The 54575-nt window shown below is 39.5% G+C and carries 78 protein-coding genes and 1 pseudogene (2 of these 79 running past the window's edge); 76 read left to right on the top strand and 3 right to left on the bottom strand.

Annotated elements, in window-relative coordinates:
- The 47 genes from ACUN0F_RS02705 to ACUN0F_RS02475 form a co-directional block, all read left to right on the top strand.
- Positions 1 to 595 carry the 3' portion of a class I SAM-dependent methyltransferase gene (locus tag ACUN0F_RS02705; RefSeq protein WP_000763283.1) on the top strand. 5 nt of this gene lie to the left of the window's left edge, so the window shows 595 of its 600 coding nt (coding positions 6–600); its start codon lies off the left edge, out of view; it ends in the stop codon at positions 593 to 595.
- 291 nt (positions 596 to 886) lie between these two features.
- On the top strand, positions 887 to 4420 hold the full coding sequence (rpoB, locus tag ACUN0F_RS02700) for a DNA-directed RNA polymerase subunit beta (protein ID WP_000147550.1): 3534 nt from the start codon (positions 887 to 889) through the stop codon (positions 4418 to 4420).
- Between the two features lie 37 nt (positions 4421 to 4457).
- On the top strand, positions 4458 to 8069 hold the full coding sequence (gene rpoC, locus ACUN0F_RS02695) for a DNA-directed RNA polymerase subunit beta' (protein ID WP_000567950.1): 3612 nt from the start codon (positions 4458 to 4460) through the stop codon (positions 8067 to 8069).
- A gap of 113 nt (positions 8070 to 8182) precedes the next feature.
- A complete protein-coding gene (locus ACUN0F_RS02690; protein WP_000121828.1) occupies positions 8183 to 8431 on the top strand; it encodes a 50S ribosomal protein L7ae-like protein in 249 nt (82 codons plus the stop codon).
- Positions 8432 to 8545: 114 nt separating this feature from the next.
- Complete coding sequence (gene rpsL / locus ACUN0F_RS02685) at positions 8546 to 8968, top strand: 30S ribosomal protein S12 (protein WP_001142341.1); 423 nt, start codon at positions 8546 to 8548, stop codon at positions 8966 to 8968.
- 29 nt (positions 8969 to 8997) lie between these two features.
- Positions 8998 to 9468: a 30S ribosomal protein S7 gene (rpsG, locus tag ACUN0F_RS02680; protein ID WP_001137489.1), complete on the top strand. Its 471-nt coding sequence runs from the start codon at positions 8998 to 9000 to the stop codon at positions 9466 to 9468.
- 208 nt (positions 9469 to 9676) lie between these two features.
- Complete coding sequence (fusA, locus tag ACUN0F_RS02675) at positions 9677 to 11755, top strand: elongation factor G (RefSeq protein WP_000196381.1); 2079 nt, start codon at positions 9677 to 9679, stop codon at positions 11753 to 11755.
- A 117-nt stretch (positions 11756 to 11872) separates the two neighbouring features.
- Positions 11873 to 13060, top strand: a complete 1188-nt coding sequence (tuf, locus tag ACUN0F_RS02670; RefSeq protein ID WP_001029617.1) for an elongation factor Tu — start codon at positions 11873 to 11875, stop codon at positions 13058 to 13060.
- Positions 13061 to 13458: 398 nt separating this feature from the next.
- The gene (rpsJ, locus tag ACUN0F_RS02665) at positions 13459 to 13767 is read left to right on the top strand and encodes a 30S ribosomal protein S10 (protein ID WP_001040595.1); all 309 of its coding nucleotides are present in this window, start codon (positions 13459 to 13461) and stop codon (positions 13765 to 13767) included.
- A gap of 34 nt (positions 13768 to 13801) precedes the next feature.
- The gene (rplC, locus tag ACUN0F_RS02660; RefSeq protein ID WP_000160209.1) at positions 13802 to 14434 is read left to right on the top strand and encodes a 50S ribosomal protein L3; all 633 of its coding nucleotides are present in this window, start codon (positions 13802 to 13804) and stop codon (positions 14432 to 14434) included.
- A gap of 25 nt (positions 14435 to 14459) precedes the next feature.
- The gene (gene rplD, locus ACUN0F_RS02655) at positions 14460 to 15083 is read left to right on the top strand and encodes a 50S ribosomal protein L4 (protein WP_001127258.1); all 624 of its coding nucleotides are present in this window, start codon (positions 14460 to 14462) and stop codon (positions 15081 to 15083) included.
- A complete protein-coding gene (gene rplW, locus ACUN0F_RS02650; RefSeq protein ID WP_001205558.1) occupies positions 15083 to 15373 on the top strand; it encodes a 50S ribosomal protein L23 in 291 nt (96 codons plus the stop codon). The genes rplD and rplW overlap by 1 nt, the downstream gene beginning before the upstream one ends.
- 28 nt (positions 15374 to 15401) lie before the next feature.
- Complete coding sequence (gene rplB / locus ACUN0F_RS02645; RefSeq protein ID WP_000511583.1) at positions 15402 to 16232, top strand: 50S ribosomal protein L2; 831 nt, start codon at positions 15402 to 15404, stop codon at positions 16230 to 16232.
- A 60-nt stretch (positions 16233 to 16292) separates the two neighbouring features.
- Positions 16293 to 16571, top strand: a complete 279-nt coding sequence (rpsS, locus tag ACUN0F_RS02640; protein WP_000124454.1) for a 30S ribosomal protein S19 — start codon at positions 16293 to 16295, stop codon at positions 16569 to 16571.
- A 17-nt stretch (positions 16572 to 16588) separates the two neighbouring features.
- The gene (gene rplV / locus ACUN0F_RS02635; RefSeq protein ID WP_001148024.1) at positions 16589 to 16930 is read left to right on the top strand and encodes a 50S ribosomal protein L22; all 342 of its coding nucleotides are present in this window, start codon (positions 16589 to 16591) and stop codon (positions 16928 to 16930) included.
- Positions 16931 to 16933: 3 nt separating this feature from the next.
- Positions 16934 to 17593 (top strand): 30S ribosomal protein S3, encoded by a 660-nt coding sequence (rpsC, locus tag ACUN0F_RS02630; RefSeq protein WP_000529958.1) that lies wholly within the window; start codon positions 16934 to 16936, stop codon positions 17591 to 17593.
- 1 nt (position 17594) lies between these two features.
- Positions 17595 to 18029: a 50S ribosomal protein L16 gene (gene rplP, locus ACUN0F_RS02625; RefSeq protein WP_000928969.1), complete on the top strand. Its 435-nt coding sequence runs from the start codon at positions 17595 to 17597 to the stop codon at positions 18027 to 18029.
- Positions 18019 to 18219: a 50S ribosomal protein L29 gene (gene rpmC, locus ACUN0F_RS02620; RefSeq protein WP_000855718.1), complete on the top strand. Its 201-nt coding sequence runs from the start codon at positions 18019 to 18021 to the stop codon at positions 18217 to 18219. The genes rplP and rpmC overlap by 11 nt, the downstream gene beginning before the upstream one ends.
- A gap of 20 nt (positions 18220 to 18239) precedes the next feature.
- Positions 18240 to 18503: a 30S ribosomal protein S17 gene (rpsQ, locus tag ACUN0F_RS02615; protein WP_000004106.1), complete on the top strand. Its 264-nt coding sequence runs from the start codon at positions 18240 to 18242 to the stop codon at positions 18501 to 18503.
- A gap of 43 nt (positions 18504 to 18546) precedes the next feature.
- Entirely contained in the window at positions 18547 to 18915 is a 369-nt protein-coding gene (gene rplN / locus ACUN0F_RS02610) for a 50S ribosomal protein L14 (protein WP_000615912.1), read from the top strand.
- A 38-nt stretch (positions 18916 to 18953) separates the two neighbouring features.
- Positions 18954 to 19265: a 50S ribosomal protein L24 gene (rplX, locus tag ACUN0F_RS02605; RefSeq protein ID WP_000558201.1), complete on the top strand. Its 312-nt coding sequence runs from the start codon at positions 18954 to 18956 to the stop codon at positions 19263 to 19265.
- 26 nt (positions 19266 to 19291) lie between these two features.
- Positions 19292 to 19831: a 50S ribosomal protein L5 gene (gene rplE / locus ACUN0F_RS02600; protein WP_001080829.1), complete on the top strand. Its 540-nt coding sequence runs from the start codon at positions 19292 to 19294 to the stop codon at positions 19829 to 19831.
- Between the two features lie 33 nt (positions 19832 to 19864).
- Positions 19865 to 20050 carry a 30S ribosomal protein S14 gene (gene rpsN / locus ACUN0F_RS02595; RefSeq protein ID WP_001085700.1) on the top strand — a complete coding sequence of 62 codons (186 nt, stop codon included), beginning with the start codon at positions 19865 to 19867 and terminating at the stop codon, positions 20048 to 20050.
- A 29-nt stretch (positions 20051 to 20079) separates the two neighbouring features.
- The gene (gene rpsH / locus ACUN0F_RS02590) at positions 20080 to 20478 is read left to right on the top strand and encodes a 30S ribosomal protein S8 (RefSeq protein ID WP_000245511.1); all 399 of its coding nucleotides are present in this window, start codon (positions 20080 to 20082) and stop codon (positions 20476 to 20478) included.
- A gap of 32 nt (positions 20479 to 20510) precedes the next feature.
- Positions 20511 to 21050, top strand: coding sequence for a 50S ribosomal protein L6 (gene rplF / locus ACUN0F_RS02585; protein ID WP_000086550.1), 540 nt, complete (start codon positions 20511 to 20513; stop codon positions 21048 to 21050).
- A gap of 31 nt (positions 21051 to 21081) precedes the next feature.
- Positions 21082 to 21444, top strand: coding sequence for a 50S ribosomal protein L18 (rplR, locus tag ACUN0F_RS02580; RefSeq protein ID WP_000628818.1), 363 nt, complete (start codon positions 21082 to 21084; stop codon positions 21442 to 21444).
- Between the two features lie 21 nt (positions 21445 to 21465).
- Positions 21466 to 21966: a 30S ribosomal protein S5 gene (rpsE, locus tag ACUN0F_RS02575; RefSeq protein ID WP_000554646.1), complete on the top strand. Its 501-nt coding sequence runs from the start codon at positions 21466 to 21468 to the stop codon at positions 21964 to 21966.
- 13 nt (positions 21967 to 21979) lie between these two features.
- Positions 21980 to 22162, top strand: a complete 183-nt coding sequence (gene rpmD, locus ACUN0F_RS02570) for a 50S ribosomal protein L30 (protein WP_001085232.1) — start codon at positions 21980 to 21982, stop codon at positions 22160 to 22162.
- A 33-nt stretch (positions 22163 to 22195) separates the two neighbouring features.
- Positions 22196 to 22636: a 50S ribosomal protein L15 gene (rplO, locus tag ACUN0F_RS02565; RefSeq protein WP_000766083.1), complete on the top strand. Its 441-nt coding sequence runs from the start codon at positions 22196 to 22198 to the stop codon at positions 22634 to 22636.
- Positions 22636 to 23937 carry a preprotein translocase subunit SecY gene (gene secY, locus ACUN0F_RS02560; protein WP_000490119.1) on the top strand — a complete coding sequence of 434 codons (1302 nt, stop codon included), beginning with the start codon at positions 22636 to 22638 and terminating at the stop codon, positions 23935 to 23937. Before rplO (ACUN0F_RS02565) ends, secY (ACUN0F_RS02560) begins: the two co-directional genes overlap by 1 nt.
- Before the next feature lie 56 nt (positions 23938 to 23993).
- The gene (locus ACUN0F_RS02555) at positions 23994 to 24644 is read left to right on the top strand and encodes an adenylate kinase (protein ID WP_001048998.1); all 651 of its coding nucleotides are present in this window, start codon (positions 23994 to 23996) and stop codon (positions 24642 to 24644) included.
- Entirely contained in the window at positions 24644 to 25390 is a 747-nt protein-coding gene (gene map / locus ACUN0F_RS02550; RefSeq protein ID WP_000582534.1) for a type I methionyl aminopeptidase, read from the top strand. Before ACUN0F_RS02555 ends, map (ACUN0F_RS02550) begins: the two co-directional genes overlap by 1 nt.
- Positions 25391 to 25458: 68 nt before the next feature.
- On the top strand, positions 25459 to 25677 hold the full coding sequence (infA, locus tag ACUN0F_RS02545) for a translation initiation factor IF-1 (RefSeq protein WP_001029884.1): 219 nt from the start codon (positions 25459 to 25461) through the stop codon (positions 25675 to 25677).
- 35 nt (positions 25678 to 25712) lie between these two features.
- Positions 25713 to 25826: a 50S ribosomal protein L36 gene (gene rpmJ, locus ACUN0F_RS02540; RefSeq protein ID WP_000868344.1), complete on the top strand. Its 114-nt coding sequence runs from the start codon at positions 25713 to 25715 to the stop codon at positions 25824 to 25826.
- 21 nt (positions 25827 to 25847) lie between these two features.
- Positions 25848 to 26213 carry a 30S ribosomal protein S13 gene (gene rpsM / locus ACUN0F_RS02535; RefSeq protein WP_000090791.1) on the top strand — a complete coding sequence of 122 codons (366 nt, stop codon included), beginning with the start codon at positions 25848 to 25850 and terminating at the stop codon, positions 26211 to 26213.
- A gap of 24 nt (positions 26214 to 26237) precedes the next feature.
- Positions 26238 to 26627 carry a 30S ribosomal protein S11 gene (gene rpsK / locus ACUN0F_RS02530; protein WP_000101797.1) on the top strand — a complete coding sequence of 130 codons (390 nt, stop codon included), beginning with the start codon at positions 26238 to 26240 and terminating at the stop codon, positions 26625 to 26627.
- Between the two features lie 180 nt (positions 26628 to 26807).
- Complete coding sequence (locus ACUN0F_RS02525) at positions 26808 to 27752, top strand: DNA-directed RNA polymerase subunit alpha (RefSeq protein ID WP_000569644.1); 945 nt, start codon at positions 26808 to 26810, stop codon at positions 27750 to 27752.
- Positions 27753 to 27787: 35 nt separating this feature from the next.
- Positions 27788 to 28150 (top strand): 50S ribosomal protein L17, encoded by a 363-nt coding sequence (gene rplQ / locus ACUN0F_RS02520; RefSeq protein ID WP_000331490.1) that lies wholly within the window; start codon positions 27788 to 27790, stop codon positions 28148 to 28150.
- Positions 28151 to 28253: 103 nt separating this feature from the next.
- The gene (locus ACUN0F_RS02515) at positions 28254 to 29096 is read left to right on the top strand and encodes an energy-coupling factor ABC transporter ATP-binding protein (RefSeq protein ID WP_445539101.1); all 843 of its coding nucleotides are present in this window, start codon (positions 28254 to 28256) and stop codon (positions 29094 to 29096) included.
- Positions 29072 to 29953, top strand: a complete 882-nt coding sequence (locus ACUN0F_RS02510; RefSeq protein ID WP_000406512.1) for an energy-coupling factor ABC transporter ATP-binding protein — start codon at positions 29072 to 29074, stop codon at positions 29951 to 29953. The genes ACUN0F_RS02515 and ACUN0F_RS02510 overlap by 25 nt, the downstream gene beginning before the upstream one ends.
- On the top strand, positions 29941 to 30735 hold the full coding sequence (locus ACUN0F_RS02505; RefSeq protein WP_001186519.1) for an energy-coupling factor transporter transmembrane component T family protein: 795 nt from the start codon (positions 29941 to 29943) through the stop codon (positions 30733 to 30735). The genes ACUN0F_RS02510 and ACUN0F_RS02505 overlap by 13 nt, the downstream gene beginning before the upstream one ends.
- 14 nt (positions 30736 to 30749) lie before the next feature.
- Complete coding sequence (gene truA, locus ACUN0F_RS02500; RefSeq protein WP_033662614.1) at positions 30750 to 31493, top strand: tRNA pseudouridine(38-40) synthase TruA; 744 nt, start codon at positions 30750 to 30752, stop codon at positions 31491 to 31493.
- A 152-nt stretch (positions 31494 to 31645) separates the two neighbouring features.
- Positions 31646 to 32083: a 50S ribosomal protein L13 gene (rplM, locus tag ACUN0F_RS02495; protein WP_001260795.1), complete on the top strand. Its 438-nt coding sequence runs from the start codon at positions 31646 to 31648 to the stop codon at positions 32081 to 32083.
- Positions 32084 to 32104: 21 nt separating this feature from the next.
- On the top strand, positions 32105 to 32497 hold the full coding sequence (gene rpsI / locus ACUN0F_RS02490) for a 30S ribosomal protein S9 (protein ID WP_000079986.1): 393 nt from the start codon (positions 32105 to 32107) through the stop codon (positions 32495 to 32497).
- Positions 32498 to 32657: 160 nt separating this feature from the next.
- Positions 32658 to 33086 carry a YbaK family protein gene (locus ACUN0F_RS02485; protein WP_001101006.1) on the top strand — a complete coding sequence of 143 codons (429 nt, stop codon included), beginning with the start codon at positions 32658 to 32660 and terminating at the stop codon, positions 33084 to 33086.
- A 66-nt stretch (positions 33087 to 33152) separates the two neighbouring features.
- Complete coding sequence (gene cwlD, locus ACUN0F_RS02480) at positions 33153 to 33866, top strand: N-acetylmuramoyl-L-alanine amidase CwlD (RefSeq protein ID WP_000822446.1); 714 nt, start codon at positions 33153 to 33155, stop codon at positions 33864 to 33866.
- A gap of 143 nt (positions 33867 to 34009) precedes the next feature.
- On the top strand, positions 34010 to 35077 hold the full coding sequence (locus ACUN0F_RS02475) for an Mrp/NBP35 family ATP-binding protein (RefSeq protein ID WP_264463002.1): 1068 nt from the start codon (positions 34010 to 34012) through the stop codon (positions 35075 to 35077).
- Between the two features lie 56 nt (positions 35078 to 35133).
- On the opposite strand, the gene gerD (ACUN0F_RS02470) is transcribed toward ACUN0F_RS02475, so the two are convergent.
- Positions 35134 to 35751 carry a spore germination protein GerD gene (gene gerD / locus ACUN0F_RS02470; RefSeq protein WP_046953858.1) on the bottom strand — a complete coding sequence of 206 codons (618 nt, stop codon included), beginning with the start codon at positions 35749 to 35751 and terminating at the stop codon, positions 35134 to 35136.
- A 139-nt stretch (positions 35752 to 35890) separates the two neighbouring features.
- Between gerD (ACUN0F_RS02470) and kbaA (ACUN0F_RS02465) the strand changes: the two genes are divergently transcribed.
- Positions 35891 to 36502: a KinB signaling pathway activation protein KbaA gene (gene kbaA, locus ACUN0F_RS02465; RefSeq protein ID WP_046953859.1), complete on the top strand. Its 612-nt coding sequence runs from the start codon at positions 35891 to 35893 to the stop codon at positions 36500 to 36502.
- Positions 36503 to 36629: 127 nt separating this feature from the next.
- Here the strand turns inward: kbaA (ACUN0F_RS02465) and pdaB are convergent, their stop codons facing one another.
- Positions 36630 to 37394 (bottom strand): polysaccharide deacetylase family sporulation protein PdaB, encoded by a 765-nt coding sequence (gene pdaB, locus ACUN0F_RS02460; protein WP_000464699.1) that lies wholly within the window; start codon positions 37392 to 37394, stop codon positions 36630 to 36632.
- Positions 37395 to 37564: 170 nt separating this feature from the next.
- Here pdaB and ACUN0F_RS02455 point away from each other — a divergent pair, with 170 nt between their 5' ends.
- The 27 genes and pseudogenes from ACUN0F_RS02455 (at position 37565) to ACUN0F_RS02325 (ending at position 53421) form a co-directional block, all read left to right on the top strand.
- On the top strand, positions 37565 to 37783 hold the full coding sequence (locus ACUN0F_RS02455; RefSeq protein WP_000900297.1) for a hypothetical protein: 219 nt from the start codon (positions 37565 to 37567) through the stop codon (positions 37781 to 37783).
- 105 nt (positions 37784 to 37888) lie between these two features.
- Positions 37889 to 38175 (top strand): annotated as a pseudogene (gene rplE / locus ACUN0F_RS02450) (50S ribosomal protein L5); the annotation flags it as partial.
- A 33-nt stretch (positions 38176 to 38208) separates the two neighbouring features.
- Complete coding sequence (rpsN, locus tag ACUN0F_RS02445; RefSeq protein ID WP_001085700.1) at positions 38209 to 38394, top strand: 30S ribosomal protein S14; 186 nt, start codon at positions 38209 to 38211, stop codon at positions 38392 to 38394.
- Between the two features lie 29 nt (positions 38395 to 38423).
- Positions 38424 to 38822 (top strand): 30S ribosomal protein S8, encoded by a 399-nt coding sequence (gene rpsH / locus ACUN0F_RS02440; RefSeq protein WP_000245511.1) that lies wholly within the window; start codon positions 38424 to 38426, stop codon positions 38820 to 38822.
- A gap of 32 nt (positions 38823 to 38854) precedes the next feature.
- Positions 38855 to 39394 (top strand): 50S ribosomal protein L6, encoded by a 540-nt coding sequence (gene rplF, locus ACUN0F_RS02435; RefSeq protein ID WP_000086550.1) that lies wholly within the window; start codon positions 38855 to 38857, stop codon positions 39392 to 39394.
- Between the two features lie 31 nt (positions 39395 to 39425).
- Complete coding sequence (gene rplR / locus ACUN0F_RS02430) at positions 39426 to 39788, top strand: 50S ribosomal protein L18 (protein WP_000628818.1); 363 nt, start codon at positions 39426 to 39428, stop codon at positions 39786 to 39788.
- A gap of 21 nt (positions 39789 to 39809) precedes the next feature.
- On the top strand, positions 39810 to 40310 hold the full coding sequence (gene rpsE / locus ACUN0F_RS02425) for a 30S ribosomal protein S5 (protein WP_000554646.1): 501 nt from the start codon (positions 39810 to 39812) through the stop codon (positions 40308 to 40310).
- A 13-nt stretch (positions 40311 to 40323) separates the two neighbouring features.
- Entirely contained in the window at positions 40324 to 40506 is a 183-nt protein-coding gene (gene rpmD / locus ACUN0F_RS02420) for a 50S ribosomal protein L30 (RefSeq protein WP_001085232.1), read from the top strand.
- 33 nt (positions 40507 to 40539) lie between these two features.
- A complete protein-coding gene (gene rplO, locus ACUN0F_RS02415) occupies positions 40540 to 40980 on the top strand; it encodes a 50S ribosomal protein L15 (RefSeq protein ID WP_000766083.1) in 441 nt (146 codons plus the stop codon).
- A complete protein-coding gene (gene secY, locus ACUN0F_RS02410) occupies positions 40980 to 42281 on the top strand; it encodes a preprotein translocase subunit SecY (RefSeq protein WP_000490119.1) in 1302 nt (433 codons plus the stop codon). Before rplO (ACUN0F_RS02415) ends, secY (ACUN0F_RS02410) begins: the two co-directional genes overlap by 1 nt.
- A gap of 56 nt (positions 42282 to 42337) precedes the next feature.
- Positions 42338 to 42988 carry an adenylate kinase gene (locus ACUN0F_RS02405; protein ID WP_001048998.1) on the top strand — a complete coding sequence of 217 codons (651 nt, stop codon included), beginning with the start codon at positions 42338 to 42340 and terminating at the stop codon, positions 42986 to 42988.
- Complete coding sequence (map, locus tag ACUN0F_RS02400) at positions 42988 to 43734, top strand: type I methionyl aminopeptidase (RefSeq protein WP_000582534.1); 747 nt, start codon at positions 42988 to 42990, stop codon at positions 43732 to 43734. The genes ACUN0F_RS02405 and map (ACUN0F_RS02400) overlap by 1 nt, the downstream gene beginning before the upstream one ends.
- Before the next feature lie 68 nt (positions 43735 to 43802).
- Positions 43803 to 44021, top strand: a complete 219-nt coding sequence (gene infA, locus ACUN0F_RS02395; protein ID WP_001029884.1) for a translation initiation factor IF-1 — start codon at positions 43803 to 43805, stop codon at positions 44019 to 44021.
- A 35-nt stretch (positions 44022 to 44056) separates the two neighbouring features.
- The gene (gene rpmJ, locus ACUN0F_RS02390) at positions 44057 to 44170 is read left to right on the top strand and encodes a 50S ribosomal protein L36 (protein WP_000868344.1); all 114 of its coding nucleotides are present in this window, start codon (positions 44057 to 44059) and stop codon (positions 44168 to 44170) included.
- Between the two features lie 21 nt (positions 44171 to 44191).
- Positions 44192 to 44557 (top strand): 30S ribosomal protein S13, encoded by a 366-nt coding sequence (gene rpsM / locus ACUN0F_RS02385; RefSeq protein ID WP_000090791.1) that lies wholly within the window; start codon positions 44192 to 44194, stop codon positions 44555 to 44557.
- Between the two features lie 24 nt (positions 44558 to 44581).
- Complete coding sequence (gene rpsK, locus ACUN0F_RS02380) at positions 44582 to 44971, top strand: 30S ribosomal protein S11 (RefSeq protein WP_000101797.1); 390 nt, start codon at positions 44582 to 44584, stop codon at positions 44969 to 44971.
- Between the two features lie 180 nt (positions 44972 to 45151).
- On the top strand, positions 45152 to 46096 hold the full coding sequence (locus ACUN0F_RS02375) for a DNA-directed RNA polymerase subunit alpha (RefSeq protein ID WP_000569644.1): 945 nt from the start codon (positions 45152 to 45154) through the stop codon (positions 46094 to 46096).
- Between the two features lie 35 nt (positions 46097 to 46131).
- A complete protein-coding gene (gene rplQ, locus ACUN0F_RS02370; protein ID WP_000331490.1) occupies positions 46132 to 46494 on the top strand; it encodes a 50S ribosomal protein L17 in 363 nt (120 codons plus the stop codon).
- Between the two features lie 103 nt (positions 46495 to 46597).
- Entirely contained in the window at positions 46598 to 47440 is an 843-nt protein-coding gene (locus ACUN0F_RS02365; protein ID WP_445539101.1) for an energy-coupling factor ABC transporter ATP-binding protein, read from the top strand.
- Positions 47416 to 48297, top strand: coding sequence for an energy-coupling factor ABC transporter ATP-binding protein (locus ACUN0F_RS02360; protein WP_000406512.1), 882 nt, complete (start codon positions 47416 to 47418; stop codon positions 48295 to 48297). Before ACUN0F_RS02365 ends, ACUN0F_RS02360 begins: the two co-directional genes overlap by 25 nt.
- Positions 48285 to 49079 carry an energy-coupling factor transporter transmembrane component T family protein gene (locus tag ACUN0F_RS02355; protein ID WP_001186519.1) on the top strand — a complete coding sequence of 265 codons (795 nt, stop codon included), beginning with the start codon at positions 48285 to 48287 and terminating at the stop codon, positions 49077 to 49079. Before ACUN0F_RS02360 ends, ACUN0F_RS02355 begins: the two co-directional genes overlap by 13 nt.
- Positions 49080 to 49093: 14 nt before the next feature.
- The gene (gene truA / locus ACUN0F_RS02350) at positions 49094 to 49837 is read left to right on the top strand and encodes a tRNA pseudouridine(38-40) synthase TruA (protein ID WP_033662614.1); all 744 of its coding nucleotides are present in this window, start codon (positions 49094 to 49096) and stop codon (positions 49835 to 49837) included.
- A 152-nt stretch (positions 49838 to 49989) separates the two neighbouring features.
- Positions 49990 to 50427, top strand: coding sequence for a 50S ribosomal protein L13 (gene rplM / locus ACUN0F_RS02345; protein ID WP_001260795.1), 438 nt, complete (start codon positions 49990 to 49992; stop codon positions 50425 to 50427).
- 21 nt (positions 50428 to 50448) lie between these two features.
- Entirely contained in the window at positions 50449 to 50841 is a 393-nt protein-coding gene (gene rpsI, locus ACUN0F_RS02340; RefSeq protein ID WP_000079986.1) for a 30S ribosomal protein S9, read from the top strand.
- Between the two features lie 160 nt (positions 50842 to 51001).
- A complete protein-coding gene (locus ACUN0F_RS02335) occupies positions 51002 to 51430 on the top strand; it encodes a YbaK family protein (RefSeq protein WP_001101006.1) in 429 nt (142 codons plus the stop codon).
- Positions 51431 to 51496: 66 nt separating this feature from the next.
- Positions 51497 to 52210, top strand: coding sequence for an N-acetylmuramoyl-L-alanine amidase CwlD (gene cwlD, locus ACUN0F_RS02330; protein WP_000822446.1), 714 nt, complete (start codon positions 51497 to 51499; stop codon positions 52208 to 52210).
- A gap of 143 nt (positions 52211 to 52353) precedes the next feature.
- Entirely contained in the window at positions 52354 to 53421 is a 1068-nt protein-coding gene (locus tag ACUN0F_RS02325) for an Mrp/NBP35 family ATP-binding protein (protein WP_264463002.1), read from the top strand.
- Between the two features lie 56 nt (positions 53422 to 53477).
- Here ACUN0F_RS02325 and gerD (ACUN0F_RS02320) read toward each other — a convergent pair whose 3' ends face one another.
- Entirely contained in the window at positions 53478 to 54095 is a 618-nt protein-coding gene (gene gerD / locus ACUN0F_RS02320) for a spore germination protein GerD (RefSeq protein ID WP_046953858.1), read from the bottom strand.
- A 139-nt stretch (positions 54096 to 54234) separates the two neighbouring features.
- Between gerD (ACUN0F_RS02320) and kbaA (ACUN0F_RS02315) the strand changes: the two genes are divergently transcribed.
- Positions 54235 to 54575, top strand: the 5' portion of a protein-coding gene (gene kbaA, locus ACUN0F_RS02315; protein ID WP_046953859.1) for a KinB signaling pathway activation protein KbaA. 271 nt of this gene lie beyond the right edge of the window; 341 of the gene's 612 nt are visible here — the first part of the coding sequence; the start codon lies at positions 54235 to 54237; the stop codon falls past the right edge of the window.

Genomic DNA, 54575 nt, shown 5'->3' with positions numbered 1-54575 from the left:
AGACCATTATTTTTCTAACGACCCTTCTAGTAAAAGTGATCGTAAACGATGGGAATTTACACTTCGTGGATCTCAATTTACTTTCTTATCTGACCGTGGGGTGTTCTCGAAAAACGAAGTGGACTTTGGTTCTCGTCTTTTAATTGAAGCGTTTCAAGTGCCAGATATTAAAGGTGATATATTAGACGTAGGTTGTGGATATGGACCAATTGGTTTATCGTTGGCGAAAGAGTTTCAAGACCGTAAAGTTCACATGGTGGATGTGAATGAAAGGGCGCTTGAGCTTGCGAAAGAAAATGCCGCTAACAATAGAATTGGAAATGTACACATTTTTCAAAGTAGCGTCTATGAAAATGTAGATGGTATGTATGCTGCTATTCTATCTAATCCTCCAATTCGTGCAGGTAAAGATATCGTGCATGAGATTTTAGAAAAGGCTGTAGAGTATTTAGTTCCAGGTGGAGAGTTGTGGATTGTTATTCAAAAGAAGCAAGGTGCACCATCTGCACTGAAGAAACTAGAGGAAGTATTTTCTGAAGTCGAAGTTGTAGAAAAGAAAAAAGGATATTATATCATAAAATCAAAAAAACGTTGACGGTTATTTTTGGCTATGTTAACATTATACAATGCCAATATATGATTTTCTGCGTTGAGAAAGATGTATATTTTTGTTTCTCTTGGAAAAGATAGTAAAATCAGCAGATTATGAAACAGAATGATGGTTTTCTTATAGAAGCCATTTTTCTTTTTTGAGCAGGTAGAAAGACTCAACGTATTTATCTTTAAGAGAAAAAAACTACGCTAATAGCAGTAGTTGTATTTATTTGTGATTTTGCACAAATTTTTTTGTGCATTTATAATACTCATGATTTGAGGGGTGAAGCAGTTGACAGGTCAACTAGTTCAATACGGACGCCACCGCCAACGAAGAAGTTATGCCCGTATTAGTGAAGTATTAGAGTTACCAAATCTTATCGAAATTCAAACCTCTTCTTATCAGTGGTTTCTTGATGAGGGTTTGCGAGAAATGTTCCAGGACATTTCTCCGATCGAAGACTTTACGGGAAATCTATCGCTTGAATTTATCGACTACAGCTTAGGTGAACCTAAATACTCTGTAGACGAATGCAAAGAGCGTGATGTGACGTATGCAGCACCACTTCGTGTAAAAGTGCGTCTAATCAACAAGGAAACTGGTGAAGTAAAAGAACAAGATGTGTTCATGGGAGATTTCCCACTCATGACAGAGACTGGAACATTCGTAATTAACGGTGCAGAACGTGTTATCGTTTCCCAGTTAGTTCGCTCTCCAAGCGTATACTATAGTGGCAAAGTGGATAAAAACGGAAAACGTGGTTTTACTGCTACTGTAATTCCAAACCGCGGAGCTTGGTTAGAGTATGAGACAGATGCTAAGGATGTTGTATATGTGCGTATTGACCGTACGCGTAAACTTCCTGTAACTGTTTTGTTACGCGCATTAGGGTTTGGCTCTGATCAAGAAATCACCGAGCTTTTAGGTGATAACGAATACTTAAGCAACACATTAGAAAAAGACAACACAGATAGCACAGAAAAAGCATTGCTTGAAATTTATGAGCGTCTACGTCCTGGTGAACCACCAACAGTAGAAAATGCTAAGAGCTTACTTGTGTCTCGTTTCTTCGATCCAAAGCGCTACGATTTAGCAAATGTAGGTCGCTATAAGATCAACAAGAAGTTACACATTAAAAACAGATTGTTTAATCAACGCTTAGCTGAAACATTAGTGGATCCAGAAACTGGTGAAATTTTAGCGGCGGAAGGAACAATCTTAGATCGTCGTACACTTGATCGCATTTTACCTTACTTAGAGAAAAACATTGGATTCAAAACAGCGAAACCAATGGGTGGAGTGGTAGAAGGCGATGTTGAGCTGCAATCTATTAAGATTTATGCTCCTGAGTCAGAAGGCGAACGCGTAATTAATGTAATTGGTAATGCAAATATTACTCGTGATGTAAAACACATCACACCAGGTGATATCCTTGCTTCTATCAGTTACTTCTTCAACCTACTATACAAAGTAGGGGATACAGATGATATCGACCATTTAGGAAACCGTCGTCTGCGTTCTGTTGGAGAACTATTACAAAATCAATTCCGTATCGGTCTTTCTCGTATGGAACGTGTTGTTCGTGAGAGAATGTCGATTCAAGATACAAATGCAATTACACCACAAGCGTTAATTAACATTCGCCCGGTTATTGCATCTATTAAAGAGTTCTTCGGAAGTTCTCAGTTATCTCAGTTCATGGATCAAACAAACCCATTAGCAGAGTTAACTCACAAACGAAGACTATCTGCATTAGGACCCGGTGGTTTAACGCGTGAGCGCGCAGGCTTTGAAGTACGTGACGTTCACTACTCTCACTATGGTCGTATGTGTCCGATTGAAACACCAGAGGGACCAAACATCGGTTTAATTAACTCATTATCATCGTTCGCGAAAGTAAATGAGTTTGGTTTCATTGAAACACCATACCGTCGTGTTGATCCAGAATCTGGTCTTGTAACAGGGCAGGTTGATTACTTAACAGCAGATGAAGAAGATAATTATGTTGTAGCCCAAGCGAATATGAAATTATCTGAAGAAGGAGAATTCCTTAGCGAAGATATCGTAGCTCGTTTCCGTGGTGAAAACATTGTCACAAATAAAGAACGCATCGACTACATGGATGTATCTCCAAAACAAGTAGTTTCGGCAGCGACAGCTTGTATTCCGTTCTTAGAAAACGATGACTCTAACCGCGCACTTATGGGAGCGAACATGCAACGTCAGGCGGTTCCGTTAATGAATCCGGAATCTCCGATTGTAGGTACAGGTATGGAGTACGTATCAGCAAAAGACTCAGGTGCTGCAGTAATCTGTAAACATCCTGGTGTTGTTGAACGCGTAGAAGCACGTGAAGTTTGGGTACGTCGCTATGTAGAAGTTGACGGTCAAACAGTAAAAGGCGACTTAGATCGCTACAAAATGCAAAAATTCATTCGTTCTAACCAAGGAACTTGCTACAACCAACGTCCAATCGTAAGTGTTGGAAATGAAGTTGTAAAAGGCGAGATTCTTGCGGATGGTCCTTCTATGGAATTAGGTGAACTAGCACTTGGACGTAACGTGCTTGTTGGCTTCATGACTTGGGACGGTTATAACTACGAGGATGCGATCATTATGAGTGAGCGCCTTGTAAAAGATGATGTGTACACTTCTATTCATATTGAAGAATATGAGTCAGAAGCTCGTGATACGAAGCTTGGACCAGAAGAAATTACACGTGACATTCCAAACGTTGGGGAAGATGCATTACGCAACCTTGACGAGCGCGGTATCATTCGCGTTGGTGCGGAAGTAAAAGATGGAGATTTACTTGTTGGTAAAGTAACACCTAAAGGTGTAACAGAATTAACAGCTGAAGAACGTCTATTACATGCTATCTTTGGAGAAAAAGCACGTGAAGTACGTGATACATCACTACGTGTACCACACGGTGGTGGCGGTATTATCTTAGACGTAAAAGTATTCAACCGTGAAGATGGCGATGAATTGCCACCAGGCGTGAATCAACTTGTACGTGCATATATCGTTCAAAAACGTAAAATCTCTGAAGGTGACAAGATGGCCGGACGTCACGGTAACAAAGGTGTTATCTCTCGTATTTTACCAGAAGAAGATATGCCTTACTTACCAGACGGTACGCCAATCGATATCATGTTAAACCCATTAGGGGTACCATCTCGTATGAATATCGGTCAGGTATTAGAGCTTCATCTTGGTATGGCAGCAAGATACCTTGGTATTCACATTGCAACACCAGTATTCGATGGTGCTCGTGAGGAAGATGTTTGGGGCACGATTGAAGAAGCTGGTATGGCAAATGACGCGAAAACAATCCTGTATGACGGACGTACTGGTGAACCATTCGATAACCGCGTATCTGTTGGTGTCATGTATATGATCAAACTTGCGCACATGGTTGACGATAAACTTCATGCTCGTTCTACTGGACCATACTCACTTGTAACGCAGCAGCCTCTTGGAGGTAAAGCTCAGTTCGGTGGACAGCGTTTCGGTGAGATGGAGGTTTGGGCACTTGAAGCTTACGGTGCTGCTTATACTCTTCAAGAAATCTTAACAGTGAAGTCTGATGATGTTGTTGGACGTGTTAAGACGTATGAAGCAATTGTTAAAGGCGAAAATGTTCCAGAACCAGGCGTTCCTGAATCATTCAAAGTATTGATTAAAGAGCTGCAAAGTTTAGGTATGGACGTTAAAATGATGTCTAGCGACGATAAAGAAATTGAAATGCGTGATACAGAAGATGACGATGATCATCAATCAGCAGATAAATTGAATGTCGAAGTTGAGACAACTAAAGAATAATTGGGATAACCTGTAGACTAAAAGGGAGGTAGGCCCCTTGATAGATGTAAATAACTTTGAATATATGAAGATTGGACTTGCTTCACCTGACAAGATTCGTTCTTGGTCATACGGTGAAGTTAAGAAACCAGAAACAATTAACTATCGTACGTTAAAGCCTGAAAAAGATGGCTTGTTCTGTGAGCGTATTTTCGGACCACAAAAGGACTGGGAATGTCATTGCGGAAAATACAAACGTGTACGTTATAAAGGTGTAGTTTGTGATCGATGTGGCGTTGAAGTAACGCGTGCAAAAGTTCGTCGTGAACGTATGGGTCATATCGAATTAGCTGCTCCTGTATCTCATATTTGGTATTTCAAAGGTATCCCGAGCCGCATGGGACTTGTCTTAGACATGTCCCCTCGCGCGCTTGAAGAAGTAATTTATTTCGCTTCTTATGTTGTAACAGAAAGTGGAGATACACCACTTGATAAGAAGCAATTACTTTCTGAAAAAGAATACCGTGCATATCGTGATCGATATGGTAGCACATTCCAAGCTGCTATGGGTGCGGAAGCGATTAAAAAGCTACTACAAGACATCGATTTAGATAAAGAAGTAGACTTCTTAAAAGAAGAATTAAAAACAGCGCAAGGACAACGCCGTACTCGTGCTATTAAACGTCTAGAAGTATTAGAAGCATTCCGTAACTCTGGAAATCACCCATCTTGGATGATCCTAGATGTTCTTCCAGTTATCCCACCAGAACTACGCCCAATGGTACAGTTGGATGGTGGACGTTTTGCTACTTCTGACTTAAACGACTTATACCGTCGTGTAATTAACCGTAATAATCGTTTAAAACGTCTATTGGACTTAGGTGCACCAAGCATCATCGTTCAAAACGAAAAGCGTATGTTACAAGAAGCTGTAGACGCATTAATCGATAATGGTCGCCGTGGCCGTCCAGTTACTGGACCAGGTAACCGTCCATTAAAATCACTATCTCACATGCTTAAAGGTAAACAAGGACGTTTCCGTCAAAACTTATTAGGTAAACGTGTTGACTACTCTGGCCGTTCTGTAATCGTTGTAGGACCGAACTTAAAGATGTACCAATGTGGATTACCGAAAGAAATGGCGCTTGAATTGTTTAAGCCTTTCGTTATGAAAGAGTTAGTTGGAAAAGGTTTAGCACACAACATTAAGAGTGCTAAACGTAAAATTGAGCGTGTACAACCTGAAGTTTGGGACGTTTTAGAATCTGTGATCAAAGAGCATCCAGTACTTCTAAACCGCGCACCAACACTTCACCGTCTTGGTATCCAGGCGTTTGAACCTACATTAGTAGAAGGTCGCGCAATTCGTCTTCACCCACTTGTATGTACTGCATACAACGCGGACTTTGACGGTGACCAAATGGCAGTTCACGTACCGTTATCATCAGAGGCACAAGCAGAAGCTCGTATTCTTATGTTAGCGGCACAAAACATCTTGAATCCAAAAGACGGAAAACCAGTTGTTACTCCATCTCAGGATATGGTATTAGGTAACTACTACTTAACACTTGAGCGTGAAGGCGCAATCGGTGAAGGTATGGTCTTCAAAGATGCAAACGAAGCAATACTTGCATACCAAAATGGATATGTACATCTGCACACACGTGTTGCAGTTGCTGCAAGTTCGGTAAATAATGTAACGTTTACTGAAGAGCAAAAGAGTAAGCTTCTATTAACAACAGTTGGTAAATTAATATTTAACGAAATCTTACCAGAGTCGTTCCCTTATATTAATGAACCGACAAACTCAAACCTTGAAAAAGAAACACCAGCGGAATATTTCGTTGAAAAAGGTGCGAACATTAAAGAAATTATTGCTAGTCGCGAAGAAGTGGCGCCATTTAGCAAGAAGATCCTTGGTAACATCATTGCGGAAGTATTCAAACGTTTCCAAATTACGGAAACATCTCGCATGCTTGACCGCATGAAAAACTTAGGATTTAAGTACTCTACAAAAGCTGGTATTACAGTTGGGGTATCTGACATTCTTGTATTAGGCGAAAAAGATGAAATTCTCCATGAAGCACAAGCAAAAGTGGATAATGTAATTAAACAATTCCGTCGCGGTTTAATCACGGAAGAAGAACGTTACGATCGCGTTATCTCTATTTGGAGTAATGCAAAAGATGTTATCCAAGGAAAACTGATGAAATCCTTGAATAAACGCAACCCAATCTTCATGATGAGTGATTCCGGTGCCCGTGGTAACGCATCGAACTTTACTCAGCTTGCTGGTATGCGTGGTCTGATGGCCAATCCATCTGGTCGTATTATCGAACTTCCAATTAAATCAAGTTTCCGTGAAGGTTTAACAGTACTTGAGTACTTCATCTCTACGCATGGTGCGCGTAAAGGTCTTGCCGATACAGCACTTAAAACTGCCGATTCTGGTTACTTAACACGTCGTCTTGTAGACGTTGCACAAGATGTAATTGTCCGTGAAGATGATTGTGGAACAGATCGTGGTCTATTAATTGGTGCGATTAAAGAGGGTAATGAAGTAATTGAGTCATTATATGATCGTCTTGTTGGACGTTTTGCAAGAAAAACTGTAAAACATCCTGAAACAGGTGAAGTATTAGTTAGTGAAAACCAACTAATTACTGAAGATATCGCTCATATCGTTGAAAATTCGGGTGTTGAAACTGTAAACATTCGTTCAGCATTCACGTGTAACACTCGCCACGGTGTATGTAAGAAGTGTTACGGTCGTAACTTAGCAACTGGTACAGACGTAGAAGTAGGAGAAGCGGTAGGTATTATCGCAGCTCAATCTATCGGTGAGCCAGGTACACAGTTAACGATGCGTACGTTCCATACAGGTGGGGTTGCCGGAGATGATATCACTCAAGGTTTACCTCGTATCCAAGAGATCTTTGAAGCTCGTAATCCGAAAGGTCAGGCAGTTATCAGTGAAATCGATGGTGTTATCGCAGCGATCAACGATGTTAAAGATCGCCAAGAAGTAGTTGTACAGGGTGAAGTTGAAGCTCGTACGTATGCTATTCCTTACGGTGCGCGTCTGAAAGTAACTCTAGGACAGCCAATTAGCCACGGTAAAGAGTTAACAGAAGGTTCTATTGATCCGAAAGAATTACTAAAAGTAACGGACATTACGGCGGTTCAAGAATACTTACTACGTGAAGTTCAAAAAGTATACCGTATGCAAGGGGTAGAAATTGGTGACAAACACGTAGAAGTAATGGTACGTCAAATGTTACGTAAAGTTCGTGTAAGTGATGCGGGTGAAACAGATGTATTACCAGGAACACTACTAGATATCCATCAGTTTACTGATGCGAATGCGAAGGTGTTACTGAAAGGTAAACAACCAGCAACGGCTAGACCTGTTCTACTTGGTATTACAAAAGCTTCACTTGAAACTGATTCATTCTTATCTGCAGCATCGTTCCAAGAAACGACACGTGTCTTAACTGATGCAGCGATTAAGGGTAAACGCGATGAGCTTCTAGGATTGAAAGAAAATGTTATTATCGGTAAACTTGTTCCTGCTGGAACAGGTATGAATCGTTATCGCAAAGTGGATCTTGTAAAAACAACACAAGGTGACATGAATGTAGAAAACGATGAAGTTTATGTGGAACAGTAAAATTTTCCGTCGTAAATTTTGTATAAAAACAGTTAATCCTAGTTGACATTGTATGAGTCAAAATGTTACTATAATCAAGGTTGCTCCTGAACGATGCTTTGGAGGATATTTATATGTCTTATCAAAAAGTGTCAAATGCTGAAAATGTAGTCGTTGGTCATAAACGCACATTGGAGGCAATCAAAAATGGTATAGTTAAAGAAGTTGTTATTGCGGAAGATGCTGATATGCGGTTAACCCATATGATCATTCGTACTGCCTTGCAACATAACATACCCATAACCAAAGTTGAATCAGTTCGTAAACTTGGAAAAGTTTCGGGGATTCAAGTGGGAGCTTCAGCAATAGGAATAATAAGTTAAAACTGTTTTTGTGAGGAGAGAGCATTTGCTCTCCCTTGCAAAAACTTTGTTTTCAACTAATAATGAACCACCTGGATATGTGGTCATACAAACATGCGAAGGGAGGATAATCAAATGCCTACTATTAACCAATTAGTGAGAAATGGTCGTACTGATAAAGTATGGAAATCTAAATCACCTGCGTTAAACAAAGGGTTCAACTCTTTAAAGAAAAAATCAACTGATATCTCTGCACCTCAAAAACGTGGTGTATGTACTCGTGTTGGTACAATGACTCCAAAGAAACCTAACTCAGCGTTACGTAAATACGCTCGTGTACGTTTAACAAACGGTATCGAGGTTACAGCTTACATCCCAGGTATCGGTCATAACCTACAAGAGCATAGCGTAGTATTAATTCGCGGTGGTCGAGTAAAGGATTTACCAGGGGTACGTTACCACATCGTTCGTGGTGCGCTTGATACAGCTGGTGTTGACAAACGTATGCAAGGACGTTCTAAATATGGTACTAAGCGACCAAAACCTGCTAAAAAATAATAAACTTATAATGAAAGGAGGAACTCAATATGCCTCGTAAAGGACCTGTTGCGAAACGTGACGTGTTACCAGATCCAATGTACAAGTCTAAGCTAGTAACACGCCTTATCAACAAAATGATGGTTGACGGTAAAAAAGGTAAATCTCAAACAATTCTTTATAACGCTTTCGATATCGTTCGTGAACGTTCAGATAAAGACCCTATGGAAGTATTCGAGCAAGCTCTTAAGAACATCATGCCTGTTCTTGAAGTACGTGCTCGTCGTGTTGGTGGTGCTAACTACCAAGTTCCAGTTGAGGTTCGTCCAGAACGCCGTACAACTTTAGGTCTTCGCTGGTTAGTAAACTATGCTCGTCTTCGTGGTGAAAAAACTATGGAAGAGCGTCTAGCTTACGAAATCTTAGATGCAGCTAACAACGCTGGTGCATCTGTTAAGAAACGTGAAGACACTCATAAAATGGCAGAAGCTAACAAAGCATTTGCTCATTACCGTTGGTAGGATTCAACGTAAAATAAATGTAAGCATAAACCGCTTTATTTGTCGCTTATGGAAGTGTGGAGAGGGAGAATGCCTCTCCCTTTCGTTGGGCGCTCGTTTTACATAATGAGGGTACTGGACATACTGACATGTGTAACAATATAAAGTGGCTTTTTTGCTACTTAAAATAAAAAAATCCAATCCATATATGGAAGGAGCAAGACACCAAATGACAAGAGAGTTCTCTTTAGAAAACACTCGTAATATTGGTATCATGGCTCACATCGATGCTGGTAAAACAACAGCAACTGAGCGTATTCTGTATTACACAGGACGTATTCATAAAATCGGTGAAACTCATGAAGGTGCATCTCAGATGGACTGGATGGAGCAAGAGCAAGAGCGTGGTATCACAATTACTTCTGCTGCAACTACAGCTCAATGGAAAGGTCACCGTGTAAACATCATTGACACTCCAGGACACGTAGACTTCACAGTAGAAGTAGAACGTTCTTTACGCGTACTTGATGGTGCGGTAGCAGTACTTGATGCACAATCTGGTGTAGAACCACAAACAGAAACTGTTTGGCGTCAGGCTACTACTTACGGTGTACCTCGTATCGTATTCGTTAACAAAATGGATAAGATTGGTGCGGATTTCTTATACTCTGTAGGAACAATCCACGATCGTTTACAAGCAAACGCACACCCAATTCAGTTACCAATCGGTGCTGAAGATGAGTTCAATGGTATCATTGACCTTGTTGAAGAATGTGCTTACATGTACGGTAACGATTTAGGAACAGACATCGAGCGTGTTGAAATTCCTGAAGAGCACAAAGAATTAGCTGCAGAATACCGTGGAAAACTTATTGAAGCGGTAGCTGAGCTTGATGAAGAAATGATGATGAAGTACCTAGAAGGTGAAGAAATCACTGTAGAAGAGCTTAAAGCTGGTATCCGTAAGGCTACAACTTCTGTAGAATTCTTCCCAGTAATCTGTGGTTCTGCATTCAAAAATAAAGGTGTTCAAATTCTGTTAGACGCAGTTATCGATTACCTACCATCTCCATTAGACGTACCAGCTATTAAAGGTACTCTTCCGGATACAGATGAAGAAATCGAACGTAAGTCTAGCGATGAAGAACCATTCGCAGCTTTAGCATTCAAAATCATGACTGACCCTTATGTTGGTAAGTTAACGTTCTTCCGTGTGTATTCTGGTGTGTTAAACTCTGGATCATACGTGAAAAACTCAACTAAAGGTAAGCGTGAGCGTGTAGGTCGTATCCTACAAATGCACGCTAACAGCCGTGAAGAGATTTCAACAGTTTACGCTGGTGATATCGCTGCTGCTGTAGGTTTAAAAGATACTACTACTGGTGATACTCTTTGTGATGAGAAGAGTCTTGTTATCCTTGAGTCTATGGAATTCCCAGAGCCAGTTATCTCTGTAGCTATCGAACCAAAATCTAAAGCTGACCAAGATAAAATGGGTACAGCATTATCTAAGCTTTCTGAAGAAGATCCAACATTCCGTGCTCACACTGACCAAGAGACTGGCCAAACAATCATCGCTGGTATGGGTGAACTTCACCTTGATATCATCGTTGACCGTATGCGCCGTGAATTCAAAGTGGAAGCAAACGTTGGTGCTCCTCAGGTAGCATACCGTGAGACTTTCCGCGCTGCTGCGAAAGTTGAAGGTAAGTTCGCTCGTCAATCTGGTGGTCGTGGACAATTCGGTCACGTTTGGATTGAGTTTGAACCTAATGAAGAAGGTAAAGGTTTTGAATTCCAAAACAAAATCGTCGGCGGTGTAGTTCCACGTGAATACATCCCAGCTGTTGGAGCGGGTCTTGAAGACTCACTTAAAAATGGTGTACTAGCTGGTTATCCACTAGTTGACATTAAAGCTGCGTTAGTTGACGGATCTTACCATGATGTCGATTCATCTGAGATGGCGTTCAAAATCGCTGCATCTATGGCACTTAAAGCTGCGGTTTCTAAATGTAGCCCAGTAATTCTTGAGCCAATGATGAAAGTTGAAGTTGTAATTCCTGAAGAGTACATGGGTGACATTATGGGCGACGTAACATCTCGTCGTGGACGTGTAGAAGGTATGGAAGCTCGCGGTAACGCACAAGTTGTTCGCGCTATGGTTCCACTTTCTGAAATGTTCGGTTATGCAACGGCATTACGTTCTAACACTCAAGGACGCGGAACATTCTCAATGACATTTGATCATTATGAAGAAGTACCGAAGTCTGTTTCTGAAGAAATTATTAAAAAAAATAAAGGCGAATAATTGATTTTTATCGATTGTTCAAGTATAACTACTTATGTAAGCTTAGAAAGTGGGACGTAAGTTTCACTTTCTAGTCTAAATATAAAATAACCTATATAAACTAAGGAGGAATTTAGAATGGCTAAAGCTAAATTCGAACGTTCTAAACCCCATGTTAACATCGGTACAATCGGCCACGTTGACCATGGTAAAACTACATTAACTGCTGCGATCACTACAGTTCTTGCAAAAGCTGGTGGTGCTGAAGCACGCGGATACGATCAAATCGACGCTGCTCCAGAAGAAAGAGAGCGCGGAATCACAATCTCAACTGCACACGTTGAGTACGAAACTGAAACTCGTCACTATGCACACGTTGACTGCCCAGGTCACGCTGACTATGTTAAAAACATGATCACTGGTGCTGCTCAAATGGACGGCGGTATCTTAGTAGTATCTGCTGCTGATGGCCCAATGCCTCAAACACGTGAGCACATCCTTCTTTCTCGTCAAGTAGGTGTTCCTTACATCGTTGTATTCTTAAACAAATGCGACATGGTAGACGACGAAGAATTATTAGAATTAGTAGAAATGGAAGTTCGCGACCTATTATCTGAATACGGATTCCCAGGCGACGATATTCCTGTAATCAAAGGTTCTGCTCTTAAAGCTCTTCAAGGAGAAGCTGATTGGGAAGCAAAAATCATTGAATTAATGACTGAAGTTGATGCTTACATCCCAACTCCAGAACGTGAAACTGACAAACCATTCTTAATGCCTATCGAGGATGTATTCTCTATCACAGGTCGTGGTACAGTTGCAACTGGTCGTGTAGAGCGCGGAATCGTTAAAGTTGGTGACGTAGTAGAAATCATCGGTCTTGCTGAAGAAAATGCTTCTACAACTGTAACTGGTGTAGAGATGTTCCGTAAACTTCTTGACCAAGCTCAAGCTGGAGACAACATCGGTGCTTTACTTCGTGGGGTTGCTCGTGAAGACATCCAACGTGGACAAGTTCTTGCTAAAACTGGCTCTGTAAAAGCTCACGCTAAATTCAAAGCTGAAGTTTTCGTATTATCTAAAGAAGAAGGTGGACGTCACACTCCATTCTTCGCTAACTACCGTCCTCAGTTCTACTTCCGTACAACTGACGTAACTGGTATCATCCAATTACCAGAAGGTACTGAAATGGTAATGCCTGGTGACAACATCGAAATGACTATCGAACTTATCGCTCCAATCGCTATCGAAGAGGGGACTAAATTCTCTATTCGTGAAGGTGGACGTACAGTAGGTTACGGTGTAGTTGCTACTATCGTTGAGTAATCTTAACTGATATAAAAAACCAAGGGATTTTCCCTTGGTTTTTTTGTTTGTATTTATATAATGAATGAAATGATTTTTTTATATTTTGACGAGTTTCTTCTATAGTAATACAAAATCAATAAAACTAAAATCCAGAAACTGTAAAACGGATTCTATGAGATGAAAACTTGAAATTCTTTAAAGTGCCATGTATAATAGCAAAAGTAGAGAAAAGCAGATGCAAACAAAAAGATGCTTGCATCTAGACGAATAACATTGTATAATAGACAATGTTGGTCTTTGACTGCGATGAAGTGGAAGGTTGCTGACACACCCGGCCGCTTTGCCATGGCATGGTGTGGGGAAATTTCCATGGAGAAGGTCTATTTTAGAAATAGGCGAACGAAGGAGGGAAAATAATGGCAAAAGAAAAAATTCGTATCCGTTTAAAAGCTTATGATCACCGTATTCTTGATCAATCAGCTGAGAAAATTGTAGAAACAGCTAAGCGTTCTGGGGCAACAGTTTCTGGTCCGATCCCATTACCAACTGAGAAGACTATTTACACAATTCTTCGTGCTGTTCATAAGTACAAAGATTCTCGTGAGCAATTCGAAATGCGCACACACAAACGTTTAATCGATATCGTGAGTCCTACTCCACAAACAGTAGATTCATTAATGCGTTTAGACTTACCGTCTGGTGTAGATATCGAAATCAAACTATAATTCATATAACTTAAAAATGTAGGAGGTGTAACTCATGACCAAAGGAATCTTAGGAAGAAAGATCGGTATGACTCAAGTATTTGCTGAGAACGGTGAGTTAATCCCAGTAACAGTTATCGCTGCTAATCCAAACGTTGTTCTTCAAAAGAAAACAACTGAAACTGATGGCTACAATGCAATCCAGTTAGGATTTGAAGATAAACGTGAAAAGTTAACTAACAAACCTGAACAAGGCCACACTGCTAAAGCATCTACAACTCCTAAGCGCTTCATTCGCGAAATCCGCGATGCAGACGTGGACGGATTAGAGGTTGGTCAAGAGGTAAAAGTTGAAGTTTTCGCTGCAGGTGAAATCGTTGACGTAACAGGAATTTCTAAAGGTAAAGGTTTCCAAGGTGTTATCAAACGCCACGGACAATCTCGCGGACCTATGTCTCATGGTTCTCGCTATCACCGTCGTCCAGGTTCAATGGGCCCAGTTGCTCCGAACCGTGTATTCAAAGGCAAAAAACTTGCTGGACGTATGGGTGGAGACCAAGTTACTATCCAAAACTTAGAAATCGTTCAAGTTGACACTGAGCGCAACTTATTACTAGTAAAAGGTAACGTTCCAGGTGCTAAGAAATCTCTTGTAGTTGTTCAAGGCGCTGTGAAGGTTAGCAAATAATTCACAATAGGAAGGAGGAATTCCAATGCCAAAAGTTACTGTATATAACCAAACTGGTTCACAGGTTGGTGAAATCGAATTAGCTGAAGCTATTTTCGGTATCGAACCAAATGAAGCTGTACTTTTCGAAGCTGTAATGATGCAACGTGCATCTTTACGTCAAGGTACACACAAAGTAAAAACTCGTTCTGAAGTTCGTGGTGGTGGTCGTAAACCATGGCGTCAAAAAGGAACTGGACGTGCTCGTCAAGGGTCTATCCGCTCTCCTCAATGGCGTGGTGGTGGTACGGTATTCGGACCTACACCAAGAAGCTATGCGTACAAACTTCCTAAGAAGGTTCGTCGTTTAGCAATCAAATCTGCATTAGCTACTAAAGTAGTTGAGAACAACATTGTAGTTCTTGAAGACCTAGTGTTAAATGCACCAAAAACAAAAGACATGCTAGCAGTACTTAAAGGATTAACTGTTGAGAAGAAAGCTCTTATCGTAACTGCTGATGCAAACGAATCTGTAGAGTTATCTGCTCGCAATATCCCTGGAGTAACAGTAATCACTGCTGATGGCGTAAACGTTTTAGACGTGCTTCATCATGATAAGCTAATCATGACAAAAGCGGCAGTGGAAAAAGTAGAGGAGGTGCTTGCATAATGAGAGATCCTCGTGATATCATTAAGCGCCCAGTTATCACTGAACGTTCTATGGAAATGATGGCTGAAAAAAAATACACGTTCGATGTGGACGTTAAATCTAATAAAACAGAAGTTAAAGATGCTCTTGAAGCGATCTTTGGTGTTAAAGTAGAAAAAGTGAACATCATGAACTACAAGCCGAAAGCAAAACGCGTTGGTCGTCACGCTGGTTTTACTAGCCGTCGTCGTAAAGCAATCGTTAAGCTAACTGCTGACAGCAAAGAAATCGAAATCTTCCAAGGTGTTTAATTCTTACTAAAGAAGGAGGGAAATTGAGATGGGAATTAAAAAGTATAATCCAACTACTAACGGTCGTCGTAATATGACTACGAATGATTTCGCTGAAATCACGACTGACAGACCAGAAAAGTCATTACTTGCTCCTTTAAGCAAGAAGGCTGGTCGTAATAACCAAGGTAAAATTACTGTACGTCATCAAGGTGGCGGACATAAGCGTCAATACCGTATCATCGACTTTAAGCGTAACAAAGATGGAATTCCAGGACGCGTTGCTACGATCGAATACGATCCAAACCGCTCTGCGAATATCGCATTAATTAACTACGTTGACGGTGAAAAACGTTACATTCTTGCTCCTAAATCTTTAGAAGTAGGTATGGAAGTTATGTCTGGCCCAGAAGCTGACATCAAAATCGGTAACGCATTACCATTAATCAACATTCCAGTAGGTACTGTTGTTCATAATATCGAGCTTAAGCCTGGTCGTGGCGGACAATTAGTTCGTTCTGCTGGTACTTCTGCTCAAGTACTTGGTAAAGAAGGTAAATACGTACTTGTACGTTTAACTTCTGGTGAAGTACGTCTTGTATTATCTGCTTGTCGCGCTTCAATCGGTCAAGTAGGTAACGAACAGCACGAACTTATCAAAATCGGTAAAGCAGGTCGCTCTCGCTGGTTAGGTAAACGCCCAACAGTTCGTGGTTCTGTAATGAACCCGGTTGATCACCCACACGGTGGTGGTGAAGGACGTTCTCCAATCGGACGTAAGTCTCCAATGTCTCCATGGGGTAAACCAACTCTTGGATTCAAGACTCGTAAGAAAAACAAAGCGTCTGACAAATTCATCGTTCGTCGTCGTAAAAAATAATGGGATTGTAGTACGGTTCATTTCTAGAACCGTACGCCAATCACGAAGGGAGGCACCAAAATGGCTCGTAGCTTAAAAAAAGGACCATTTGTCGATGATCACTTAATGAGCAAAATGGAAAAATTAGTTGCATCTGAGCAAAAACAAGTTGTTAAAACTTGGTCTCGCCGTTCAACAATCTTCCCTCAGTTCATCGGACACACAATCGCTGTATATGATGGTCGTAAACACGTACCTGTGTACATCACTGAGGATATGGTTGGCCATAAGTTAGGTGAATTCGCACCAACTCGTACGTATAAAGGTCACCTTGCTGACGATAAGAAAACTAGAAGATAATGAGAGGAGGCACTTCAATGCAAGCTAAAGCAGTAGCGAGAACAGTTCGTATTGCTCCTCGTAAAGTTCGTTTAGTAGTAGACTTAATCCGAGGTAAGCAAGTGGGTGAAGCGATTGCTATCCTTAACCACACACCAAAAACTGCTTCTCCAGTTGTAGAGAAAGTTTTAAAATCTGCAATCGCAAATGCAGAGCACAATTATGAGATGGATATTAACAACCTAGTTGTTGAAAAAGTTTTCGTTGACGAAGGTCCAACGTTGAAACGTTTCCGTCCACGTGCAATGGGTCGTGCAAGCCAAATTAACAAACGCACAAGCCACATTACAGTTGTGGTATCAGAAAAGAAGGAGGGATAATCGATGGGTCAAAAGGTTAATCCAATTGGTCTTCGTGTCGGCGTTATCCGTGACTGGGAATCTCGTTGGTTCGCAGAGAAAGATTATGCTACATTACTACATGAAGACATCAAAATCCGTGAGTACATTACTGTACGCTTAAAAGATTCTGCTGTTGCTAAAGTAGAAATCGAACGTGCAGCAAATCGTGTAAATGTTACAATTCACACTGCAAAACCTGGTATGGTAATTGGTAAAGGTGGTACTGAAGTTGAAGCACTTCGTAAAGCTCTTAACCAATTAACAGGCAAGCGTGTACACATCAACATTTTAGAAGTTAAGAGAGCTGATCTTAACGCTAAATTAGTAGGCGAAAACATCGCTCGTCAATTAGAAAACCGTGTATCATTCCGTCGTGCACAAAAGCAAGTTATTCAACGTGCTATGCGTGCAGGTGCTAAAGGTATTAAAACACAGGTTTCTGGTCGTCTTGGCGGAGCTGATATCGCTCGTGCAGAATCTTACAGTGAAGGAACTGTTCCACTTCATACACTTCGCGCTGATATTGACTATGCAGCAGTTGAAGCTGATACAACATACGGTAAATTAGGCGTAAAAGTATGGATCTACCGTGGAGAAGTCCTTCCTACAAAAAAGAAAGCTTCTGAGGAAGGAGGAAAATAATATGTTAATGCCAAAACGCGTAAAATATCGTAGAGAGCATCGTGGTAAAATGCGTGGTCGTGCAAAAGGTGGAACTGAAATTGCTTTCGGTGAATTCGGTTTACAAGCACAAGCTGCTTCATGGATTACAAACCGTCAAATCGAAGCTGCTCGTCGTGCAATGACTCGTTACATGAAACGTGGCGGTAAAGTATGGATTAAAATTTTCCCTTCTAAACCTTACACTGCAAAACCTCTAGAAGTACGTATGGGTTCCGGTAAAGGGGCACCAGAAGGCTGGGTAGCAGTAGTAAAACCTGGGAAAATTATGTTCGAAATCGCGGGTGTATCTGAAGAGGTAGCACGCGAAGCATTACGTCTTGCAGCTCACAAGTTACCTGTGAAATGTAAATTCGTAAAACGTGAAGAAAATGGTGGTGAATCTAATGAAAACTAATGATATTCGTGAATTAACCACTGCCGAAATCGAAACAAAAGTTAAAGCTTTAAAGGAAGAATTGTTCAATCTTCGCTTCCAACTTGCTACAGGACAATTAGAGAATCCAACTCGCATTCGTGAAGTGCGTAAAGCAATTGCTCGTATGAAAACTGTAGTTCGTGAAAGAGAGATCGGAATTAATCGATAAATTGAGGGGAGGTTTGCATAGTGAGCGAACGTAACCAACGCAAAGTTTATACTGGTCGTGTTGTGTCTGACAAAATGGACAAAACGATTACAGTTTTAGTTGAAACTTACAAAACTCATTCCTTGTACGGAAAACGTGTTAAGTATTCTAAGAAGTACAAAGCCCATGATGAGCAAAACCAAGCGAAACTTGGCGATATCGTTAAAATCATGGAAACTCGCCCGCTTTCTGCTACTAAGCGTTTCCGTTTAGTTGAAATCGTTGAAGAAGCGGTTATTATCTAAATAGACGAATCGGAATTTTTAGTCCGAAGGGAGGTTTCATAACATGATCCAACAAGAATCTCGTTTGAAAGTTGCTGACAACTCTGGTGCACGTGAACTTTTAACAATTAAAGTATTAGGCGGCTCTGGTCGTAAATATGCTAACATTGGTGACATTATCGTTGCTACGGTAAAACAAGCAACACCAGGTGGCGTTGTTAAAAAAGGTGACGTTGTTAAAGCAGTAGTGGTACGTACGAAGAGCGGAGCTCGTCGTCCGGACGGTTCTTATATTAAATTTGATGAAAACGCAGCGGTTATCATCAAAGACGATAAGAGCCCACGTGGTACTCGTATCTTCGGACCAGTAGCTCGTGAATTACGTGATAGCAACTTCATGAAGATCGTTTCTTTAGCTCCAGAAGTTCTATAATTTAAGGTATTGCCTTGCTAAGGAGGTGCAGAATTAAGATGCATGTAAAAAAAGGTGATAAAGTACAGGTAATCACTGGAAAAGACAAAGGAAAACAAGGCGTTATCCTTGTGGCTTTCCCAAAGCAAAACCGTGTTATCGTTGAGGGTGTTAACATCGTTAAAAAACACTCTAAGCCATCTCAATTAAATCCACAAGGTGGAATTATTACTAAAGAAGCACCTATTCACGTTTCTAACGTTATGGTTTTAGATCCGAAAACAGGTGAACCTACTCGCGTAGGCTTCAAAGTAGAAGATGGTAAAAAAGTTCGTATTGCAAAAAAATCTGGTGAATTATTAGATAAATAATTTTCTTAAGAAAGGAGGTCACTTCATTGAATCGCCTTAAAGAGAAGTTCCAAAAGGAAATTACTCCTGCTCTAGTGAGCAAGTTTAACTATAAATCTGTGATGGAAGTACCGAAAATCGAAAAGATCGTAATCAACACTGGTGTTGGTGACGCGGTATCTAACTCAAAAGCTTTAGACAATGCAGTAGAAGAATTAACACAAATCGCAGGTCAAAAACCTGTTGTAACTCGTGCTAAAAAATCAATCGCTGGTTTCCGTCTTCGTGAAGGTATGCCAATCGGTGCGAAAGTAACTTTACGCGGCGAGCAAATGTATGAGTTCTTCGACAAATTAGTATCAGTTTCTTTACCACGTGTACGTGATTTCCGTGGTGTTTCTAAGAAATCATTCGATGGTCGTGGGAACTACACATTAGGTGTTAAAGAGCAACTTATCTTCCCTGAGATTGATTATGATAAAGTAAGCAAAGTCCGCGGTATGGACATCGTAATCGTTACTACAGCGAAAACTGATGAAGAAGCTCGTGAACTTTTAACACAATTCGGTATGCCATTCCAAAAATAATGGAAACCAACGCTAAGTAGAGGAGGCGAAAACGTGGCTAAAAAATCTATGATAGCGAAACAAAAGCGTACTCCTAAGTTTAAAGTACAAGAGTATACACGTTGCGAACGCTGCGGTCGTCCGCATTCTGTATACCGCAAATTTAAGCTTTGCCGTATTTGTTTCCGTGAACTTGCATATAAAGGTCAAATTCCTGGTGTTAAAAAAGCTAGTTGGTAAAACCCACAAATGGGAAGGAGGTAAAACACATGGTGATGACAGATCCAATTGCAGACATGCTTACTCGCATCCGTAATGCGAACATGGTACGTCATGAGAAATTAGAGGTTCCTGCTTCTAAAATCAAAAAAGAGATCGCTGAACTTTTAAAACGTGAAGGTTTCATTCGTGATGTAGAATACATCGAGGATAACAAACAAGGTATCCTTCGTATTTTCCTGAAATATGGTGCAAACAATGAACGTGTAATCACTGGATTAAAACGTATCAGTAAACCTGGCTTACGCGTTTACGCTAAAGCTGATGAAGTACCACGTGTACTTAACGGATTAGGTATCGCTCTTGTTTCTACATCTAAGGGAGTAATGACAGACAAAGACGCTCGTCAATTACAAACTGGTGGAGAAGTAGTAGCATACGTTTGGTAATATATATTTAAAACGAACGGAGGTGTGACCACATGTCTCGTATTGGTAAAAAGATTCTTGAAATCCCTGCAGGTGTTACTATTACAATTGCAGAAGACAATACTGTAGCAGTAAAAGGCCCTAAAGGTGAATTAACTCGTAAATTCAATGCTGATATGTCTATCAAAATTGAAGAAAATACACTAACAGTTGAGCGTCCATCTGAACAGAAGGAACACCGTGCATTACACGGTACAACTCGTGCTTTAATCGGAAATATGGTTGAAGGTGTAACTACAGGTTTCGCACGCGGACTTGAATTAGTCGGTGTTGGTTACCGTGCTCAAAAACAAGGAGATAAACTTGTATTAAGCGTAGGTTATTCTCATCCAGTAGAAATGACTCCGGAAGCAGGTCTTGAAGTTGAAGTACCTGTACCAACTAAAATCGTAATCAAAGGTATCGACAAGCAACGTGTTGGCGAATTTGCTGCTAACATCCGTGCTGTACGTGCTCCTGAGCCTTATAAAGGTAAAGGTATTCGTTACGAAGGCGAAGTTGTTCGTCGTAAAGAAGGTAAAACTGCTAAGTAAACCCGTTAGGTGAGAGAAAGGAGTGACAAGAATGATCACTAAAGCTGATAAAAATGCGACTCGTAAGAAAAGACATGCACGTGTACGTGCTAAACTTACTGGTACTGCAGAACGTCCACGTTTAAACGTGTTCCGTTCTAACCAACATATTTACGCTCAAGTTATTGATGATGTAAATGGTGTAACGTTAGTAAGTGCATCTACTCTTGATAAAGACCTTGCTCTTAACGGTACTAGCAATACTGAAGCTGCTACGAAAGTAGGAGAATCAGTTGCTAAGCGTGCTGTAGAGAAAGGCGTTAAAGAAGTAGTATTCGATCGCGGTGGTTACTTATACCATGGCCGTGTTAAAGCTCTAGCTGAGGCTGCTCGTGAGGCTGGATTACAATTTTAATGGTCAAAGGAGGGAAAATTGATGCATCGCATTGACCCAAGTAAATTAGAACTTGAAGAACGTGTAGTTACGATAAATCGTGTCGCGAAAGTTGTTAAGGGTGGTCGTCGTTTCCGCTTTGCTGCACTAGTTGTAGTTGGCGATAAAAACGGTCATGTTGGATTCGGTACTGGTAAAGCACAAGAGGTACCAGACGCAATCCGCAAAGCTATCGAAGACGCTAAGAAAAACTTAATCGCTGTACCATTAGTTGGTACAACAATTCCACACACAATCAACGGTCATTTTGGAGCTGGTGAAGTATTCTTAAAACCTGCTGCTGAAGGTACTGGTGTTATTGCTGGTGGACCTGTTCGTGCGGTACTTGAATTAGCTGGTGTACAAGATATTCTTTCGAAATCTCTTGGTTCTAACACACCAATCAACATGATTCGCGCTACTGTGAACGGATTAAGCGAACTTAAGCGCGCTGAAGATGTTGCAAAATTACGCGGTAAATCTGTAGAAGAGCTACTAGGTTAAGGAGGGAAAACAAATGGCGAAAAAGTTAGAAATTACCCTCACTCGTAGTGTAATTGGTCGTCCACAAGATCAACGTGCGACGGTAGAAGCTTTAGGTCTTAAAAAGTTGAATTCAACTGTAGTTAAGGAAGAAACTCCTGCTATTCTTGGTATGATCAACAAAGTTTCTCACCTTATAACTGTAACAGAAGCTTAAGGATAACTCATTAATATAAGGAGGTGCCTGGGAATGAAACTTCATGAATTAAAACCTGCAGAAGGTTCTCGTAAAGTACGTAACCGTGTCGGTCGTGGTATCGGTTCTGGTAACGGTAAAACTGCTGGTAAAGGTCATAAAGGACAAAACGCACGTTCTGGTGGCGGTGTTCGTCTTGGCTTCGAAGGTGGTCAAACTCCATTATTCCGTCGTTTACCAAAACGCGGCTTCACAAACATTAACCGTAAAGAGTTTACTATTGTAAACTTATCAACGTTAAATCGTTTTGAAGATGGTACAGAAGTAACACCTGAATTATTGCTGGAAACTGGCGTTATCAGCAAGTTAAACGACGGTGTTAAAATTCTTGCAAGCGGCGCAGTAGAGAAAAAATTAACTGTTAAAGCGCACAAGTTCTCTTCAAGTGCTAAAGAAGCAATTGAAGCAGCTGGCGGATCAGTTGAGGTGATCTAATGTTTCGTACAATCTCCAACTTTATGCGCGTTGCTGAGATAAGACGTAAAATATTATTCACTTTAGCGATGTTAATCGTATTCAGGATTGGCACGTTTATCCCAGTGCCATTTACAAATGGAGACGTACTGAAAGCACAAGATCAATTAAATGCCTTAGGTATCCTAAATACATTTGGCGGTGGCGCCTTGAAAAACTTCTCCATCTTCGCGATGGGAATCATGCCGTATATTACAGCATCCATCATCGTGCAATTATTGCAGATGGATGTTGTTCCTAAATTTTCGGAATGGTCGAAGCAAGGTGAAATGGGCCGTCGTAAACTAACGCAATTCACGCGTTACTTTACAATTGTTCTTGCGTTTATTCAGGGGTTTGGTATGTCAATCGGTTTTAACGGTATGGTAGGTGGGCAATTAATTTTGAATCCTGGTTGGAGCACTTATTTATACATTGCTACGGTACTGACTGCTGGTACTGCATTTTTAATGTGGTTAGGTGAACAGATTACAGCTAAAGGTGTAGGTAATGGTATTTCCATCCTTATCTTTGGCGGTATTGCCGCAGCGATCCCAAGTGTTATATCTCAAGTGTATCAACAACAGTTTCAAAATATCGGAGATCAATTGTTCATGAGTATCGTTAAAGTTGCATTGATCTTACTAGCTGTGCTAGCGGTTATTGTTGGTGTTATTTTCATTCAACAGGCTGTTAGAAAGATCCCAATTCAATATGCGAAGCGTGTAACGGGAGGGAATGGGAATCATGCTGGAGCACAAAACACACATTTACCGCTTAAGGTAAATAGTGCGGGTGTTATTCCAGTCATTTTTGCTGTTTCATTCTTAATTACGCCTCCAACTATTGCACAGTTCTTCCCGAATCATGATGTATCGCAGTGGATCATTGCAAACTTTAACTATTCTCACCCAGTGGGAATGATCATATATGTTGCGCTCATTGTAGCCTTCACATATTTCTATGCGTTTGTTCAGGTTAATCCAGAGCAAATGTCAGAGAATCTAAACAAACAAGGTGGATATGTTCCAGGTATTCGTCCGGGTAAGAATACGGAACAATATCTAACAAAAATCTTGTATCGTTTGACCTTTGTAGGATCAATTTTCCTAGCAGCGATTGCAATCTTACCAGTTATCTTTACAAAATTGGGAAATCTTCCTCCATCTGCACAGATTGGTGGAACGAGTATGTTAATCGTTGTCGGCGTTGCTTTAGAAACAATGAAGCAGCTAGAAAGTCAACTGGTAAAACGCCATTACAAAGGGTTTATCAAGCAATGAGTAAGTGGGAAGAATTGTCTTCCCTACATGCTCATGTACTCTGAGGGGGAACAAGGATGAACTTAATTTTAATGGGGCTTCCTGGTGCTGGTAAAGGTACACAAGCCGAACAGATTGTTGCCAAGTATAACATCCCTCACATTTCAACAGGAGATATGTTCCGTGCAGCTATGAAGGCTGAAACTGAAATGGGTCTACAAGCAAAATCTTTTATTGATAAAGGTGCACTTGTTCCAGATGAAGTTACAATCGGAATCGTTCGTGAACGTTTAAGTCAAGAAGACTGCGTAAGAGGTTTCTTACTAGACGGTTTCCCACGAACTGTTGCACAAGCATCAGCTCTTGAAGAGATTATGAAAGATCTTGGTAAAAAAATCGACTATGTTTTAAACATTAATGTGGATTCAGGGTTGTTATTAACACGCCTTACAGGCCGTCGCATTTGTAAAGAGTGCGGTGCGACTTACCACTTAGAATTCAATCCACCAGCAAAAGCTGATGTGTGCGATAAATGTGGTGGCGAATTATATCAACGCTCTGATGACAATGAAGAAACTGTGGCAAATCGTTTAGATGTAAATATTAAGCAAACAAAACCTTTGCTTGATTTCTACGAGGAGCTTGGTTACTTACAAAGCATTAATGGTGAGCAAGATATCAATAAAGTATTTGCTGATATCGATGTTCTCATCGGAGGCTTAGCGTAATGATCATCTGCAAAACTCCTCGCGAGATAGAAATCATGCGAGAAGCTGGCAGGATCGTTGCTTTAACTCATCAAGAGTTGAAACAGCATATTACTCCAGGAATTACAACGAAAGAGCTCGATCAAATAGCGGAAAAGACGATTCAAAAATATGGTGCTACGCCATCTTTTAAAGGATACAACGGATTTCCGGGGAGCATATGTGCTTCTGTAAATGAAGAGCTTGTACACGGAATTCCAGGGAAGCGCAAGCTCGAAGAGGGCGATATCATCAGTATCGATATTGGTGCGAAATACAATGGGTACCATGGAGATTCTGCATGGACGTATCCAGTTGGAAACATTTCTGAATCTGTTCAAAAGCTACTTGATGTCACAGAAAAATCGTTGTATCTTGGTCTAGAACAAGTAAAACCAGGCGAAAGATTATCAAATATCTCACATGCGGTTCAAACCCATGCTGAAGAGAATGGGTTCTCGATCGTTAGGGAGTATGTTGGTCACGGAATCGGGCAAGACTTACATGAGGACCCTCAAATCCCGCACTATGGTCCACCAAATAGAGGCCCTAGATTAAAGCCGGGAATGGTCATCTGTGTTGAGCCGATGGTGAATCAAGGAAGACGATATGTAAAAACACTATCTGATGACTGGACAGTGGTAACGGTAGATGGTAAATGGTGTGCACACTTTGAGCACACGATTGCTCTTACAGAAGCAGGATACGAAATCCTTACCACTTTATAAGTAGCTGGCTCTCCGGGATTTCAGAGCAGTGTAAAATGTTACTGATTTGAAGAAGGGAGAACTATTGAATGGCTAAAGATGATGTAATTGAAGTCGAAGGTACCGTTCTTGAAACGTTGCCAAATGCTATGTTCAAAGTAGAATTAGAGAATGGGCATGTCGTATTGGCTCACGTTTCTGGTAAAATCCGTATGAACTTCATTCGTATTTTACCAGGAGACAAAGTTACGGTAGAATTATCTCCGTACGATTTAAATCGTGGTCGTATTACGTACCGTTTTAAATAATATAGCACTCCGTAATCTTTAAGGAGGTTCGAGACATGAAAGTAAGACCGTCAGTTAAACCAATCTGCGAAAAATGTAAAGTTATTCGTAGACGTGGAAAAGTAATGGTTATTTGTGAAAACCCTAAACATAAACAAAAACAAGGTTAATCAGAAGGAGGTGCATTCAGAATGGCACGTATCGCAGGTGTAGATATTCCTCGAGACAAACGCGTTGTTATTTCTTTAACTTACGTATTCGGCATTGGTCGCACAACTGCTGAAAAAATTCTAACTGAAGCTGGTATTTCTTCAGAAACACGAGTTCGTGATTTAACGGAAGACGAACTAGGACGTATCCGTGATATCATCGATAGTATTAAAGTTGAGGGAGACCTTCGTCGTGAAGTATCTCTTAACATTAAACGTCTAATGGAGATCGGTTCTTACCGTGGTCTTCGTCACCGTCGTGGTTTACCAGTTCGTGGTCAAAACTCTAAAAACAATGCTCGTACACGTAAAGGTCCACGTCGTACAGTAGCAAATAAAAAGAAATAATAAGTAAAGGAGGTTGAACTAACAATGGCACGTAAAACAAACACTCGTAAAAAACGTGTGAAAAAGAATATTGAAGCTGGTATAGCTCATATTCGTTCTACTTTCAACAACACAATCGTAACACTTACAGATACTCATGGTAACGCACTTTCTTGGTCTAGTGCTGGTGCACTTGGTTTCCGTGGATCTCGTAAGTCTACTCCATTCGCTGCGCAAATGGCTGCTGAAGCTGCTGCTAAAGTTGCAATGGAGCACGGTTTAAAAACTTTAGAGGTTACTGTTAAAGGTCCTGGTGCTGGTCGTGAAGCTGCAATTCGTGCTCTTCAAGCTGCAGGTCTAGAAGTAACAGCAATTAGAGATGTTACTCCAGTTCCTCATAATGGATGTCGTCCACCAAAACGTCGTCGTGTGTAATTTTTCTGTATAGAATTTTCCCTTTTGTCTATAATGGATATGATGCATTATCGAGAAATTTCGTACAGAAACATCGCTTGTTGTGCACAATCGGGAACTGCCTAAGGGGGACTTTCGGTTAGACAGGGGGTATCCCTTTGTTTAACCGGGGTTTCGACGTTTTGAAGGAGGGTTTAGTTAATGATTGAAATCGAAAAGCCGAAAATCGAAACGGTTGAACTTAACGAAGATGCTAAATATGGTAAATTCGTAATTGAACCGCTTGAGCGTGGATATGGTACTACTTTGGGTAACTCCTTACGTCGTATTCTTTTATCCTCACTCCCTGGTGCCGCTGTTACTGCTATCCAAATCGATGGCGTATTGCATGAATTTTCAACAGTTGAGGGCGTAGTAGAAGACGTTACGACGATCATCTTAAACTTGAAAAAGTTAGCTCTTAAAATCTACTCTGAAGAAGAGAAGACGTTGGAAATTGATGTGCAGGGCGAAGGTATTGTCACAGCTGCTGATATTACTCACGATAGTGATGTAGAAATCTTAAATCCAGATTTACACATTGCAACGTTAGCAAAAAATGCGCATTTCCGCATGCGTTTAACTGCAAAGCGTGGCCGTGGGTATACGCCAGCTGATGCAAATAAAAGCGAAGATCAACCAATAGGAGTAATTCCTATTGATTCTATTTATACTCCAGTATCACGTGTGACTTACCAAGTGGAAAAGACACGTGTCGGACAAGTGGCTAATTATGATAAGCTTACGCTTGATGTATGGACGGATGGAAGCATCGGGCCAAAAGAAGCTATCTCTTTAGGTGCCAAAATCTTAACTGAGCATTTAAATATCTTTGTTGGTTTAACTGATGAAGCACAAAATGCTGAGATTATGGTCGAGAAGGAAGAAGATCAAAAAGAGAAAGTTCTTGAGATGACTATCGAAGAACTAGATCTTTCTGTTCGTTCTTATAATTGCCTAAAACGTGCAGGAATTAATACTGTACAAGAGCTTGCGAACAAAACAGAAGAAGATATGATGAAAGTTCGTAACTTAGGACGTAAATCCTTAGAAGAAGTTAAACATAAACTTGAGGAATTAGGTTTAGGTTTACGTAAAGACGACTGAGGATTTAAACCCATCAACAAAGGAGGGAACTACGAATGGCATACAGAAAATTAGGCCGTACAAGTGCGCAACGTAAAGCTATGTTACGTGATTTAGCTACTGATTTAATTATCAACGAGCGCATCCAAACGACAGAAACTCGTGCAAAAGAACTTCGTTCTGTAGTGGAAAAAATGATCACTTTAGGTAAACGCGGAGATCTTCATGCTCGTCGTCAAGCAGCAGCTTTCATTCGCAATGAAGTAGCTAACGCTGAGACTGGTCAAGATGCACTTCAAAAATTATTCGCTGATGTAGCTCCACGCTATGCTGAGCGCCAAGGCGGATACACTCGTATTGCAAAAATTGGTCCACGTCGCGGAGACGCAGCACCAATGGTAATTATCGAGTTAGTATAATGATAATTAAAAGGGCAGGACAGTTCTTTTCAAGAAACTGGTCATGGCCCTTTTTTTTAAATATAAAAATAGGCTAACTTGGCGAAGGAAAGGGTGCCTTGTATTGAAAAAAGAGAAACTTCGGACAGAGAATATATCATTTCAATATCCTGGGGCAGCCACTTATGCATTAAAAGATGTTTCATTTTCCTTGTATGAGGGAGAATGGGTATCTGTTATTGGACAAAACGGTTCAGGGAAGTCTACACTTGCAAAATTATTGAATGGTTTGTTTTTGCCAGAAGCAGGGACTATTACAGTAAATGATACAATGGTTTTATCAGAGGAAACGGTATGGGATGTTCGAAAACAAATTGGGATGGTATTTCAAAATCCAGATAATCAATTTGTTGGAACGACAGTGCAAGACGACGTTGTTTTTGGCTTAGAGAATATCGGAATGCCAAGAGAGAAAATGGTAGAAAGATTAGATCAGGCCCTCAAACTTGTCCGTATGGAAGATTTTCTTAATGATGAACCTCATTCGTTATCTGGTGGGCAAAAGCAGCGAGTGGCAATAGCAGGCGTTTTAGCACTTCAGCCATCTATTTTGATATTAGATGAAGCAACGTCAATGCTAGATCCTCAAGGGAGACGTGAAGTAGTAGAAACGGTTAGACAACTTGTTAATCAAAAAGGTATTACAGTGTTATCAATTACGCACGATTTAGAAGAAGCGGCGCAATCAGACCGTGTCATTATTTTAAATAAGGGAGAAATATTAGAGGAAGGGACTCCAAAGCAAATATTCAAGTCCTCTCATATGCTCCAAGAAATTGGATTAGATGTACCATTTTCAGTGAAAATAGCAGAATTATTAAAAAGAAATGAAATTCTCTTGCAAAATACGCATCTTACAATGGAAAGCTTGGTGAACGGACTTTGGAGATTACATTCCAAAAAGTAGAACATCGTTATCAATATAAAACTCCATTTGAAAGACGCGCACTTTATGATGTAGACGTGTCGTTTCCAAGTGGGGGCTATTATGCCATTATCGGTCATACTGGTTCAGGTAAGTCGACGATGATTCAACATTTAAATGGTTTATTGCAGCCGACGAATGGCACAGTTCAAATTGGTGAACATTTCATTTCGGCAGGAAAGAAAGAAAAAAAGCTAAAGCCACTACGTAAAAAGGTAGGGGTTGTCTTTCAATTCCCAGAACATCAGTTGTTTGAAGAGACTGTGGAGAAGGATATTTGTTTCGGCCCTACTAATTTTGGGATATCTGTAGAAGAAGCGAAGCAAAAGGCAAGAGAGGCAATTGAACTTGTAGGGTTAGAGCCAGAACTGTTAACACGTTCACCGTTTGAGTTAAGTGGTGGGCAAATGAGGCGTGTTGCGATAGCGGGTGTATTGGCGATGGAACCCGAAGTGCTTGTATTAGATGAACCTACAGCAGGACTAGATCCAAAAGGGCAGAATGAACTTATGGAGATGTTTTATAAGCTGCATAAGGAAAAAGGTCTTACAGTTATCCTAGTAACACATAATATGGAGGATGCTGCTAAGTATGCGGAGCAGATTGTAGTCATGCATAAAGGAACGGTCTTTTTGCAAGGAAGTGCAGAGGAAGTATTTTCACATGCTGATGAACTAGAGAAAATTGGCGTGGATCTTCCTATGTCTTTAAAGTATAAACGTGCAATTGAAGAGAAGTTTGGCATTTCAATCCCAAAGGCTACCTTATCTTTAGAGGATCTTACTCATGAAGTTGTGCAGGTGTTACGAAAAGGTGGTCATGAATCATGCAGCAGTTGATTATTGGAAGATATATTCCAGGGAAGTCTCTTATTCATCAACTTGATCCACGTACGAAGCTGCTGATTGTCTTTTTATATGTATTTGTTGTTTTCTTAGCAAATAATGCGATTTCATATGGATTTTTATTTTTATATGCACTCATTGCTTTATTTTTTGCAAAAGTGCCGATTCGTTATGTACTTTCGGGCTTAAAACCAATTCTATGGATTTTTCTTTTTACATTTTTCCTGCATATTTTTACAAATAAAGAAGGGGAAGTACTATTCCAGCTTGGTTGGTTTTCGATACATGAAAAAGGATTAGAGCAAGGGATATACATTTCTATACGATTCTTCGTTATTATTTTAATGACGACATTATTAACGTTAACGACGACACCTATTGAGATTACAGATGGTTTGGAGACGTTATTAAAGCCGTTGAAACGTATAAAAGTTCCTGTTCATGAAATCGCATTAATGATGTCAATTTCTCTTCGTTTTATTCCAACATTAATGGATGAAACAAGTAAAATAATGAAGGCACAAGCTTCACGTGGTATTGATTTCGCAGGAGGACCGATAAAAGATAGGATAAAAGCTATTATCTCACTACTCGTTCCTCTATTTATCAGTGCTTTTAAGCGTGCTGAGGACTTAGCAATTGCTATGGAAGCACGTGGGTATCAAAATGGCGAAGGACGTACTAAATTTAGGCAACTACGCTGGAAAACAAGCGATACAGTAACGATTATAAGCTTACTTTGTTTAGCTTGTATTTTGGCATGGGTGCGATCGTAATGGAGAATAGAGAAATGGATAGAATAAAATGTACGGTTGCATATGATGGCATGCATTTTTGTGGTTATCAAATTCAGCCGCAGCATCGTACTGTTCAACAAGAGATTGAGAAAGCTTTGCAGAAATTGCATAAAGGAGAACTTGTTCGTGTTCAGGCATCGGGCAGAACGGATTCTACTGTTCACGCTAAAGGACAAGTCATACACTTTGATACACCGTTGTCTCTTGAAGAGTGGCAATGGAGTAATGCATTAAACACAATGTTGCCAGATGATATTGTTATCAAACAGGTAGAGAAAAAAACAGAAGAATTTCATGCGCGTTACGGTGTCGAGAGAAAAGAATATCGTTATCGTGTATTATTATCAAAGACTGCGGATGTATTCCGTAGAAATTACGTATATCAATATCCATATCCGCTCGAAATAAGCTCTATAAGAAAAGCGATTCCTTATTTTATTGGAACGCATGATTTCACTTCTTTTTGTTCGGCAAAAACTGACAAAAAAGATAAAGTGCGAACGATTTATGAAATTGAGTTAATTGAGCAAGGCGATGAATTAATTTTTCGTTTTGTAGGTAATGGATTTTTATATAATATGGTCAGAATTATTGTTGGTACGTTACTTAGCGTAGGGCAAGGAAAGCTTGATCCTGATAGCATTCCAGAGATTTTAGCGAAACAAAATCGTCAGTTTGCGGGAAAGATGGCTCCAGGTCATGGACTTTACTTATGGCAGGTAAACTATAACAACTAATCCTGGTGTAACATTTGCTTGACATTAGAAACTCAAAAGTATATCATAACATATGGTATTGTTTCTAAAACCACGATTAGCCCCGGAAGGAAATCGTGTTTAAGATAAACAATAGATTTTTTCTATGGAAAAGATAACGAGGAGGGAAACACATGCGTACGACTTTTATGGCAAAAGCTAACGAAGTTGAGCGTAAATGGTATGTGGTTGATGCTGAAGGTCAAACTTTAGGTCGCCTATCTACTGAAGTAGCATCTATTTTACGCGGTAAAAACAAACCTACATTTACACCACACGTTGACACGGGTGATCATGTAATTATTATTAACGCTGAAAAAATTCATTTAACAGGTAATAAATTAAACGATAAAATTTACTACCGTCACACTAACCACCCAGGTGGACTTAAACAAAGAACAGCTCTAGAAATGCGTACAAACTACCCTGTACAAATGTTAGAGCTTGCAATTAAAGGGATGCTTCCAAAAGGACGTTTAGGACGTCAAGTATCTAAGAAATTAAACGTGTATGCTGGAGCAGAGCATCCACACCAAGCACAAAAACCAGAAGTTTACGAACTTCGCGGATAATCAATTAAAGGAGGGCTTACTTTGGCACAGGTTCAATACTATGGCACTGGACGTCGTAAGAGTTCAGTAGCGCGCGTACGCCTAGTTCCAGGCGAAGGACGCGTTATCATTAACGGTCGTGATTTTGAAAACTATATCCCATTTGCTGCATTACGTGAAGTAGTGAAACAACCTCTAGTTGCAACAGAAACTTTAGGTAACTACGATGTACTTGTAAACGTAAATGGTGGTGGATACACTGGTCAAGCTGGTGCTATTCGTCACGGTATTTCTCGCGCTTTATTAAAAGCTGATCCAGAATACCGTCTAACACTAAAACGTGCAGGTCTATTAACTCGTGACGCACGTATGAAAGAGCGTAAAAAATACGGTCTTAAAGGCGCACGTCGTGCACCTCAGTTCTCAAAACGTTAATTTTTGCGAACTACAAACCCCAACCATTTTGGTTGGGGTTTTTATGTTTCATTCCTCTTTTGTAATTTTTGTAGTTTGGAATATTTTAGTGCTATTCTCTCGCGTATGCTTCTTCTTTAGAAGTTTAGACTAATACGTATTAGGGAGGTTTATAAGTACTATGAATGTCATTGTCAGCTTACAAGAAAAACAAAAAGAAAAGCAGTTGAAATATGAACGGAAGATGCTGCGAGAATTATCATTAAAAACATTACGTTCAAATATTAGGGATGCCTTTCAGATGCAGGAACTTCATCGTCAGTATGAAGATTACTGTATTGAATTAGGGATAGAATCGTATTTATTAGGAGCGAGATACAGTAAGTTTGGTTATTATGGTGAATCATTCTTTGATGTAAAATATAGAGCCTTAGAAGAAGAGCAACAATTAACGGAAACACTATTTCAATTTTTAACGAGCATGACTATGCGGGAAATTAAGTTACAAGATGAGGAATTACTTTTTGAATCTTGCCAGCAGTTTATCGGCTTATGGTGGCAGGAAGGATATGAAAAAGGTGAAAGAAGATATCGATTAAAGCTTCATTAAGACAAGCATAAACTTTCCTCTTGTCCCATATAAGTAATTAGAGGGACTAGCTGGAGGAGGAAAGGTATGAAGAGAATTCGAATTATCTCTTTTGCACTCGCTGCGGTTGTTTTGTTTTTTTTAGTTAAACAAGAATTTCAAATTACAAAATCGTGGCGAGCTTGGAATTTACCCTTATCGGGGAAAGTGATTGTATTGGATGCTGGGCATGGTGGGCCAGACGGAGGGGCTGTTGGTGGAAAAGATATTATAGAAAAAGATATTACGCTTGAGATTACAAAGAAGGTACAAGATTACTTACAAGAACAAGGTGCACTAGTTATTTTAACACGTGAGGGAGATTATGATTTAGCTCAGAAAGATACAAAATCATATAGTAGACGTAAAGCAGAGGATTTAAAAAAGCGTGTAGAGATTATTAATAAGCCTGATGTAGACTTTTTTGCGAGTATTCATTTAAATGCTTTAACTAGCAGTGGATCGAAAGGCGCACAAACGTTCTACTACCGTTCTTCGGTTGAAAATGAACGTGCTGCGAAATTTATACAAGCTGAATTGAGAACGAGTTTAGAGAATACGAATCGTTCTGCTAAAACAATTTCTCATGTGTATTTATTAAAGTATGCGAAAACACCAGGTGCTTTAATTGAAGCTGGCTTTTTATCGAATGTAAACGAAAGGTATATGTTAAATTCGGAGAAATATCAGCAAAAGGTAGCGGCTGCAGTATATCGTGGTATATTACGTTATTTCACGGAAAAAGGGAATCCTCCAGAATAAGGAGGATTTTTTGAGTTTCTCTCGTTAACGAAGTTTTCCGAAAATATGTTATACTGGAAATGTAAACGCATTTATTTCAAAAATAAAGAGAGATACATTTAATTAACATTACGTTATTTTTCATACAGGGGGCTGGGCTAACTATGGTAACGAAAGAGCAAGTAGTGGAAGCGTTAGAAGGGATTGTAGATCCGTTTTTACATAAAACGTTAAAAGAAACAGGTGCAATTAAAGAGGTAACAGTTAAGCCTGAGAAGGAACATGTAAGTGTTAAAATTGCAATTGTAAAAACCGGTACAGCGGAACAAATGCAATTGCAATCTGGAATTGTAAAGTTAGTAAAAGAACTAGGGGCAGCAACAGTAGGGCTTCGCTTTGCAGAATTTACAGAAGAGGAATTAGCTCAGTTTGCACCGGAACAGGAAGAAGAGCAAACTGAATCTTTATTGTCACCAAATTCAAAAACAATATTTTTAGCAGTGGCGAGTGGAAAAGGTGGAGTCGGAAAATCAACAGTTTCTGTTAACCTTGCCATTGCTTTAGCTCGTTTAGGTAAAAAGGTTGGTATCATTGATGCTGATATTTATGGTTTTAGCGTACCGGATATGATGGGGATAGAAAAACGTCCTGTTGTAAGAGGGGATAGAATCATTCCAGTGGAGCGTCTAGGTGTAAAGGTAATTTCAATGGGATTCTTTGTAGAAGATAATGCACCGGTTATTTGGAGAGGCCCTATGCTTGGGAAAATGTTAAATCACTTCTTTACAGAAGTAGAGTGGGGCGATTTAGACTATTTAGTTTTAGATTTACCACCGGGTACAGGTGATGTTGCGCTAGACTTACATTCAATGTTGCCAGCTTGTAAAGAGATTATTGTAACAACGCCACATCCAACAGCGGCATTTGTGGCAGCGCGTGCTGGAGCCATGGCTTTACGTACAGAACATAGTATTCTTGGTGTTGTTGAAAATATGGCGTATTTTGAAAGTAAAACAACTGGTGAAAAAGAATATGTGTTTGGAAGAGGTGGAGGAGATAAATTAGCTACAGAACTTCAAACAGAAGTACTTGGCCGAATCCCGCTTCAACAACCTGATTGGAATAAAGATGACTTTGCGCCTTCAGTATATGAAGATACACATACGACGGGTCTTATTTATCGTACGATAGCTGAGACAGTAATTGATAAAATAGCTGTCGCGCAAAAATAAAATAATAATGAGTGGACGATACATATATTGTCCACTCATTATTATAATTATTATTTTTACTGTTGCTCCTTTTTACCGTCTTGGGAACCACCTTCACCGCCTGCTTCTTTTTTATCAGATCCACTTTTTTCGGCCTTTTGTACACCTTTACTAATAATATCAATCATCTTAGCTTGGAAGAGTGGGCTTTCGGCAGTTTCGGTTAGTACTTGTTGTAAATATTGGCGGTATTCTTTGCTCTTCATTGTTTGTAACATCATTTTTTCTACTTCAGGGTTTTTCATAATTTCTATAACGCCTGCTTGGTATTCAGGGTCTTTTAGTAATGTTTTCATTAAGGTTGTTTGTTCTTTTCCCATACTTTTAGCGAATTTCGATGAGAACTCAGGGTCTTTAAAGAGCTTTTCCCAGAATTGTTGCCCTTTGTCGGATACCATTGCATCTTCAATCGTTTTCTTTACTACTGTTTCATCTAGTATGAGTGCTTGTTTCATTTTTTCATCAGTTAACACATCTTGAATGGCTTTCTTACCTTGATCGGTTTTTAAAATATCAACAATCATTTTCTTCGTTTGATCGTAATCAAGTTCGGACTTTGCTTCTTTTCCTTGTGCACATGCTACAAGTACAAGAAATAGAAAAGAAGAAGTCAAAATGAGCAGCATCCGTTTCATAAGTTGGAACTCCTTTCAACACAGTTCTCTCTTTTTAATATAAATATCTTTAAGGAATTTATACATGAACATGGCTAGCTTTTTGAAATTGTCATTGATACAATTTAATTAGAAATATAAGGATAATGGGGGATGTGTTGTGAATAGCCGCAAGTGGGTACGACTGTTTTTTACGACGTTGTTTCTTGGTGGGATTAGCACGGTCATTATTGGATTTGTTTTGGAGTGGGACAAGTACGTTAAATTTTTTCAAGATTTCGACGGAAAGGAGATTTTAGCAGTTTCCTTCTGGTTGATGGGTGTAGGATTTATTTTTAGTGTTATAAGTCAAATGGGGTTCTTTGCCTATTTAACAATCCATCGTTTTGGACTGGGGATGTTTAGGTCACCTTCTTTATGGAATGCAGTCCAGCTCTTCTTTATTGCATTCGTTTTATTTGATTTCGTGTATTTAAGATCCATATTGATTGCAAATGGGGAAGTTTCGTTAGGGAATAACATACTTGTTGCAGGTGTATTATTTATGTTTGGGGCGATTGTTGCTTACATAAAAAGTAAAGAAACGAATAGAAAGGCATTTGTGCCCGCTTTGTTCTTTATGGTTGTTGTAACAATTCTTGAGTGGGTGCCAGCGCTTCGTATTAATGACACAGATTGGTTGTATTTAATGGTGATACCACTTTTATTATGTAATGCATATCAGTTACTTATATTACATCGTTTAATTGGAAAGGCGAGTAAGTCGGCTTAAGTAAGAGAGATTTTTGAGTTTTTATGCAGGGTGGTTGTACGAATATAAGTATCGGGATGAAAAAAGCTCTACTACCTTAATGATAGGTAGTAGAGCTTTTTATGTGTAAAGGCACGAGGGAAAAGAATTACCTTACATCTTTACTTTTTGTACTTGTGTTAGAAATAAGTTGTGATACCGATATTTGCTCATATCCGTCACTCTTTAATTTTTGCAGAAGCAGTGGTAAAGCTTTATTTGTTTGAAGGGCAGAATCGGATGCATGTAATAAGACGATATCTCCACCTTTTAAATTAGTAGAGACATTGGAAACGATATTGTTTACACCTGGGTTTTTCCAGTCGTTTGAGTTATTACTCCAATGGACGATGGTGTATCCGAGTGATTCTGCTATTTTAAGTGTTGCTTTGTTAAAGTCTCCACTAGGTGGACGTAATAGTTTGACTTGTTTCACACCAAGTTTTGTAAAAACATCTTGTGCTCGTAAAAGATCTCTTCGTATTTCATTTGCCTCTAGAGAAGTGTAGGACGTGTAATTATAGCCCATACTACCGATTTCATGTCCATCTTTTATGATGCGTTCAACAACATCAGGGTGTCTTTCTGCCCATGCAGCAGAAACGAAGAAAGTTGCATTCTTAATGTCTCTTTCTTTAAGTGTATCAAGGATTGGAATTGCTTTTTTGTCTCCCCAACTAATATCAAACGTGAATGCAACTTGTTTTTTAGAGGTGTCTCCTTTGTAAATAACTTTAGGTCCTGTCGCAGTTGAAAAAGCAGATTCATGTGAATATGTTTTCAAAAAGAGAAGCCATGCTGTAAATAAGGAAAGTATCACTATTAAGCTAATGTGTTTAAAAGCTCGTTTACTCGTAATAAAAAAGAAAAACATAATATTACGCCCCTTTGTCCAATCCTTTTCAGTTACATATATGCTTTAAATATTAAAAAGAGAACAAAGGATTAATATCGTAAGCAGTGGATATAATGAATGATAGGATTTTGATAAGTGAAAATGAGCGTAACGTTTATTGCTTTGTAAGAAATGATTGAGGTGATGATTTGCTTGGGTTTATGTTAACAAAAGAAGAGAAAAAAGAAATGGAATACATATTGAAGAGAGAGTTAGAAGAACTGTTATTTGATTTTGAAGATGAACGTATTCATGACGTTGTAAAAAAGGCGATGGAAGAAAGATATAAAATCATTTTTTGTTTGTTTCGAAGAGTCGCTAATGCAGAAGAGTGTATGCGTTATGTAAGGAAAAGAATTTTTTATTAAAAAGTGTTGACGTTAATGGTTATTATATGATAAATTAATAACCGTCGCGTTATGGTTTTAGATCCGAAAACAGGTGAACCTACTGGCGTAGGCTTCAAGTGCTTTAGTGCAGTAGAAGAATTAACACAAATCGCAGGTCAAAAACCTGTTGTAACTCGTGCTAAAAAATCATTGGTTTCCGATGCCAATCGGTGCGTGGGAAAATGTATGAGTTCTTCGACAAATTAGTATCAGTTTCTTTAGGTGTTAAAGAGCAACTTATCTTCCCTGAGATTGATTATGATAAAGTAAGCAAAGTCCGCGGTATGGACATCGTAATCGTTACTACAGCGAAAACTGATGAAGAAGCTCGTGAACTTTTAACACAATTCGGTATGCCATTCCAAAAATAATGGAAACCAACGCTAAGTAGAGGAGGCGAAAACGTGGCTAAAAAATCTATGATAGCGAAACAAAAGCGTACTCCTAAGTTTAAAGTACAAGAGTATACACGTTGCGAACGCTGCGGTCGTCCGCATTCTGTATACCGCAAATTTAAGCTTTGCCGTATTTGTTTCCGTGAACTTGCATATAAAGGTCAAATTCCTGGTGTTAAAAAAGCTAGTTGGTAAAACCCACAAATGGGAAGGAGGTAAAACACATGGTGATGACAGATCCAATTGCAGACATGCTTACTCGCATCCGTAATGCGAACATGGTACGTCATGAGAAATTAGAGGTTCCTGCTTCTAAAATCAAAAAAGAGATCGCTGAACTTTTAAAACGTGAAGGTTTCATTCGTGATGTAGAATACATCGAGGATAACAAACAAGGTATCCTTCGTATTTTCCTGAAATATGGTGCAAACAATGAACGTGTAATCACTGGATTAAAACGTATCAGTAAACCTGGCTTACGCGTTTACGCTAAAGCTGATGAAGTACCACGTGTACTTAACGGATTAGGTATCGCTCTTGTTTCTACATCTAAGGGAGTAATGACAGACAAAGACGCTCGTCAATTACAAACTGGTGGAGAAGTAGTAGCATACGTTTGGTAATATATATTTAAAACGAACGGAGGTGTGACCACATGTCTCGTATTGGTAAAAAGATTCTTGAAATCCCTGCAGGTGTTACTATTACAATTGCAGAAGACAATACTGTAGCAGTAAAAGGCCCTAAAGGTGAATTAACTCGTAAATTCAATGCTGATATGTCTATCAAAATTGAAGAAAATACACTAACAGTTGAGCGTCCATCTGAACAGAAGGAACACCGTGCATTACACGGTACAACTCGTGCTTTAATCGGAAATATGGTTGAAGGTGTAACTACAGGTTTCGCACGCGGACTTGAATTAGTCGGTGTTGGTTACCGTGCTCAAAAACAAGGAGATAAACTTGTATTAAGCGTAGGTTATTCTCATCCAGTAGAAATGACTCCGGAAGCAGGTCTTGAAGTTGAAGTACCTGTACCAACTAAAATCGTAATCAAAGGTATCGACAAGCAACGTGTTGGCGAATTTGCTGCTAACATCCGTGCTGTACGTGCTCCTGAGCCTTATAAAGGTAAAGGTATTCGTTACGAAGGCGAAGTTGTTCGTCGTAAAGAAGGTAAAACTGCTAAGTAAACCCGTTAGGTGAGAGAAAGGAGTGACAAGAATGATCACTAAAGCTGATAAAAATGCGACTCGTAAGAAAAGACATGCACGTGTACGTGCTAAACTTACTGGTACTGCAGAACGTCCACGTTTAAACGTGTTCCGTTCTAACCAACATATTTACGCTCAAGTTATTGATGATGTAAATGGTGTAACGTTAGTAAGTGCATCTACTCTTGATAAAGACCTTGCTCTTAACGGTACTAGCAATACTGAAGCTGCTACGAAAGTAGGAGAATCAGTTGCTAAGCGTGCTGTAGAGAAAGGCGTTAAAGAAGTAGTATTCGATCGCGGTGGTTACTTATACCATGGCCGTGTTAAAGCTCTAGCTGAGGCTGCTCGTGAGGCTGGATTACAATTTTAATGGTCAAAGGAGGGAAAATTGATGCATCGCATTGACCCAAGTAAATTAGAACTTGAAGAACGTGTAGTTACGATAAATCGTGTCGCGAAAGTTGTTAAGGGTGGTCGTCGTTTCCGCTTTGCTGCACTAGTTGTAGTTGGCGATAAAAACGGTCATGTTGGATTCGGTACTGGTAAAGCACAAGAGGTACCAGACGCAATCCGCAAAGCTATCGAAGACGCTAAGAAAAACTTAATCGCTGTACCATTAGTTGGTACAACAATTCCACACACAATCAACGGTCATTTTGGAGCTGGTGAAGTATTCTTAAAACCTGCTGCTGAAGGTACTGGTGTTATTGCTGGTGGACCTGTTCGTGCGGTACTTGAATTAGCTGGTGTACAAGATATTCTTTCGAAATCTCTTGGTTCTAACACACCAATCAACATGATTCGCGCTACTGTGAACGGATTAAGCGAACTTAAGCGCGCTGAAGATGTTGCAAAATTACGCGGTAAATCTGTAGAAGAGCTACTAGGTTAAGGAGGGAAAACAAATGGCGAAAAAGTTAGAAATTACCCTCACTCGTAGTGTAATTGGTCGTCCACAAGATCAACGTGCGACGGTAGAAGCTTTAGGTCTTAAAAAGTTGAATTCAACTGTAGTTAAGGAAGAAACTCCTGCTATTCTTGGTATGATCAACAAAGTTTCTCACCTTATAACTGTAACAGAAGCTTAAGGATAACTCATTAATATAAGGAGGTGCCTGGGAATGAAACTTCATGAATTAAAACCTGCAGAAGGTTCTCGTAAAGTACGTAACCGTGTCGGTCGTGGTATCGGTTCTGGTAACGGTAAAACTGCTGGTAAAGGTCATAAAGGACAAAACGCACGTTCTGGTGGCGGTGTTCGTCTTGGCTTCGAAGGTGGTCAAACTCCATTATTCCGTCGTTTACCAAAACGCGGCTTCACAAACATTAACCGTAAAGAGTTTACTATTGTAAACTTATCAACGTTAAATCGTTTTGAAGATGGTACAGAAGTAACACCTGAATTATTGCTGGAAACTGGCGTTATCAGCAAGTTAAACGACGGTGTTAAAATTCTTGCAAGCGGCGCAGTAGAGAAAAAATTAACTGTTAAAGCGCACAAGTTCTCTTCAAGTGCTAAAGAAGCAATTGAAGCAGCTGGCGGATCAGTTGAGGTGATCTAATGTTTCGTACAATCTCCAACTTTATGCGCGTTGCTGAGATAAGACGTAAAATATTATTCACTTTAGCGATGTTAATCGTATTCAGGATTGGCACGTTTATCCCAGTGCCATTTACAAATGGAGACGTACTGAAAGCACAAGATCAATTAAATGCCTTAGGTATCCTAAATACATTTGGCGGTGGCGCCTTGAAAAACTTCTCCATCTTCGCGATGGGAATCATGCCGTATATTACAGCATCCATCATCGTGCAATTATTGCAGATGGATGTTGTTCCTAAATTTTCGGAATGGTCGAAGCAAGGTGAAATGGGCCGTCGTAAACTAACGCAATTCACGCGTTACTTTACAATTGTTCTTGCGTTTATTCAGGGGTTTGGTATGTCAATCGGTTTTAACGGTATGGTAGGTGGGCAATTAATTTTGAATCCTGGTTGGAGCACTTATTTATACATTGCTACGGTACTGACTGCTGGTACTGCATTTTTAATGTGGTTAGGTGAACAGATTACAGCTAAAGGTGTAGGTAATGGTATTTCCATCCTTATCTTTGGCGGTATTGCCGCAGCGATCCCAAGTGTTATATCTCAAGTGTATCAACAACAGTTTCAAAATATCGGAGATCAATTGTTCATGAGTATCGTTAAAGTTGCATTGATCTTACTAGCTGTGCTAGCGGTTATTGTTGGTGTTATTTTCATTCAACAGGCTGTTAGAAAGATCCCAATTCAATATGCGAAGCGTGTAACGGGAGGGAATGGGAATCATGCTGGAGCACAAAACACACATTTACCGCTTAAGGTAAATAGTGCGGGTGTTATTCCAGTCATTTTTGCTGTTTCATTCTTAATTACGCCTCCAACTATTGCACAGTTCTTCCCGAATCATGATGTATCGCAGTGGATCATTGCAAACTTTAACTATTCTCACCCAGTGGGAATGATCATATATGTTGCGCTCATTGTAGCCTTCACATATTTCTATGCGTTTGTTCAGGTTAATCCAGAGCAAATGTCAGAGAATCTAAACAAACAAGGTGGATATGTTCCAGGTATTCGTCCGGGTAAGAATACGGAACAATATCTAACAAAAATCTTGTATCGTTTGACCTTTGTAGGATCAATTTTCCTAGCAGCGATTGCAATCTTACCAGTTATCTTTACAAAATTGGGAAATCTTCCTCCATCTGCACAGATTGGTGGAACGAGTATGTTAATCGTTGTCGGCGTTGCTTTAGAAACAATGAAGCAGCTAGAAAGTCAACTGGTAAAACGCCATTACAAAGGGTTTATCAAGCAATGAGTAAGTGGGAAGAATTGTCTTCCCTACATGCTCATGTACTCTGAGGGGGAACAAGGATGAACTTAATTTTAATGGGGCTTCCTGGTGCTGGTAAAGGTACACAAGCCGAACAGATTGTTGCCAAGTATAACATCCCTCACATTTCAACAGGAGATATGTTCCGTGCAGCTATGAAGGCTGAAACTGAAATGGGTCTACAAGCAAAATCTTTTATTGATAAAGGTGCACTTGTTCCAGATGAAGTTACAATCGGAATCGTTCGTGAACGTTTAAGTCAAGAAGACTGCGTAAGAGGTTTCTTACTAGACGGTTTCCCACGAACTGTTGCACAAGCATCAGCTCTTGAAGAGATTATGAAAGATCTTGGTAAAAAAATCGACTATGTTTTAAACATTAATGTGGATTCAGGGTTGTTATTAACACGCCTTACAGGCCGTCGCATTTGTAAAGAGTGCGGTGCGACTTACCACTTAGAATTCAATCCACCAGCAAAAGCTGATGTGTGCGATAAATGTGGTGGCGAATTATATCAACGCTCTGATGACAATGAAGAAACTGTGGCAAATCGTTTAGATGTAAATATTAAGCAAACAAAACCTTTGCTTGATTTCTACGAGGAGCTTGGTTACTTACAAAGCATTAATGGTGAGCAAGATATCAATAAAGTATTTGCTGATATCGATGTTCTCATCGGAGGCTTAGCGTAATGATCATCTGCAAAACTCCTCGCGAGATAGAAATCATGCGAGAAGCTGGCAGGATCGTTGCTTTAACTCATCAAGAGTTGAAACAGCATATTACTCCAGGAATTACAACGAAAGAGCTCGATCAAATAGCGGAAAAGACGATTCAAAAATATGGTGCTACGCCATCTTTTAAAGGATACAACGGATTTCCGGGGAGCATATGTGCTTCTGTAAATGAAGAGCTTGTACACGGAATTCCAGGGAAGCGCAAGCTCGAAGAGGGCGATATCATCAGTATCGATATTGGTGCGAAATACAATGGGTACCATGGAGATTCTGCATGGACGTATCCAGTTGGAAACATTTCTGAATCTGTTCAAAAGCTACTTGATGTCACAGAAAAATCGTTGTATCTTGGTCTAGAACAAGTAAAACCAGGCGAAAGATTATCAAATATCTCACATGCGGTTCAAACCCATGCTGAAGAGAATGGGTTCTCGATCGTTAGGGAGTATGTTGGTCACGGAATCGGGCAAGACTTACATGAGGACCCTCAAATCCCGCACTATGGTCCACCAAATAGAGGCCCTAGATTAAAGCCGGGAATGGTCATCTGTGTTGAGCCGATGGTGAATCAAGGAAGACGATATGTAAAAACACTATCTGATGACTGGACAGTGGTAACGGTAGATGGTAAATGGTGTGCACACTTTGAGCACACGATTGCTCTTACAGAAGCAGGATACGAAATCCTTACCACTTTATAAGTAGCTGGCTCTCCGGGATTTCAGAGCAGTGTAAAATGTTACTGATTTGAAGAAGGGAGAACTATTGAATGGCTAAAGATGATGTAATTGAAGTCGAAGGTACCGTTCTTGAAACGTTGCCAAATGCTATGTTCAAAGTAGAATTAGAGAATGGGCATGTCGTATTGGCTCACGTTTCTGGTAAAATCCGTATGAACTTCATTCGTATTTTACCAGGAGACAAAGTTACGGTAGAATTATCTCCGTACGATTTAAATCGTGGTCGTATTACGTACCGTTTTAAATAATATAGCACTCCGTAATCTTTAAGGAGGTTCGAGACATGAAAGTAAGACCGTCAGTTAAACCAATCTGCGAAAAATGTAAAGTTATTCGTAGACGTGGAAAAGTAATGGTTATTTGTGAAAACCCTAAACATAAACAAAAACAAGGTTAATCAGAAGGAGGTGCATTCAGAATGGCACGTATCGCAGGTGTAGATATTCCTCGAGACAAACGCGTTGTTATTTCTTTAACTTACGTATTCGGCATTGGTCGCACAACTGCTGAAAAAATTCTAACTGAAGCTGGTATTTCTTCAGAAACACGAGTTCGTGATTTAACGGAAGACGAACTAGGACGTATCCGTGATATCATCGATAGTATTAAAGTTGAGGGAGACCTTCGTCGTGAAGTATCTCTTAACATTAAACGTCTAATGGAGATCGGTTCTTACCGTGGTCTTCGTCACCGTCGTGGTTTACCAGTTCGTGGTCAAAACTCTAAAAACAATGCTCGTACACGTAAAGGTCCACGTCGTACAGTAGCAAATAAAAAGAAATAATAAGTAAAGGAGGTTGAACTAACAATGGCACGTAAAACAAACACTCGTAAAAAACGTGTGAAAAAGAATATTGAAGCTGGTATAGCTCATATTCGTTCTACTTTCAACAACACAATCGTAACACTTACAGATACTCATGGTAACGCACTTTCTTGGTCTAGTGCTGGTGCACTTGGTTTCCGTGGATCTCGTAAGTCTACTCCATTCGCTGCGCAAATGGCTGCTGAAGCTGCTGCTAAAGTTGCAATGGAGCACGGTTTAAAAACTTTAGAGGTTACTGTTAAAGGTCCTGGTGCTGGTCGTGAAGCTGCAATTCGTGCTCTTCAAGCTGCAGGTCTAGAAGTAACAGCAATTAGAGATGTTACTCCAGTTCCTCATAATGGATGTCGTCCACCAAAACGTCGTCGTGTGTAATTTTTCTGTATAGAATTTTCCCTTTTGTCTATAATGGATATGATGCATTATCGAGAAATTTCGTACAGAAACATCGCTTGTTGTGCACAATCGGGAACTGCCTAAGGGGGACTTTCGGTTAGACAGGGGGTATCCCTTTGTTTAACCGGGGTTTCGACGTTTTGAAGGAGGGTTTAGTTAATGATTGAAATCGAAAAGCCGAAAATCGAAACGGTTGAACTTAACGAAGATGCTAAATATGGTAAATTCGTAATTGAACCGCTTGAGCGTGGATATGGTACTACTTTGGGTAACTCCTTACGTCGTATTCTTTTATCCTCACTCCCTGGTGCCGCTGTTACTGCTATCCAAATCGATGGCGTATTGCATGAATTTTCAACAGTTGAGGGCGTAGTAGAAGACGTTACGACGATCATCTTAAACTTGAAAAAGTTAGCTCTTAAAATCTACTCTGAAGAAGAGAAGACGTTGGAAATTGATGTGCAGGGCGAAGGTATTGTCACAGCTGCTGATATTACTCACGATAGTGATGTAGAAATCTTAAATCCAGATTTACACATTGCAACGTTAGCAAAAAATGCGCATTTCCGCATGCGTTTAACTGCAAAGCGTGGCCGTGGGTATACGCCAGCTGATGCAAATAAAAGCGAAGATCAACCAATAGGAGTAATTCCTATTGATTCTATTTATACTCCAGTATCACGTGTGACTTACCAAGTGGAAAAGACACGTGTCGGACAAGTGGCTAATTATGATAAGCTTACGCTTGATGTATGGACGGATGGAAGCATCGGGCCAAAAGAAGCTATCTCTTTAGGTGCCAAAATCTTAACTGAGCATTTAAATATCTTTGTTGGTTTAACTGATGAAGCACAAAATGCTGAGATTATGGTCGAGAAGGAAGAAGATCAAAAAGAGAAAGTTCTTGAGATGACTATCGAAGAACTAGATCTTTCTGTTCGTTCTTATAATTGCCTAAAACGTGCAGGAATTAATACTGTACAAGAGCTTGCGAACAAAACAGAAGAAGATATGATGAAAGTTCGTAACTTAGGACGTAAATCCTTAGAAGAAGTTAAACATAAACTTGAGGAATTAGGTTTAGGTTTACGTAAAGACGACTGAGGATTTAAACCCATCAACAAAGGAGGGAACTACGAATGGCATACAGAAAATTAGGCCGTACAAGTGCGCAACGTAAAGCTATGTTACGTGATTTAGCTACTGATTTAATTATCAACGAGCGCATCCAAACGACAGAAACTCGTGCAAAAGAACTTCGTTCTGTAGTGGAAAAAATGATCACTTTAGGTAAACGCGGAGATCTTCATGCTCGTCGTCAAGCAGCAGCTTTCATTCGCAATGAAGTAGCTAACGCTGAGACTGGTCAAGATGCACTTCAAAAATTATTCGCTGATGTAGCTCCACGCTATGCTGAGCGCCAAGGCGGATACACTCGTATTGCAAAAATTGGTCCACGTCGCGGAGACGCAGCACCAATGGTAATTATCGAGTTAGTATAATGATAATTAAAAGGGCAGGACAGTTCTTTTCAAGAAACTGGTCATGGCCCTTTTTTTTAAATATAAAAATAGGCTAACTTGGCGAAGGAAAGGGTGCCTTGTATTGAAAAAAGAGAAACTTCGGACAGAGAATATATCATTTCAATATCCTGGGGCAGCCACTTATGCATTAAAAGATGTTTCATTTTCCTTGTATGAGGGAGAATGGGTATCTGTTATTGGACAAAACGGTTCAGGGAAGTCTACACTTGCAAAATTATTGAATGGTTTGTTTTTGCCAGAAGCAGGGACTATTACAGTAAATGATACAATGGTTTTATCAGAGGAAACGGTATGGGATGTTCGAAAACAAATTGGGATGGTATTTCAAAATCCAGATAATCAATTTGTTGGAACGACAGTGCAAGACGACGTTGTTTTTGGCTTAGAGAATATCGGAATGCCAAGAGAGAAAATGGTAGAAAGATTAGATCAGGCCCTCAAACTTGTCCGTATGGAAGATTTTCTTAATGATGAACCTCATTCGTTATCTGGTGGGCAAAAGCAGCGAGTGGCAATAGCAGGCGTTTTAGCACTTCAGCCATCTATTTTGATATTAGATGAAGCAACGTCAATGCTAGATCCTCAAGGGAGACGTGAAGTAGTAGAAACGGTTAGACAACTTGTTAATCAAAAAGGTATTACAGTGTTATCAATTACGCACGATTTAGAAGAAGCGGCGCAATCAGACCGTGTCATTATTTTAAATAAGGGAGAAATATTAGAGGAAGGGACTCCAAAGCAAATATTCAAGTCCTCTCATATGCTCCAAGAAATTGGATTAGATGTACCATTTTCAGTGAAAATAGCAGAATTATTAAAAAGAAATGAAATTCTCTTGCAAAATACGCATCTTACAATGGAAAGCTTGGTGAACGGACTTTGGAGATTACATTCCAAAAAGTAGAACATCGTTATCAATATAAAACTCCATTTGAAAGACGCGCACTTTATGATGTAGACGTGTCGTTTCCAAGTGGGGGCTATTATGCCATTATCGGTCATACTGGTTCAGGTAAGTCGACGATGATTCAACATTTAAATGGTTTATTGCAGCCGACGAATGGCACAGTTCAAATTGGTGAACATTTCATTTCGGCAGGAAAGAAAGAAAAAAAGCTAAAGCCACTACGTAAAAAGGTAGGGGTTGTCTTTCAATTCCCAGAACATCAGTTGTTTGAAGAGACTGTGGAGAAGGATATTTGTTTCGGCCCTACTAATTTTGGGATATCTGTAGAAGAAGCGAAGCAAAAGGCAAGAGAGGCAATTGAACTTGTAGGGTTAGAGCCAGAACTGTTAACACGTTCACCGTTTGAGTTAAGTGGTGGGCAAATGAGGCGTGTTGCGATAGCGGGTGTATTGGCGATGGAACCCGAAGTGCTTGTATTAGATGAACCTACAGCAGGACTAGATCCAAAAGGGCAGAATGAACTTATGGAGATGTTTTATAAGCTGCATAAGGAAAAAGGTCTTACAGTTATCCTAGTAACACATAATATGGAGGATGCTGCTAAGTATGCGGAGCAGATTGTAGTCATGCATAAAGGAACGGTCTTTTTGCAAGGAAGTGCAGAGGAAGTATTTTCACATGCTGATGAACTAGAGAAAATTGGCGTGGATCTTCCTATGTCTTTAAAGTATAAACGTGCAATTGAAGAGAAGTTTGGCATTTCAATCCCAAAGGCTACCTTATCTTTAGAGGATCTTACTCATGAAGTTGTGCAGGTGTTACGAAAAGGTGGTCATGAATCATGCAGCAGTTGATTATTGGAAGATATATTCCAGGGAAGTCTCTTATTCATCAACTTGATCCACGTACGAAGCTGCTGATTGTCTTTTTATATGTATTTGTTGTTTTCTTAGCAAATAATGCGATTTCATATGGATTTTTATTTTTATATGCACTCATTGCTTTATTTTTTGCAAAAGTGCCGATTCGTTATGTACTTTCGGGCTTAAAACCAATTCTATGGATTTTTCTTTTTACATTTTTCCTGCATATTTTTACAAATAAAGAAGGGGAAGTACTATTCCAGCTTGGTTGGTTTTCGATACATGAAAAAGGATTAGAGCAAGGGATATACATTTCTATACGATTCTTCGTTATTATTTTAATGACGACATTATTAACGTTAACGACGACACCTATTGAGATTACAGATGGTTTGGAGACGTTATTAAAGCCGTTGAAACGTATAAAAGTTCCTGTTCATGAAATCGCATTAATGATGTCAATTTCTCTTCGTTTTATTCCAACATTAATGGATGAAACAAGTAAAATAATGAAGGCACAAGCTTCACGTGGTATTGATTTCGCAGGAGGACCGATAAAAGATAGGATAAAAGCTATTATCTCACTACTCGTTCCTCTATTTATCAGTGCTTTTAAGCGTGCTGAGGACTTAGCAATTGCTATGGAAGCACGTGGGTATCAAAATGGCGAAGGACGTACTAAATTTAGGCAACTACGCTGGAAAACAAGCGATACAGTAACGATTATAAGCTTACTTTGTTTAGCTTGTATTTTGGCATGGGTGCGATCGTAATGGAGAATAGAGAAATGGATAGAATAAAATGTACGGTTGCATATGATGGCATGCATTTTTGTGGTTATCAAATTCAGCCGCAGCATCGTACTGTTCAACAAGAGATTGAGAAAGCTTTGCAGAAATTGCATAAAGGAGAACTTGTTCGTGTTCAGGCATCGGGCAGAACGGATTCTACTGTTCACGCTAAAGGACAAGTCATACACTTTGATACACCGTTGTCTCTTGAAGAGTGGCAATGGAGTAATGCATTAAACACAATGTTGCCAGATGATATTGTTATCAAACAGGTAGAGAAAAAAACAGAAGAATTTCATGCGCGTTACGGTGTCGAGAGAAAAGAATATCGTTATCGTGTATTATTATCAAAGACTGCGGATGTATTCCGTAGAAATTACGTATATCAATATCCATATCCGCTCGAAATAAGCTCTATAAGAAAAGCGATTCCTTATTTTATTGGAACGCATGATTTCACTTCTTTTTGTTCGGCAAAAACTGACAAAAAAGATAAAGTGCGAACGATTTATGAAATTGAGTTAATTGAGCAAGGCGATGAATTAATTTTTCGTTTTGTAGGTAATGGATTTTTATATAATATGGTCAGAATTATTGTTGGTACGTTACTTAGCGTAGGGCAAGGAAAGCTTGATCCTGATAGCATTCCAGAGATTTTAGCGAAACAAAATCGTCAGTTTGCGGGAAAGATGGCTCCAGGTCATGGACTTTACTTATGGCAGGTAAACTATAACAACTAATCCTGGTGTAACATTTGCTTGACATTAGAAACTCAAAAGTATATCATAACATATGGTATTGTTTCTAAAACCACGATTAGCCCCGGAAGGAAATCGTGTTTAAGATAAACAATAGATTTTTTCTATGGAAAAGATAACGAGGAGGGAAACACATGCGTACGACTTTTATGGCAAAAGCTAACGAAGTTGAGCGTAAATGGTATGTGGTTGATGCTGAAGGTCAAACTTTAGGTCGCCTATCTACTGAAGTAGCATCTATTTTACGCGGTAAAAACAAACCTACATTTACACCACACGTTGACACGGGTGATCATGTAATTATTATTAACGCTGAAAAAATTCATTTAACAGGTAATAAATTAAACGATAAAATTTACTACCGTCACACTAACCACCCAGGTGGACTTAAACAAAGAACAGCTCTAGAAATGCGTACAAACTACCCTGTACAAATGTTAGAGCTTGCAATTAAAGGGATGCTTCCAAAAGGACGTTTAGGACGTCAAGTATCTAAGAAATTAAACGTGTATGCTGGAGCAGAGCATCCACACCAAGCACAAAAACCAGAAGTTTACGAACTTCGCGGATAATCAATTAAAGGAGGGCTTACTTTGGCACAGGTTCAATACTATGGCACTGGACGTCGTAAGAGTTCAGTAGCGCGCGTACGCCTAGTTCCAGGCGAAGGACGCGTTATCATTAACGGTCGTGATTTTGAAAACTATATCCCATTTGCTGCATTACGTGAAGTAGTGAAACAACCTCTAGTTGCAACAGAAACTTTAGGTAACTACGATGTACTTGTAAACGTAAATGGTGGTGGATACACTGGTCAAGCTGGTGCTATTCGTCACGGTATTTCTCGCGCTTTATTAAAAGCTGATCCAGAATACCGTCTAACACTAAAACGTGCAGGTCTATTAACTCGTGACGCACGTATGAAAGAGCGTAAAAAATACGGTCTTAAAGGCGCACGTCGTGCACCTCAGTTCTCAAAACGTTAATTTTTGCGAACTACAAACCCCAACCATTTTGGTTGGGGTTTTTATGTTTCATTCCTCTTTTGTAATTTTTGTAGTTTGGAATATTTTAGTGCTATTCTCTCGCGTATGCTTCTTCTTTAGAAGTTTAGACTAATACGTATTAGGGAGGTTTATAAGTACTATGAATGTCATTGTCAGCTTACAAGAAAAACAAAAAGAAAAGCAGTTGAAATATGAACGGAAGATGCTGCGAGAATTATCATTAAAAACATTACGTTCAAATATTAGGGATGCCTTTCAGATGCAGGAACTTCATCGTCAGTATGAAGATTACTGTATTGAATTAGGGATAGAATCGTATTTATTAGGAGCGAGATACAGTAAGTTTGGTTATTATGGTGAATCATTCTTTGATGTAAAATATAGAGCCTTAGAAGAAGAGCAACAATTAACGGAAACACTATTTCAATTTTTAACGAGCATGACTATGCGGGAAATTAAGTTACAAGATGAGGAATTACTTTTTGAATCTTGCCAGCAGTTTATCGGCTTATGGTGGCAGGAAGGATATGAAAAAGGTGAAAGAAGATATCGATTAAAGCTTCATTAAGACAAGCATAAACTTTCCTCTTGTCCCATATAAGTAATTAGAGGGACTAGCTGGAGGAGGAAAGGTATGAAGAGAATTCGAATTATCTCTTTTGCACTCGCTGCGGTTGTTTTGTTTTTTTTAGTTAAACAAGAATTTCAAATTACAAAATCGTGGCGAGCTTGGAATTTACCCTTATCGGGGAAAGTGATTGTATTGGATGCTGGGCATGGTGGGCCAGACGGAGGGGCTGTTGGTGGAAAAGATATTATAGAAAAAGATATTACGCTTGAGATTACAAAGAAGGTACAAGATTACTTACAAGAACAAGGTGCACTAGTTATTTTAACACGTGAGGGAGATTATGATTTAGCTCAGAAAGATACAAAATCATATAGTAGACGTAAAGCAGAGGATTTAAAAAAGCGTGTAGAGATTATTAATAAGCCTGATGTAGACTTTTTTGCGAGTATTCATTTAAATGCTTTAACTAGCAGTGGATCGAAAGGCGCACAAACGTTCTACTACCGTTCTTCGGTTGAAAATGAACGTGCTGCGAAATTTATACAAGCTGAATTGAGAACGAGTTTAGAGAATACGAATCGTTCTGCTAAAACAATTTCTCATGTGTATTTATTAAAGTATGCGAAAACACCAGGTGCTTTAATTGAAGCTGGCTTTTTATCGAATGTAAACGAAAGGTATATGTTAAATTCGGAGAAATATCAGCAAAAGGTAGCGGCTGCAGTATATCGTGGTATATTACGTTATTTCACGGAAAAAGGGAATCCTCCAGAATAAGGAGGATTTTTTGAGTTTCTCTCGTTAACGAAGTTTTCCGAAAATATGTTATACTGGAAATGTAAACGCATTTATTTCAAAAATAAAGAGAGATACATTTAATTAACATTACGTTATTTTTCATACAGGGGGCTGGGCTAACTATGGTAACGAAAGAGCAAGTAGTGGAAGCGTTAGAAGGGATTGTAGATCCGTTTTTACATAAAACGTTAAAAGAAACAGGTGCAATTAAAGAGGTAACAGTTAAGCCTGAGAAGGAACATGTAAGTGTTAAAATTGCAATTGTAAAAACCGGTACAGCGGAACAAATGCAATTGCAATCTGGAATTGTAAAGTTAGTAAAAGAACTAGGGGCAGCAACAGTAGGGCTTCGCTTTGCAGAATTTACAGAAGAGGAATTAGCTCAGTTTGCACCGGAACAGGAAGAAGAGCAAACTGAATCTTTATTGTCACCAAATTCAAAAACAATATTTTTAGCAGTGGCGAGTGGAAAAGGTGGAGTCGGAAAATCAACAGTTTCTGTTAACCTTGCCATTGCTTTAGCTCGTTTAGGTAAAAAGGTTGGTATCATTGATGCTGATATTTATGGTTTTAGCGTACCGGATATGATGGGGATAGAAAAACGTCCTGTTGTAAGAGGGGATAGAATCATTCCAGTGGAGCGTCTAGGTGTAAAGGTAATTTCAATGGGATTCTTTGTAGAAGATAATGCACCGGTTATTTGGAGAGGCCCTATGCTTGGGAAAATGTTAAATCACTTCTTTACAGAAGTAGAGTGGGGCGATTTAGACTATTTAGTTTTAGATTTACCACCGGGTACAGGTGATGTTGCGCTAGACTTACATTCAATGTTGCCAGCTTGTAAAGAGATTATTGTAACAACGCCACATCCAACAGCGGCATTTGTGGCAGCGCGTGCTGGAGCCATGGCTTTACGTACAGAACATAGTATTCTTGGTGTTGTTGAAAATATGGCGTATTTTGAAAGTAAAACAACTGGTGAAAAAGAATATGTGTTTGGAAGAGGTGGAGGAGATAAATTAGCTACAGAACTTCAAACAGAAGTACTTGGCCGAATCCCGCTTCAACAACCTGATTGGAATAAAGATGACTTTGCGCCTTCAGTATATGAAGATACACATACGACGGGTCTTATTTATCGTACGATAGCTGAGACAGTAATTGATAAAATAGCTGTCGCGCAAAAATAAAATAATAATGAGTGGACGATACATATATTGTCCACTCATTATTATAATTATTATTTTTACTGTTGCTCCTTTTTACCGTCTTGGGAACCACCTTCACCGCCTGCTTCTTTTTTATCAGATCCACTTTTTTCGGCCTTTTGTACACCTTTACTAATAATATCAATCATCTTAGCTTGGAAGAGTGGGCTTTCGGCAGTTTCGGTTAGTACTTGTTGTAAATATTGGCGGTATTCTTTGCTCTTCATTGTTTGTAACATCATTTTTTCTACTTCAGGGTTTTTCATAATTTCTATAACGCCTGCTTGGTATTCAGGGTCTTTTAGTAATGTTTTCATTAAGGTTGTTTGTTCTTTTCCCATACTTTTAGCGAATTTCGATGAGAACTCAGGGTCTTTAAAGAGCTTTTCCCAGAATTGTTGCCCTTTGTCGGATACCATTGCATCTTCAATCGTTTTCTTTACTACTGTTTCATCTAGTATGAGTGCTTGTTTCATTTTTTCATCAGTTAACACATCTTGAATGGCTTTCTTACCTTGATCGGTTTTTAAAATATCAACAATCATTTTCTTCGTTTGATCGTAATCAAGTTCGGACTTTGCTTCTTTTCCTTGTGCACATGCTACAAGTACAAGAAATAGAAAAGAAGAAGTCAAAATGAGCAGCATCCGTTTCATAAGTTGGAACTCCTTTCAACACAGTTCTCTCTTTTTAATATAAATATCTTTAAGGAATTTATACATGAACATGGCTAGCTTTTTGAAATTGTCATTGATACAATTTAATTAGAAATATAAGGATAATGGGGGATGTGTTGTGAATAGCCGCAAGTGGGTACGACTGTTTTTTACGACGTTGTTTCTTGGTGGGATTAGCACGGTCATTATTGGATTTGTTTTGGAGTGGGACAAGTACGTTAAATTTTTTCAAGATTTCGACGGAAAGGAGATTTTAGCAGTTTCCTTCTGGTTGATGGGTGTAGGATTTATTTTTAGTGTTATAAGTCAAATGGGGTTCTTTGCCTATTTAACAATCCATCGTTTTGGACTGGGGATGTTTAGGTCACCTTCTTTATGGAATGCAGTCCAGCTCTTCTTTATTGCATTCGTTTTATTTGATTTCGTGTATTTAAGATCCATATTGATTGCAAATGGGGA

The sequence above is a fragment of the Bacillus sp. 1A genome, from assembly GCF_052682215.1.
This window is presented reverse-complemented; position numbering and strand designations above follow the sequence as displayed.

Coding starts and splice junctions, on each gene's coding strand:
- ACUN0F_RS02690 (WP_000121828.1), top strand. CDS start 8,183: ATGTCTTATCAAAAAGTGTCAAATGCTGAAAATGTAGTCGTTGGTCAT.
- rpsL (WP_001142341.1), top strand. CDS start 8,546: ATGCCTACTATTAACCAATTAGTGAGAAATGGTCGTACTGATAAAGTA.
- rpsG (WP_001137489.1), top strand. CDS start 8,998: ATGCCTCGTAAAGGACCTGTTGCGAAACGTGACGTGTTACCAGATCCA.
- fusA (WP_000196381.1), top strand. CDS start 9,677: ATGACAAGAGAGTTCTCTTTAGAAAACACTCGTAATATTGGTATCATG.
- tuf (WP_001029617.1), top strand. CDS start 11,873: ATGGCTAAAGCTAAATTCGAACGTTCTAAACCCCATGTTAACATCGGT.
- rpsJ (WP_001040595.1), top strand. CDS start 13,459: ATGGCAAAAGAAAAAATTCGTATCCGTTTAAAAGCTTATGATCACCGT.
- rplC (WP_000160209.1), top strand. CDS start 13,802: ATGACCAAAGGAATCTTAGGAAGAAAGATCGGTATGACTCAAGTATTT.
- rplD (WP_001127258.1), top strand. CDS start 14,460: ATGCCAAAAGTTACTGTATATAACCAAACTGGTTCACAGGTTGGTGAA.
- rplW (WP_001205558.1), top strand. CDS start 15,083: ATGAGAGATCCTCGTGATATCATTAAGCGCCCAGTTATCACTGAACGT.
- rplB (WP_000511583.1), top strand. CDS start 15,402: ATGGGAATTAAAAAGTATAATCCAACTACTAACGGTCGTCGTAATATG.
- rpsS (WP_000124454.1), top strand. CDS start 16,293: ATGGCTCGTAGCTTAAAAAAAGGACCATTTGTCGATGATCACTTAATG.
- rplV (WP_001148024.1), top strand. CDS start 16,589: ATGCAAGCTAAAGCAGTAGCGAGAACAGTTCGTATTGCTCCTCGTAAA.
- rpsC (WP_000529958.1), top strand. CDS start 16,934: ATGGGTCAAAAGGTTAATCCAATTGGTCTTCGTGTCGGCGTTATCCGT.
- rplP (WP_000928969.1), top strand. CDS start 17,595: ATGTTAATGCCAAAACGCGTAAAATATCGTAGAGAGCATCGTGGTAAA.
- rpmC (WP_000855718.1), top strand. CDS start 18,019: ATGAAAACTAATGATATTCGTGAATTAACCACTGCCGAAATCGAAACA.
- rplN (WP_000615912.1), top strand. CDS start 18,547: ATGATCCAACAAGAATCTCGTTTGAAAGTTGCTGACAACTCTGGTGCA.
- rplX (WP_000558201.1), top strand. CDS start 18,954: ATGCATGTAAAAAAAGGTGATAAAGTACAGGTAATCACTGGAAAAGAC.
- rpsH (WP_000245511.1), top strand. CDS start 20,080: ATGGTGATGACAGATCCAATTGCAGACATGCTTACTCGCATCCGTAAT.
- rplF (WP_000086550.1), top strand. CDS start 20,511: ATGTCTCGTATTGGTAAAAAGATTCTTGAAATCCCTGCAGGTGTTACT.
- rplR (WP_000628818.1), top strand. CDS start 21,082: ATGATCACTAAAGCTGATAAAAATGCGACTCGTAAGAAAAGACATGCA.
- rpsE (WP_000554646.1), top strand. CDS start 21,466: ATGCATCGCATTGACCCAAGTAAATTAGAACTTGAAGAACGTGTAGTT.
- rpmD (WP_001085232.1), top strand. CDS start 21,980: ATGGCGAAAAAGTTAGAAATTACCCTCACTCGTAGTGTAATTGGTCGT.
- rplO (WP_000766083.1), top strand. CDS start 22,196: ATGAAACTTCATGAATTAAAACCTGCAGAAGGTTCTCGTAAAGTACGT.
- secY (WP_000490119.1), top strand. CDS start 22,636: ATGTTTCGTACAATCTCCAACTTTATGCGCGTTGCTGAGATAAGACGT.
- ACUN0F_RS02555 (WP_001048998.1), top strand. CDS start 23,994: ATGAACTTAATTTTAATGGGGCTTCCTGGTGCTGGTAAAGGTACACAA.
- map (WP_000582534.1), top strand. CDS start 24,644: ATGATCATCTGCAAAACTCCTCGCGAGATAGAAATCATGCGAGAAGCT.
- infA (WP_001029884.1), top strand. CDS start 25,459: ATGGCTAAAGATGATGTAATTGAAGTCGAAGGTACCGTTCTTGAAACG.
- rpmJ (WP_000868344.1), top strand. CDS start 25,713: ATGAAAGTAAGACCGTCAGTTAAACCAATCTGCGAAAAATGTAAAGTT.
- rpsM (WP_000090791.1), top strand. CDS start 25,848: ATGGCACGTATCGCAGGTGTAGATATTCCTCGAGACAAACGCGTTGTT.
- rpsK (WP_000101797.1), top strand. CDS start 26,238: ATGGCACGTAAAACAAACACTCGTAAAAAACGTGTGAAAAAGAATATT.
- ACUN0F_RS02525 (WP_000569644.1), top strand. CDS start 26,808: ATGATTGAAATCGAAAAGCCGAAAATCGAAACGGTTGAACTTAACGAA.
- rplQ (WP_000331490.1), top strand. CDS start 27,788: ATGGCATACAGAAAATTAGGCCGTACAAGTGCGCAACGTAAAGCTATG.
- ACUN0F_RS02505 (WP_001186519.1), top strand. CDS start 29,941: ATGCAGCAGTTGATTATTGGAAGATATATTCCAGGGAAGTCTCTTATT.
- truA (WP_033662614.1), top strand. CDS start 30,750: ATGGATAGAATAAAATGTACGGTTGCATATGATGGCATGCATTTTTGT.
- rplM (WP_001260795.1), top strand. CDS start 31,646: ATGCGTACGACTTTTATGGCAAAAGCTAACGAAGTTGAGCGTAAATGG.
- ACUN0F_RS02485 (WP_001101006.1), top strand. CDS start 32,658: ATGAATGTCATTGTCAGCTTACAAGAAAAACAAAAAGAAAAGCAGTTG.
- cwlD (WP_000822446.1), top strand. CDS start 33,153: ATGAAGAGAATTCGAATTATCTCTTTTGCACTCGCTGCGGTTGTTTTG.
- ACUN0F_RS02475 (WP_264463002.1), top strand. CDS start 34,010: ATGGTAACGAAAGAGCAAGTAGTGGAAGCGTTAGAAGGGATTGTAGAT.
- gerD (WP_046953858.1), bottom strand. CDS start 35,751: ATGAAACGGATGCTGCTCATTTTGACTTCTTCTTTTCTATTTCTTGTA.
- pdaB (WP_000464699.1), bottom strand. CDS start 37,394: ATGTTTTTCTTTTTTATTACGAGTAAACGAGCTTTTAAACACATTAGC.
- rpsH (WP_000245511.1), top strand. CDS start 38,424: ATGGTGATGACAGATCCAATTGCAGACATGCTTACTCGCATCCGTAAT.
- rplF (WP_000086550.1), top strand. CDS start 38,855: ATGTCTCGTATTGGTAAAAAGATTCTTGAAATCCCTGCAGGTGTTACT.
- rplR (WP_000628818.1), top strand. CDS start 39,426: ATGATCACTAAAGCTGATAAAAATGCGACTCGTAAGAAAAGACATGCA.
- rpsE (WP_000554646.1), top strand. CDS start 39,810: ATGCATCGCATTGACCCAAGTAAATTAGAACTTGAAGAACGTGTAGTT.
- rpmD (WP_001085232.1), top strand. CDS start 40,324: ATGGCGAAAAAGTTAGAAATTACCCTCACTCGTAGTGTAATTGGTCGT.
- rplO (WP_000766083.1), top strand. CDS start 40,540: ATGAAACTTCATGAATTAAAACCTGCAGAAGGTTCTCGTAAAGTACGT.
- secY (WP_000490119.1), top strand. CDS start 40,980: ATGTTTCGTACAATCTCCAACTTTATGCGCGTTGCTGAGATAAGACGT.
- ACUN0F_RS02405 (WP_001048998.1), top strand. CDS start 42,338: ATGAACTTAATTTTAATGGGGCTTCCTGGTGCTGGTAAAGGTACACAA.
- map (WP_000582534.1), top strand. CDS start 42,988: ATGATCATCTGCAAAACTCCTCGCGAGATAGAAATCATGCGAGAAGCT.
- infA (WP_001029884.1), top strand. CDS start 43,803: ATGGCTAAAGATGATGTAATTGAAGTCGAAGGTACCGTTCTTGAAACG.
- rpmJ (WP_000868344.1), top strand. CDS start 44,057: ATGAAAGTAAGACCGTCAGTTAAACCAATCTGCGAAAAATGTAAAGTT.
- rpsM (WP_000090791.1), top strand. CDS start 44,192: ATGGCACGTATCGCAGGTGTAGATATTCCTCGAGACAAACGCGTTGTT.
- rpsK (WP_000101797.1), top strand. CDS start 44,582: ATGGCACGTAAAACAAACACTCGTAAAAAACGTGTGAAAAAGAATATT.
- ACUN0F_RS02375 (WP_000569644.1), top strand. CDS start 45,152: ATGATTGAAATCGAAAAGCCGAAAATCGAAACGGTTGAACTTAACGAA.
- rplQ (WP_000331490.1), top strand. CDS start 46,132: ATGGCATACAGAAAATTAGGCCGTACAAGTGCGCAACGTAAAGCTATG.
- ACUN0F_RS02355 (WP_001186519.1), top strand. CDS start 48,285: ATGCAGCAGTTGATTATTGGAAGATATATTCCAGGGAAGTCTCTTATT.
- truA (WP_033662614.1), top strand. CDS start 49,094: ATGGATAGAATAAAATGTACGGTTGCATATGATGGCATGCATTTTTGT.
- rplM (WP_001260795.1), top strand. CDS start 49,990: ATGCGTACGACTTTTATGGCAAAAGCTAACGAAGTTGAGCGTAAATGG.
- ACUN0F_RS02335 (WP_001101006.1), top strand. CDS start 51,002: ATGAATGTCATTGTCAGCTTACAAGAAAAACAAAAAGAAAAGCAGTTG.
- cwlD (WP_000822446.1), top strand. CDS start 51,497: ATGAAGAGAATTCGAATTATCTCTTTTGCACTCGCTGCGGTTGTTTTG.
- ACUN0F_RS02325 (WP_264463002.1), top strand. CDS start 52,354: ATGGTAACGAAAGAGCAAGTAGTGGAAGCGTTAGAAGGGATTGTAGAT.
- gerD (WP_046953858.1), bottom strand. CDS start 54,095: ATGAAACGGATGCTGCTCATTTTGACTTCTTCTTTTCTATTTCTTGTA.